Source organism: Pantoea sp. R102 (genome assembly GCF_004916815.1).
Lineage (GTDB): Bacteria > Pseudomonadota > Gammaproteobacteria > Enterobacterales > Enterobacteriaceae > Pantoea > Pantoea dispersa.
Map to the genome: position 1 here is coordinate 54,848 of NZ_SDFT01000041.1, position 44,175 is coordinate 99,022.

At 55.5% G+C, this 44,175-nt stretch carries 46 protein-coding genes, 1 tRNA gene and 4 pseudogenes; 44 read left to right on the forward strand and 7 right to left on the reverse strand.

Annotation, left to right across the window (positions count from 1 at the left end; genetic code table 11):
- Window positions 1-627: 627 nt before the first annotated feature.
- Window positions 628-1,323 carry a hypothetical protein gene (locus ERD80_RS05425; RefSeq protein WP_136546074.1) on the reverse strand — a complete coding sequence of 232 codons (696 nt, stop codon included), beginning with the start codon at window positions 1,321-1,323 and terminating at the stop codon, window positions 628-630.
- Between ERD80_RS05425 and ERD80_RS05430 the strand changes: the two genes are divergently transcribed.
- The 4 genes and pseudogenes from ERD80_RS05430 to ERD80_RS05440 all read left to right on the forward strand — a co-directional run bounded on the left by ERD80_RS05430 (window position 1,322) and on the right by ERD80_RS05440 (window position 4,403).
- Window positions 1,322-1,600 carry a hypothetical protein gene (locus ERD80_RS05430; RefSeq protein WP_136546076.1) on the forward strand — a complete coding sequence of 93 codons (279 nt, stop codon included), beginning with the start codon at window positions 1,322-1,324 and terminating at the stop codon, window positions 1,598-1,600. The genes ERD80_RS05425 and ERD80_RS05430 overlap by 2 nt on opposite strands.
- Window positions 1,601-2,377: 777 nt before the next feature.
- Window positions 2,378-2,484 (forward strand): annotated as a pseudogene (locus tag ERD80_RS22800) (antiterminator); the annotation flags it as partial.
- Window positions 2,485-2,489: 5 nt separating this feature from the next.
- Window positions 2,490-2,839, forward strand: a pseudogene (locus ERD80_RS05435) (toprim domain-containing protein); the annotation flags it as partial.
- 1,147 nt (window positions 2,840-3,986) lie between these two features.
- Window positions 3,987-4,403: an antiterminator Q family protein gene (locus ERD80_RS05440; protein ID WP_136546078.1), complete on the forward strand. Its 417-nt coding sequence runs from the start codon at window positions 3,987-3,989 to the stop codon at window positions 4,401-4,403.
- 92 nt (window positions 4,404-4,495) lie between these two features.
- On the opposite strand, the gene ERD80_RS05445 is transcribed toward ERD80_RS05440, so the two are convergent.
- Window positions 4,496-5,038: a hypothetical protein gene (locus ERD80_RS05445; protein ID WP_136546080.1), complete on the reverse strand. Its 543-nt coding sequence runs from the start codon at window positions 5,036-5,038 to the stop codon at window positions 4,496-4,498.
- A gap of 149 nt (window positions 5,039-5,187) precedes the next feature.
- On the opposite strand from ERD80_RS05445, the gene ERD80_RS05450 reads away from it, so the two are divergent.
- The 22 genes and pseudogenes from ERD80_RS05450 to ERD80_RS05555 all read left to right on the forward strand — a co-directional run bounded on the left by ERD80_RS05450 (window position 5,188) and on the right by ERD80_RS05555 (window position 21,580).
- Window positions 5,188-5,523 carry a phage holin, lambda family gene (locus ERD80_RS05450; RefSeq protein WP_136546082.1) on the forward strand — a complete coding sequence of 112 codons (336 nt, stop codon included), beginning with the start codon at window positions 5,188-5,190 and terminating at the stop codon, window positions 5,521-5,523.
- A complete protein-coding gene (locus tag ERD80_RS05455; RefSeq protein WP_136546084.1) occupies window positions 5,510-5,929 on the forward strand; it encodes a structural protein in 420 nt (139 codons plus the stop codon). The genes ERD80_RS05450 and ERD80_RS05455 overlap by 14 nt, the downstream gene beginning before the upstream one ends.
- 323 nt (window positions 5,930-6,252) lie before the next feature.
- Complete coding sequence (locus ERD80_RS05460; protein WP_248295828.1) at window positions 6,253-6,579, forward strand: hypothetical protein; 327 nt, start codon at window positions 6,253-6,255, stop codon at window positions 6,577-6,579.
- 160 nt (window positions 6,580-6,739) lie between these two features.
- Window positions 6,740-7,315 carry a hypothetical protein gene (locus ERD80_RS05465; protein WP_136546086.1) on the forward strand — a complete coding sequence of 192 codons (576 nt, stop codon included), beginning with the start codon at window positions 6,740-6,742 and terminating at the stop codon, window positions 7,313-7,315.
- Window positions 7,312-7,608: a hypothetical protein gene (locus ERD80_RS05470; RefSeq protein WP_248295829.1), complete on the forward strand. Its 297-nt coding sequence runs from the start codon at window positions 7,312-7,314 to the stop codon at window positions 7,606-7,608. Before ERD80_RS05465 ends, ERD80_RS05470 begins: the two co-directional genes overlap by 4 nt.
- A gap of 168 nt (window positions 7,609-7,776) precedes the next feature.
- The gene (locus ERD80_RS05475; RefSeq protein ID WP_136546088.1) at window positions 7,777-8,313 is read left to right on the forward strand and encodes a DUF1441 family protein; all 537 of its coding nucleotides are present in this window, start codon (window positions 7,777-7,779) and stop codon (window positions 8,311-8,313) included.
- Window positions 8,313-10,412 carry a phage terminase large subunit family protein gene (locus ERD80_RS05480; RefSeq protein WP_211145565.1) on the forward strand — a complete coding sequence of 700 codons (2,100 nt, stop codon included), beginning with the start codon at window positions 8,313-8,315 and terminating at the stop codon, window positions 10,410-10,412. The genes ERD80_RS05475 and ERD80_RS05480 overlap by 1 nt, the downstream gene beginning before the upstream one ends.
- Window positions 10,409-10,621: a hypothetical protein gene (locus tag ERD80_RS05485; RefSeq protein ID WP_136546090.1), complete on the forward strand. Its 213-nt coding sequence runs from the start codon at window positions 10,409-10,411 to the stop codon at window positions 10,619-10,621. The genes ERD80_RS05480 and ERD80_RS05485 overlap by 4 nt, the downstream gene beginning before the upstream one ends.
- Window positions 10,621-12,126, forward strand: a complete 1,506-nt coding sequence (locus tag ERD80_RS05490; protein WP_211145566.1) for a phage portal protein — start codon at window positions 10,621-10,623, stop codon at window positions 12,124-12,126. The genes ERD80_RS05485 and ERD80_RS05490 overlap by 1 nt, the downstream gene beginning before the upstream one ends.
- Before the next feature lie 13 nt (window positions 12,127-12,139).
- Window positions 12,140-14,119: a ClpP-like prohead protease/major capsid protein fusion protein gene (locus ERD80_RS05495; protein WP_211145567.1), complete on the forward strand. Its 1,980-nt coding sequence runs from the start codon at window positions 12,140-12,142 to the stop codon at window positions 14,117-14,119.
- A 72-nt stretch (window positions 14,120-14,191) separates the two neighbouring features.
- Window positions 14,192-14,512: a capsid cement protein gene (locus ERD80_RS05500; RefSeq protein WP_136546094.1), complete on the forward strand. Its 321-nt coding sequence runs from the start codon at window positions 14,192-14,194 to the stop codon at window positions 14,510-14,512.
- Window positions 14,513-14,537: 25 nt separating this feature from the next.
- A complete protein-coding gene (locus ERD80_RS05505) occupies window positions 14,538-14,825 on the forward strand; it encodes an ATP-binding protein (protein WP_136546096.1) in 288 nt (95 codons plus the stop codon).
- Window positions 14,788-15,348, forward strand: a complete 561-nt coding sequence (locus ERD80_RS05510; RefSeq protein ID WP_136546098.1) for a phage tail protein — start codon at window positions 14,788-14,790, stop codon at window positions 15,346-15,348. Before ERD80_RS05505 ends, ERD80_RS05510 begins: the two co-directional genes overlap by 38 nt.
- Window positions 15,345-15,743 carry a phage tail terminator protein gene (gpU, locus tag ERD80_RS05515; protein WP_136546100.1) on the forward strand — a complete coding sequence of 133 codons (399 nt, stop codon included), beginning with the start codon at window positions 15,345-15,347 and terminating at the stop codon, window positions 15,741-15,743. The genes ERD80_RS05510 and gpU overlap by 4 nt, the downstream gene beginning before the upstream one ends.
- 9 nt (window positions 15,744-15,752) lie before the next feature.
- A pseudogene (locus ERD80_RS05520) lies at window positions 15,753-16,214 on the forward strand (phage tail tube protein); the annotation flags it as partial.
- A gap of 62 nt (window positions 16,215-16,276) precedes the next feature.
- Entirely contained in the window at window positions 16,277-16,672 is a 396-nt protein-coding gene (locus tag ERD80_RS05525) for a phage minor tail protein G (protein ID WP_136546104.1), read from the forward strand.
- A gap of 8 nt (window positions 16,673-16,680) precedes the next feature.
- A complete protein-coding gene (locus ERD80_RS05530) occupies window positions 16,681-16,986 on the forward strand; it encodes a phage tail assembly protein T (protein ID WP_136546106.1) in 306 nt (101 codons plus the stop codon).
- Window positions 16,987-17,332: 346 nt separating this feature from the next.
- Window positions 17,333-19,543 (forward strand): phage tail tape measure protein, encoded by a 2,211-nt coding sequence (locus ERD80_RS05535; protein ID WP_248295830.1) that lies wholly within the window; start codon window positions 17,333-17,335, stop codon window positions 19,541-19,543.
- Entirely contained in the window at window positions 19,543-19,872 is a 330-nt protein-coding gene (locus ERD80_RS05540) for a phage tail protein (protein WP_136546142.1), read from the forward strand. Before ERD80_RS05535 ends, ERD80_RS05540 begins: the two co-directional genes overlap by 1 nt.
- 10 nt (window positions 19,873-19,882) lie before the next feature.
- On the forward strand, window positions 19,883-20,584 hold the full coding sequence (locus ERD80_RS05545; protein WP_136546110.1) for a phage minor tail protein L: 702 nt from the start codon (window positions 19,883-19,885) through the stop codon (window positions 20,582-20,584).
- Window positions 20,581-20,940, forward strand: a complete 360-nt coding sequence (locus ERD80_RS05550) for a C40 family peptidase (protein WP_136546112.1) — start codon at window positions 20,581-20,583, stop codon at window positions 20,938-20,940. The genes ERD80_RS05545 and ERD80_RS05550 overlap by 4 nt, the downstream gene beginning before the upstream one ends.
- Window positions 20,927-21,580 (forward strand): tail assembly protein, encoded by a 654-nt coding sequence (locus tag ERD80_RS05555; protein WP_136546144.1) that lies wholly within the window; start codon window positions 20,927-20,929, stop codon window positions 21,578-21,580. The genes ERD80_RS05550 and ERD80_RS05555 overlap by 14 nt, the downstream gene beginning before the upstream one ends.
- 56 nt (window positions 21,581-21,636) lie before the next feature.
- Here the strand turns inward: ERD80_RS05555 and ERD80_RS05560 are convergent, their stop codons facing one another.
- The gene (locus ERD80_RS05560) at window positions 21,637-21,948 is read right to left on the reverse strand and encodes an Arc family DNA-binding protein (protein ID WP_136546114.1); all 312 of its coding nucleotides are present in this window, start codon (window positions 21,946-21,948) and stop codon (window positions 21,637-21,639) included.
- Window positions 21,949-22,281: 333 nt separating this feature from the next.
- Here ERD80_RS05560 and ERD80_RS05565 point away from each other — a divergent pair, with 333 nt between their 5' ends.
- The 5 genes from ERD80_RS05565 (at window position 22,282) to umuC (ending at window position 29,822) form a co-directional block, all read left to right on the forward strand.
- Complete coding sequence (locus tag ERD80_RS05565; protein ID WP_238561745.1) at window positions 22,282-22,917, forward strand: Bro-N domain-containing protein; 636 nt, start codon at window positions 22,282-22,284, stop codon at window positions 22,915-22,917.
- 72 nt (window positions 22,918-22,989) lie between these two features.
- Window positions 22,990-23,724 (forward strand): phage antirepressor KilAC domain-containing protein, encoded by a 735-nt coding sequence (locus ERD80_RS05570; RefSeq protein ID WP_136546118.1) that lies wholly within the window; start codon window positions 22,990-22,992, stop codon window positions 23,722-23,724.
- A 66-nt stretch (window positions 23,725-23,790) separates the two neighbouring features.
- Complete coding sequence (locus ERD80_RS05575) at window positions 23,791-27,219, forward strand: host specificity protein J (protein WP_136546120.1); 3,429 nt, start codon at window positions 23,791-23,793, stop codon at window positions 27,217-27,219.
- 1,098 nt (window positions 27,220-28,317) lie between these two features.
- Entirely contained in the window at window positions 28,318-28,557 is a 240-nt protein-coding gene (locus ERD80_RS05580) for a hypothetical protein (RefSeq protein WP_058771615.1), read from the forward strand.
- On the forward strand, window positions 28,557-29,822 hold the full coding sequence (gene umuC, locus ERD80_RS05585; RefSeq protein WP_136546122.1) for a translesion error-prone DNA polymerase V subunit UmuC: 1,266 nt from the start codon (window positions 28,557-28,559) through the stop codon (window positions 29,820-29,822). The genes ERD80_RS05580 and umuC overlap by 1 nt, the downstream gene beginning before the upstream one ends.
- Before the next feature lie 266 nt (window positions 29,823-30,088).
- Here umuC and ERD80_RS05595 read toward each other — a convergent pair whose 3' ends face one another.
- The 3 genes from ERD80_RS05595 to ERD80_RS05605 all read right to left on the reverse strand — a co-directional run bounded on the left by ERD80_RS05595 (window position 30,089) and on the right by ERD80_RS05605 (window position 32,516).
- A complete protein-coding gene (locus ERD80_RS05595) occupies window positions 30,089-31,258 on the reverse strand; it encodes a tyrosine-type recombinase/integrase (RefSeq protein ID WP_136546126.1) in 1,170 nt (389 codons plus the stop codon).
- Between the two features lie 162 nt (window positions 31,259-31,420).
- Window positions 31,421-31,495: transfer RNA gene (locus ERD80_RS05600), tRNA-Arg, on the reverse strand.
- Window positions 31,496-31,583: 88 nt separating this feature from the next.
- On the reverse strand, window positions 31,584-32,516 hold the full coding sequence (locus ERD80_RS05605; protein ID WP_058775841.1) for a formate/nitrite transporter family protein: 933 nt from the start codon (window positions 32,514-32,516) through the stop codon (window positions 31,584-31,586).
- A 243-nt stretch (window positions 32,517-32,759) separates the two neighbouring features.
- On the opposite strand from ERD80_RS05605, the gene ccmA reads away from it, so the two are divergent.
- Genes ccmA through mlaA form a run of 10 tightly spaced genes read left to right on the forward strand, consistent with a single transcriptional unit; the run spans window position 32,760 to window position 40,519 of the window.
- On the forward strand, window positions 32,760-33,374 hold the full coding sequence (gene ccmA, locus ERD80_RS05610; RefSeq protein WP_136546146.1) for a cytochrome c biogenesis heme-transporting ATPase CcmA: 615 nt from the start codon (window positions 32,760-32,762) through the stop codon (window positions 33,372-33,374).
- On the forward strand, window positions 33,374-34,033 hold the full coding sequence (gene ccmB, locus ERD80_RS05615) for a heme exporter protein CcmB (RefSeq protein WP_136546128.1): 660 nt from the start codon (window positions 33,374-33,376) through the stop codon (window positions 34,031-34,033). Before ccmA ends, ccmB begins: the two co-directional genes overlap by 1 nt.
- 58 nt (window positions 34,034-34,091) lie before the next feature.
- Window positions 34,092-34,832 carry a heme ABC transporter permease gene (locus ERD80_RS05620; protein ID WP_058782040.1) on the forward strand — a complete coding sequence of 247 codons (741 nt, stop codon included), beginning with the start codon at window positions 34,092-34,094 and terminating at the stop codon, window positions 34,830-34,832.
- On the forward strand, window positions 34,829-35,062 hold the full coding sequence (gene ccmD / locus ERD80_RS05625) for a heme exporter protein CcmD (protein ID WP_031280028.1): 234 nt from the start codon (window positions 34,829-34,831) through the stop codon (window positions 35,060-35,062). The genes ERD80_RS05620 and ccmD overlap by 4 nt, the downstream gene beginning before the upstream one ends.
- A complete protein-coding gene (gene ccmE, locus ERD80_RS05630; protein ID WP_021509145.1) occupies window positions 35,059-35,544 on the forward strand; it encodes a cytochrome c maturation protein CcmE in 486 nt (161 codons plus the stop codon). Before ccmD ends, ccmE begins: the two co-directional genes overlap by 4 nt.
- The gene (locus ERD80_RS05635) at window positions 35,541-37,499 is read left to right on the forward strand and encodes a heme lyase CcmF/NrfE family subunit (RefSeq protein ID WP_058769877.1); all 1,959 of its coding nucleotides are present in this window, start codon (window positions 35,541-35,543) and stop codon (window positions 37,497-37,499) included. Before ccmE ends, ERD80_RS05635 begins: the two co-directional genes overlap by 4 nt.
- Window positions 37,496-38,053: a DsbE family thiol:disulfide interchange protein gene (locus ERD80_RS05640; RefSeq protein ID WP_010617464.1), complete on the forward strand. Its 558-nt coding sequence runs from the start codon at window positions 37,496-37,498 to the stop codon at window positions 38,051-38,053. The genes ERD80_RS05635 and ERD80_RS05640 overlap by 4 nt, the downstream gene beginning before the upstream one ends.
- On the forward strand, window positions 38,050-38,505 hold the full coding sequence (locus tag ERD80_RS05645; protein WP_021509148.1) for a cytochrome c-type biogenesis protein: 456 nt from the start codon (window positions 38,050-38,052) through the stop codon (window positions 38,503-38,505). Before ERD80_RS05640 ends, ERD80_RS05645 begins: the two co-directional genes overlap by 4 nt.
- Window positions 38,505-39,716, forward strand: coding sequence for a c-type cytochrome biogenesis protein CcmI (gene ccmI, locus ERD80_RS05650; protein WP_021509149.1), 1,212 nt, complete (start codon window positions 38,505-38,507; stop codon window positions 39,714-39,716). Before ERD80_RS05645 ends, ccmI begins: the two co-directional genes overlap by 1 nt.
- Before the next feature lie 35 nt (window positions 39,717-39,751).
- The gene (mlaA, locus tag ERD80_RS05655; protein ID WP_021509150.1) at window positions 39,752-40,519 is read left to right on the forward strand and encodes a phospholipid-binding lipoprotein MlaA; all 768 of its coding nucleotides are present in this window, start codon (window positions 39,752-39,754) and stop codon (window positions 40,517-40,519) included.
- A 71-nt stretch (window positions 40,520-40,590) separates the two neighbouring features.
- On the opposite strand, the gene fadL is transcribed toward mlaA, so the two are convergent.
- Complete coding sequence (gene fadL, locus ERD80_RS05660; RefSeq protein ID WP_021509151.1) at window positions 40,591-41,874, reverse strand: long-chain fatty acid transporter FadL; 1,284 nt, start codon at window positions 41,872-41,874, stop codon at window positions 40,591-40,593.
- Between the two features lie 358 nt (window positions 41,875-42,232).
- On the opposite strand from fadL, the gene ERD80_RS05665 reads away from it, so the two are divergent.
- From ERD80_RS05665 to ERD80_RS22805, 3 genes and pseudogenes are all read left to right on the forward strand, one after another.
- Entirely contained in the window at window positions 42,233-42,529 is a 297-nt protein-coding gene (locus ERD80_RS05665; protein WP_021509152.1) for a YfcZ/YiiS family protein, read from the forward strand.
- A 168-nt stretch (window positions 42,530-42,697) separates the two neighbouring features.
- Window positions 42,698-44,008, forward strand: a complete 1,311-nt coding sequence (gene fadI / locus ERD80_RS05670) for an acetyl-CoA C-acyltransferase FadI (protein ID WP_136546130.1) — start codon at window positions 42,698-42,700, stop codon at window positions 44,006-44,008.
- Window positions 44,008-44,175 (forward strand): annotated as a pseudogene (locus ERD80_RS22805) (enoyl-CoA hydratase); the annotation flags it as partial. The gene fadI and the pseudogene ERD80_RS22805, both read left to right, overlap by 1 nt.

The following is a 44,175-nucleotide window of genomic DNA, read 5'->3' on the forward strand; positions in this document are numbered from 1 at the left end:
GCTGCAATCATCCCACAAACTACGCCTTAAGGCACTTCCAAACGGGGTGCGGACGTGCTTTTTGTGAACGAAGACGTTGAGTTGAATCCAAAGGAAGAATGAATTTTTGATGTTGATAAATGATTTTCAGGGGGAAATGGCAACATTTTATTGGAAAAACGTTCGGAAATTGAAAAGGGTATTCTTTAATACGCTGACAGGATGACCGATATGATGTTTATCATTTGTTGTGGTCAAACCAGTAAAGGAGGTAGCGAGCTTTTAGCGTCAGCAAACTGCAGGACATGAGGGCTAAGTGGGCTGAGGATATGCGTGGCGAGCAATCCTTCGTCGATGAAGAAAAGCACATCCATCACTGTGAACCGGTTTTCCAAGTGACGCTTAACATTGCCCGCGAGTTTATTAAACGAGGAACAGTCTTGCAGCGCCTGCTGAAATGGTGTATGCCGGATAAGCGACTGGAGTACAAATGTTTTTGCTATGGTTCGTCAATCCGATAGCACCTTCGCACACGAATCAGCTTCTTGGGGAGACATGCATTATGGAAGCTTTCATTCCCATAATGCATGTCTCCTTAACGGTACGACTGGGACAACTAGGCGCTCATGCGCTTAATGTGTCGCGTTTCTAGGAGTAAAAGTTTTCTCTTGCCCGCACGAACGCCAGAAACTGCTCAATGTCAGTATGCTGGTAGCCCAGCAGGCGGCCGACCAGTCTGATGCGATGCTCATTGAATGGGTCTGCATCCTTACTGAGTTCATATTTGAGTTCTGTGGCGCTGATTTCAAAGCCGGGTAAATAATAAATCCGGCCCAGTCCCTCCTTGTAATCAACATGTTTCATCTCCAGACCTAACGGGTTTGTGATGAATTCGACTGGAACGAAGTACTCAAAGTGCGCCACGCTCTTCAGTTTCTTCTGCATCAGTGCGTACTCGATGCCTTCATGCGGATCTATCCCTGTGGGGACAGAATAGCCGGCACATTTTTTCGGACTGCTCGTATCGCCCGCTTTTTCACGAGATGACTTCTCGTCAACCCCGCGCCACCCTGCCGCCAGAAAGTGCGCGTAATTGCGGTCAAAGTCGTCGAAGATATTGCTGATTTTTTGCGCCTCCTCCTCAGCGCCAGGGCGGAAGAAAATCATGCCATAACCAGAGGCTATCTGTATGGCGCGCAAATCAATTCCTTTGGGGTTAACAAGAAATATCAGAGGTATCGCGCCGGTGTATACCACACAGTTGATTTTCCTCTCGGCTAAACTCGCATATTTAATCTCCTCAAGGGTGGGGAAATCAGAATTGCCGGTAACATGATTATTCATGGCTATCACCTTAGTGCAAGGGCAGACGACTCGCGTCTGCCGAAAGTTAATGGATTTATTCTTCCCCAAAAAGGGTGTCAAGGATGAAGTTATTCATCGCAATGTTAATAAATATCCCCGTGACCATAATGAAGTTGGTGCCGCCAGGGTAGAGATGGCACAAACGAACAGTGAGTTCAAATATCGTGTAAAAGGTCGAGGCAATTATCCAGGCCCGGATGAAAAATCGCACGGCTCCTCCTGTCTTTTTGTCGACGTTATTGACGCGACAGCCTAAAAAAACTCCCTCACAAACACTGTGAGGGAGGCACAGGCTAAAGGTTTAAGGCGCTGTCTCTTTTCCCCGGACATTGGCCTGACGTTTGCCATTAAGGCGGGACCTATCTTATACATCTCGCGATTAATTAAAAGTCCTGTGAGGTATTTTCCGTGTAAGTTTAGATATTAGGTTGTTTCATGGTGTGTAATAATCAAAAGTAAATCCGAAAAACACATCTTTCAGATTAATTTTTTTATAAAGCCCCCCAAGAAAATAAAAAATACTGATTTGCTAAACTTATTTGAAAAGTGGTGAATACAATTGAGCCCTGTCAATCCGGAATTAGTGAGGAGGAGTAATATCAGGGGGAGGGAGGTTAATTACGGCGTGGGAAATCAGAGCGGCGATTTGAGCGTGTACAGGCTAATTCGTACATTGCAGGGGATAAAGGGTGCGCTGTCAGTGTGCCTATTCAACCCGGATGCCGGACATCTGGCTGACCCGGATTTGAATAAGGGAGTGACCGTTCTCTATTTAAGGAGGACATTTGGGGATGTTTTGCCCGGGTTTAGCCTGATTATGCCTGAACCCCTGCTTGCCCGGAACGGCAAACAACTGGCGCAATCTCAGGGCCGGTTTTTCAGCTGCCTTTGCTCACGACGGTACAACGTATTTTCTACAGGTGTCAGCGGTTGGTAAGACCCCGTACGGTAAGAGACGGCCTGCGCAGAGGGCTCGTTTGCGGTGAACCGACGGTCAAAATCCAGTGTTACTCCATAATCATGGGGGTGAAACATGCCAGTACGCGAGCTTAATCTATCCAAAGAGCAGCACGACTGGCTGAATGGTTGGCTGGAGCTGTGGGGTGGTGGGAGTCGGCCGGTCGAATCTGGCGTTTGATGAATATGCCCACTCGGTCGCTATCCGCATGTTCCCGGCGTCGTCAACCCTGGCGATTGCAGAAGGCATCGAGACGGCGCTGTCCTGCCATCAGATTACGGGGCGAACACCTGGGCGGTAATGAACAGCGGTTTAATTAAGACATTCCGGGTGCTGACCGGGGTAACCCACCTGATAATTTTGGCTGACATGGATCCTCATTCAGCGGCTTTTGCCTGTGCCTGGATAAACCGGCTGGCCCAAAACGATATTCAGAAAGTAACGTTTCGCTGGTGTCATAACGGTGATTTCAACGACATGCTCATGAACGGCGATCAGGTCCGCGAACTGACGTACACCAGAAAGGCGGTGGCCTGATGCGTGATTTCTGGCATGGGCTCGCCAGCCGGTGGAACGACCGACGGGCGGGATGGGGCTGCTAGCAGTATCTGCCAGACCAGTTATTATTACCGAGGGATGTATTCATCCCAGTTGCAATCCCTGAGGTGTTCAGGGACCAAATCAGGCCTTTTAACATAAATCTTTGCGCTGATATTGAGTAGGCAAGAGTATATTTTGGCAATTTCTACCAAGGTGAAGTCAGGCTCTAGCTCATCTTCATGTGTCAAAGAATCAGCCAGATTCTGTACTCTGGCTTCAATGTCCTGGACAATTCTGTTAATAGTCTCAAAATCTGTTTTTCCCATTTTTTAGTTACCCATTTTATTTACCTAATGATGAAATCACCCTGCGCCTGACAATATCTGAATGCATCATAACACTGTCTCTGCATTACCGTTTTGTACGGGGGCAACCGTGCAGTACACCGCTGATAATGGATTTTACAGTATGTACTATTAGGGCCCGATCGGGGCGAAAGTTGTTCTGCTTCTGGTGTTGTCGGTGCTCGCTTATCACTTTCGGCTGTTACACCTGTAGCCATGGCGCATAGCAATAACAATGTAATGATAAATCGTGATTTTCTAAACATCGGTTCCTCAACTTCTGGTTCAACGTTGTTGCCATCGAAATCATTCATGGCTTAAATTTTCTGGCGGGGTATTGAGTGCACTGCGTCTTTGCAAGCTCCATGCCGGGTTTTTTCGCGGTCGATAGGAAGCAGGACAGCTTTGCTCACTAAAAAACCTTAACTTACTGAAACTAATAGTCATCAGGAGTGATAATCAGGCAGCCTGAACCATCCGGTCTGATGGTTAACCGACTCGCCGTTGCCGGGGCAGTAAATGATTTTATTTTGTCTTGCCCCACCCAGGGGCCTGTGTTGCACGATTATTGTGCACATGAGGCGAAGAATGCGTATTTTGTGTCTTTTTTTATAGTTATTGCATTAAGTGTGCATATGGGTTCGGCCGATACGGGAGGGAGATAATGATTTCTGACGTTTCAGTCTGCTGCCGGGAAAAAGAACAAAGTCAGAATATTTGGTGCCATTTTCCGGCCAGGATACCGTCCCTCGTCTGTGTTATGCTGAGCGCCTCTGGTTTTTGCGGCGGAGAAAAGGGCAATGCGTGATATTCAGATGGTGCTAGAACGCTGGGGAGCCTGGGTTTCAAATAACCCGGAACGAATATCATGGTACAGGGTTGCAGCCGGATTCACCGGACTCTTTCCTGATAAGGTGATCTCACGCCCTCAATGTTGTGATGAGGATGGACTGATTATCAGCCGTTGTATCGCTAAACTTTACGCCAGAAATGCAGACCTGCATGACCTGCTCGTGGACTATTACATTCTTGGCCATACCTTCCTCTCGCTGGCGAGAAAACATCACTGTTCAGATGGACACATAGGAAAGAAACTACAAAAAGCCGAAGGCATTATTGAGGGGATGCTCGTCATACTCGATGCGCCACTTGAAATGGACCGATTTGTACACCGCGTACCGGACGCTTATTCCTGTGAACCCACTTTACGTACGTAAAAGTCTGCGTATTCTTTCAGCATCGGTTTATCCGCTTCACGCATTGCAGCCGGATTAATGTTGAAAGCAAGCGCTCTGGCGCTTGCCTCAAATTACTTATTTTCCGGTGATGCGACTGCGGCGAAGATATGCCAGGGGTGTAAGTGAAGTTTGTCACAGGCTTCACGGTGATCGCCGTGTTTTCGCAGCATAATAAGCTCGCGCGTCAGAGTCAGGAGCTCATGCTTCAGATTCATGCTTGAGGGCAAAACTAATTGTCTCCTGATATCTGCAAAGAGATGCAGGCTACGGGCGGTGCAACAGGACTGTGCCTTTTCCAGCGAGTCTGAATACGTGAAATCTGCAGCGTCCACACGCTTGATTCCGTAGACGTAATCAAGTTCGTCAAAATCCGGTAACAGTTCGGTCTCGTCGACTTCCACTTCGAACACTGAAAGAAAATTGTCCCTGCGGAACACGGCCTCTTTGTTAGCCACGTATATCGCATAACCAATATTATCCGTCAGGTAGACGAGGCCATTCGTTGTGGGGAAGGGAGATGATTCATCGTAAGTCCGTTTAATCTCGTGAAGAATTTTTTCTGAGCTGATAATGCTCTGAGAGGCACTGAATGATGTGCCGTGATAAAGACGCATTGTTTACCCTGGTTAGCTTTTGTCCGGTTTTTTTAACCGGGTATCGCATGCTGCGCAACTCAACAAAGCCAAAACAGGATGCTATGCCATAAACGCCTGCTTATGCAGGCGTTTCTTTTGTAGATTCCGGTCAGTCAGGAGGAGAATCAATGCACAACAATCTGAATGGCTGGCCAGCTTTAGAAGCGCTGATACAAAGCTGGTGGCGGGGAGAAACGCCTGTTGGGGCTATTCTGCTGGCGATGTTTATGGCTGTGCTGCGTATCGCTTATACCGGCGGAGGCTGGAAAAGAATGATCCTCGAAGGTCTGCTGTGTGGTGCGCTGACATTAACCGTCGCCTCAGGACTGGCTTATCTCGACTGGCCGCGAACGGCAACCATCGCGATCGGCGGCGCTGTCGGCTTCATCGGGGTAGATTCCCTGCGCGCTTTTGCCTTGCGTTTTATTAATAATCGTCTCGGTGATAAAAATGAAAGCGAATAATGCCCGCGGGATTCGTAATAATAATCCCGGCAACATACGATGGGGAGATCACTGGCGGGGACTCGTTCCGCAGTTACAGCAAACAGACAAAGCGTTCTGCCAGTTCGTCAGCCCGGAGTACGGTATTCGGGCCATGATGATGATTCTGAAACGCTATCAAAAGCAGCATGGCCTCAATACGATCGCGGGCATCATTCACCGCTGGGCACCGCCTGAAGAAAATGACACGCAGGCCTACATTGATAGTGTAGTCACCGTGGCCGGTATTCCTGCCCACCAGCATATTAACCTAACGGACAGCACGACGATGTTGAAACTAGTCCGGGCCATTATCGTTCACGAAAACGGATCTCAGCCTTACGATGTTGCCGTCCTAAAAAGAGCTGAGAAACTGGTGCATGAATAATCAGCGACTGGCGGGGCCTGTTACCCAGGAATCAGCCGGGCCGCAGCGTGGGCTTCACGTGTTATTGCCGTAGCAAAACTTTTGTACGGCATTGCCAGAGTAATTACCGTCATTAAGTGGTGGTGACATGAAAGTCTGGATGTTTGTTGGGCTACTTATAGTTTTTTTAACGCTCTGCTGGGCGACCGACCATTTCCATAATGGAATGCTACAGGCCCAAAAGGCAGAGCATGACGCCCGAAAAGAACAGCTGAAATCTCAGTCCGTCCTTAAAAACACGCTAGCAGTAATCACGCTGTTTCAGGATATAGCCCAGATCACGCATGAAAACAGGCGAAGCAATGTTGCCGAAAGTGAGAAGCGCGTTGTACGTATCAGGAAAGAGCTGCGTGAAGATAACTGTGCTCATCAGCCTGTTCCTGCCGTTGCTGCTGACCAGCTGCGCGCGCACAGAGAGAGAATTCATGCCCACTCCCGTGGTACCAATACCCTCAGAACTGCTGGTGGACTGTGAAGTCCCTGATATCCCTGAGCATATGACTTACGGTGACAGCCTGGAATTGAATGAAAAGCTTCTTACTGTCATTGAGAACTGCAACCTCGACAAAGAAGCCATTCGAAAAATTGAAGAAAACCGGGCCTCGCAATAGCGGGGCGTTTTTATGTCCGCAGTAAACCCACGCGCAACTCACGCGCATCTTAACTCAGAACCTTTCAGGGTGACCCTTGAGGAATTCGGCTGGCTGTCGGATGCCTTCTGAGGACCGTATTCCTGTGAGACAAGGTTCACCGCTTAAAGGTAATTCCGATATGAACACTGAACTGACATTCAACGATCAAGCTATTGTCCCTTTTGACAATGGTGATGGAAAAATTTGGTTCACCACCGAAGCATTGGCGGCACTCCTCGGTTATGCAAACGCTGGAAAGGTATCGAATATCTACATTCGTCATAAAGATGAATTTACCGAAAGCATGACTATGATGACCAAAGTGAGGATGGATGGGATAAACAACAGCTTACGTGAAGTTGGAGTGCGTTTGTTCTCACCTCGCGGTGCTCATCTGATTGGAATGGTGGCACGTACGAAAATCGCTAAGGATTTGCGTATCTGGCTGCTGAACCTGGCAGAGAAAGAGTCAGGTATTGAACTCGGTCAGCTCCCGGTCAGCGAACTTGTCTGCCTCACGGGTCAGAAACTTCACGATGCGATTGCAGTGTTTGACCAGAAATCATTCACCTTACGTGGGCAGCGCGGCAGCGGACTCATGGCGCAGCGTAAGCGCGATATAAAACGAGTGAAAGAAGCGACGCGCCTGGCACTCAGTCTTACACAGATGGTCATTCCGGATCTGGGGGAGTTTGCTCTGGAGGAGACAATATGAATCTGACGCCCACACAGTTTCTGGAGAAACATATCATCTCAGAACTCACTCATCAGGGCTTCGCAATTGAAGTCGCAAATATAGGCGCGCGCGAGGCTCTGAAGTTCTATTGTCGCGCTGGCTCTTGCGGTGGAAAAAATAAGATGTTCGACGAATGTCTGAGCGTGGCGAAGGCGTGGGCGATAAAAAGCCAAAGCAAAAAGAAAAACACTCTCCCACCACGCACTAAACCTGCGGGTCCTTCCAGCGGTGTGCCCTGTCCACGAGGCGGCGGCCCCGCGGAAAACGGCTGATTTTTGCATTTTCATGGTGGCGGCGGCAGCTCTCTTAACTCTATGAAAATAATGAATAATTTTTAAGATCACCTGTACACTTTTTTTATGGGGGTGTCATTAGACCAGTTCGTAATATCATGAATTTACTTAATAAAATTGGTTTTCACCTGCCAGGTTGAGCTGCCTATGTCGAATGTAAGTGGAATCGGTGATGCTTATCACTGGAGCGTGTTCAAGATCGCAGAGGCTTTCGGACTGCACCGTGACACCGTAAAAAAGCGCCTCTTCGCCGCCAACATTCCGGTGGCTGCGACAGCTAGGGGTAATCCCGTATATGCGCTGCAGCATGTCGGACCGGCCCTGTTCGGCGTGAAGTGTGAAACCGCTGACTCCGTTCATGATCCGTCCCGGATGGAGCCGAAAGAGAGAAAGGACTGGTATCAGTCAGAAAATGAAAGGATCAAGCTGGAAAAAGAGCAGCGCAAACTCATCCCTGTGGATGAAGTGGTCGTTGTTTATTCGTCAATGAGAAAGGCTGTCGTGCAGGTTCTGGAGACTATTCCGGATATTCTCGAGCGCGATTGTGCCCTTTCACCACAGGCTGTCAGCGTCGTACAGAAATCAATCGATGACCTGCGGTATACCCTCCAGGAAAAATCATATGAGGCTTGTGCTGCGGAGTTAATGCCGGGCGATCAAGGAGAAAGCCACGAGGAGGAATAATGAGTTTTTCATCAGCCCGAAATTCTGGCAGGGACATCGCGGCAGGGTTTTCCCCACCACGTCGCATGCCGGTTTCAGAGGCTGTGAGAAAATTCATGCGTGTTCCCAAAGGTGCCGGTAACTCGGTTCCCTGGGAGCCAGAGCTGACCCCTTATATCATCGAACCGATGAACTGCCTGACATCGCGTGAATATGATGCGGTGATTTTTGTCGGTCCGGCCCGTACCGGAAAAACGATCGGCCTCATTGACGGCTGGATTGTTTATACGATTGTCTGCGATCCCTCAGACATGCTAGTCGTGCAGATGACGGAGGACAAGGCCCGGGAACATTCTAAAAAGCGCCTGGACAGAACCTTCAGAAGCAGCGCAGCGGTCAAGAAAAGAATGAGTCCCCGCCGCAACGATAACAATGTCCATGACAAGACGTTCAGAGACGGCTCATTTCTTAAAATCGGCTGGCCTTCAGTGAATATTCTGTCGTCGTCGGATTACCGGTTTGTCGCGCTGACCGATTACGACCGCTTTCCGGAGGACATCGACAGCGAGGGAGACGGCTTCTCTCTTGCATCCAAACGAACCACGACCTTTATGTCTGCTGGTATGACGCTGGTGGAAAGCTCACCCGGCCGGGATATCTGCGATACAAAATGGAAAGCCTCAACCCCTCACGAAGCGCCGCCCTCAACCGGGATACTGTCACTGTATAACCGGGGCGATCGCCGACGCTGGTACTGGCCCTGCCCACACTGCGGGGAATACTTTCAGCCAGAAATGGCCAATCTCATGGGCTATCACGATGATATCGACCTGGTGCGGGCCAGTGAGGCTGCACGTCTACAGTGCCCGGCCTGTCAACACATTATCGCTCCGGAGATGAAACGGGAATTGAACATCCGCGGGGTCTGGCTGAGGGATGGCGAGGCGATTGATCGCGACGGGAACATGACCGGGGAGGGGCGTCAGTCGAGGATTGCCTCATTCTGGATGGAGGGACCGGCGGCGGCCTATCAGACCTGGGCACAACTGGTTTTTAAATACCTCACTGCTGAACAGGACTATCAGAAAACGGGTAGCGAAGAAACGCTCAAAGCGGTCGTCAACACTGACTTTGGCCGGCCTTATCTTCCCCGGGCTGCGTTTGAACAGCGCAGGGGAGAGCTTCTGGAACAGCGGGCTGAGGAGATCCCCGAGCGAACCGTCGCGGACGGCGTGAACTTTCTGGTGGCAACCGTGGACGTTCAGGGCGGCCGGCATCGTCGGTTTGTGGTACAGGTTACCGGCTACGGCAGCATGGGAGAACGGTGGATAGTTGATCGGTATAGCCTCCGCCATTCGCAGCGCTGCGACGACGGAGGAGAAAGCTGCCGCCTTGATCCTGCCAGTTACCCTGAAGACTGGGATTTGCTTATCCCGGATGTGCTGCACAAAACCTGGCAGCTGGCCGGCGACCCGTCAAAGCGCATGTCACTGATGGCGATGGCGGTGGACTCCGGCGGTGAGGATGGCGTCACTGATAATGCGTATCGGTTCTGGCGTAAATGCCGCCGGGAGGGCGAGGGAAAGCGGGTTTACCTGTTTAAGGGCGACAGCCACAAGCGGGAAAAGCTGATCACCAGGACCTGGCCTGACAATACCGGGCGTTCAGCCCGGCGGGCAAATGCCGCCGGCGATGTTCCCCTCTACCTGCTCCAGACGGATGCGCTCAAGGACCGCGTCAATAACGCGCTGTGGCGCGACGCGCCGGGACCAGGTTATGTCCATTTCCCGGCGTGGATCGGCAGCGGGTTTTATGACGAGCTCACCTATGAAGAGCGCACGCCTGATGGCCGGTGGCGTAAACCGGGGCGCGGAGCCAATGAAGGATTTGACCTCCTTGTCTATGCCGAGGCGCTGGTGATGCTGCATGGGTACGAAAAAATCAAATGGCCTGATGCTCCTTCATGGGCGCGCCGGGAAACCTGGATTGAAGAGAGTGAAACCGATAGCGCTGCGGAACGAGAGGCTTCCCGCCTGAATAACCGCGTCCACACATCCACATCAGGCACGACGACCGATATGACTAACAATCCCTGGATTACAAACGGAGGCTGGGTATGAACCAAGGCGATGTGGAAGCCATGATCCGTGCTTACACCGAGGCAGAAATTGCCGTTCTGGGCGGCAAAACTATCATGCTGAACGGGCAGTCCATGACCATGGAGAACCTGACAGCGATTCGTGACGGGCGGCAGGAGTGGGAACGCCGTCTGACCCGATTGCTTGAGAAGCGCACCGGGCAACCAGACTATCGCCTGGCGAGGTTCTGATGTCGCTTCTGGATCAGGCAATCGGCTTTTTCTCGCCGTCGTGGAAGGCCGCCAGGCTGCGTGCCCGCATGCAGATCCGCGCCTATGAGGCCGCGACCCCCTCGCGAACGCACAAAGCCAGACGCGAAACGCGCTCCGCCAACCAACTCAATCAGGCCGGTGCTATTTCCCTCCGTCAGCAGGCCAGAGCGCTGGATGCAAACCACGACCTGGTGATTGGGATACTGGACAAGCTTGAAGAACGCGTGATTGGTTCAAGAGGCATCATCGTGGACCCCCATCCGCTGCTTAAAAACGGTCGGGTGGCGACAGAGCTTGTTAAATCCATTCGTAAAAAATGGGCTGAGTGGTCACTTCGGCCTGATGTCACCGGTGAGTTCTCCCGGCCGGTGCTGGAGCGTCTGATGCTGCGCACCTGGCTCAGGGACGGGGAGGTTTTTGCTCAGATAGTGAGCGGACATGGGACAGGGCTTAGCGCTGACGGTGGGGTACCCTTCTGGCTTGAGGCGCTTGAGCCCGATTTCGTGACCATGAACTCCGATCCCGCCACCGGTCTGATTCAGGGCGTCTGGCTAAACGAATGGGGTAAGCCGCAAAAGTACCAGGTCTATAAAAACCTTCCCGTCAGCGGTTTGCTGTCGGATACCAAAGACGTGCCCTCTGACACCATGCTGCACCTTAAATTTTCACGGCGCCTGCACCAGGTCAGGGGCATTACTCTGCTGTCCGGCGTAATGATCCGCCTGAGCGCCCTGAAAGATTACGAAGAAAGCGAACTGGTCGCGGCGCGCATTGCTGCTGCGCTGGGCATGTATATCAAAAAGGGTGATGGTCAGGACTATTCAGACAGCCTGAGTGACAGCGGTGAGCGTGAACTGACTATCCAGCCGGGCATGCTTTATGACGACCTTCGTCCGGGTGAAGAGATTGGCATGATCCGCTCAGACCGTCCCAACACCAGCCTTGAGTCATTCCGTAATGGCCAGTTACGGGCGGTGGCGGCGGGTACACGTCTGAGCTTTTCCAGCACTGCCCGCAATTACAGCGGGACATACAGCGCACAGCGGCAGGAGCTGGTGGAGTCTACTGACGGGTATCTCATCCTTCAGGACTGTTTTATTGCGGCCATCACGCGGCCGGTTTATCGCGCATGGCTGAAGCAGGCGGTTGCGGCGGGCGTCATTAAGCCGCCATCCGATATTGAGCTTTCCACACTATATGACGCCATTTATTCGGGTCCTGGCATGCCCTGGATCGATCCGGTGAAAGAGGCGACAGCTTGGAAAATTCAGATACGGGGTGGGGCGGCAACCGAATCCGACTGGGCACGGGCATGCGGCCGTAATCCTGATGAGGTTAAACGCCGCCGCAAAGCGGAAGTTGATGAAAACCGAAAAGAAGGGCTGGTGTTTGACACTGACCCGGCAAACGACAAAGGAGTCAGCAGTGACCGAGAAAATAAAGCCGATAAGCCAGCGTCAGGCGATACAGGCGAAGAAGACTGAATCCTGGTTCTGGATGGCCGCACGGGGCGAAGCTGAGGCAGAGATTTATATCTATGACGAAATCGGTTTTCAGGGGGTGCCGGCAAAACAGTTTATCAGTGACCTCCAGGCGCTTGGCGAGATCAAACATATCACCCTTCATATCAACTCGCCGGGTGGCAGCATTTTTGAAGGGATCGCCATTTTCAACGCCCTTAAATATCACCCTGCTGCGATTACGGTTCATGTCGACGGCGTGGCCGCGTCGATGGCTTCCGTTATCGCCATGGTCGGCAATCCGGTCATCATGCCGGCGAACAGTTTCATGATGATCCACAAGCCCTGGGCCGTCGCGGGCGGCGACGCCGATGACATGCGTGATTTCGCCGAACTGCTGGATAAGACAGAGGCTGTGCTTATTCCGGCGTATGCCGCAAAAACAGGGCTGTCCCGGGAGGTTATCGCCGGGATGCTGAAAGAGGAAACCTGGATGGACGGAACCCAGTGTGTCTCGCTGGGGTTCGCTGACCAGTTGGTGCCCGCGGTTCAGGCCATGGCCCACATTGATTCAAAACGTATCGAGGAGTACGAAAAAATGCCAGAAAACCTTCGCACTATGCTGACGCCCCCGCAGAACAGCGTGGCGCATGAGCCTGCTCAGCCCGCACCCCAGACCGTTTTAAATGAAACGGGGTTACGTGAGCAGTTTCTGGAAGAACAGCGCGCGCGCGCAGGGGCGCTAAACGATCTGTTTGGGATGTTTGGCGATAAATATCAGGCCCTGCAGACAGCGTGCATCGCCGATCCGACGTGCACGCTTGAGCTGGCACGAGAGAAGCTGCTGAATCAGATGGGCAAAGACAGTACCCCCTCAAACAAATCAGCCGCAACTCACATTTATGCCGGCAACGGTAACTTCACCGGGGACGGCATCCGACAAGCTATCATGGCGCGGGCCGGTCATGAGCCGCTTCAGGCGGATAATCCCTACAACGCCATGGCGCTTCGCGAACATGCACGCCTGTCTCTGACTGAGCGTGGATTTGGTGTGGCGAGTTATAACCCGCTGCAGATTGTCGGGCTGGCGTTTACGCACAGCACGTCCGATTTTGGCAATATCATGCTTGATGTGTCCGGCAAGTCCCTTCTTCAGGGCTGGACGGACGCACCGGAAACGTTTGAAGAATGGACCAAAAAAGGACAGCTGTCCGACTTTAAAGTCGCACACCGTGTGGGGCTGGGTGGCTTTCCTTCTCTGCGTCAGGTTCGCGAAGGTGCAGAGTACAAATACGTCACGACCTCTGACAAGCAGGCAACGATTGCACTGGCCACCTATGGTGAACTGTTCAGCATTACCCGGCAGGCCATCATTAATGACGATCTGAGCATGCTGACTGACGTCCCCATGAAACTCGGCCGCGCAGCGAAAGCCACTGTGGCGGATCTGGTGTACGCCATTCTGACCACGAACCCGCTACTTTCGTCAGACAGCCTGCCGCTGTTTGACAAGGCACGCCATGCCAACATGCTGGAAAAAGCCTCAATGGATGTGATTTCTCTGGATAAGGCCCGTCAGTTGATGCGCCGTCAGAAGGAAGGCGAACGCCATCTCAACATCCGTCCGGCTTTCGTGCTGGTGCCGACCGCCATGGAGTCCACGGCCAGTCAGGTCATCCGCTCAACGTCTGTCAAAGGTGCTGACACCAACGCAGGCATCATCAACCCCGTACAAAACTTTGCGACGGTCATTGCCGAACCCCGTCTGGATGACGCCAGCCAGAGCACGTTCTATCTGGCTGCAGCAAAAGGCTCGGACACGATTGAGGTCGCTTACCTTAACGGTGTGGATACGCCATTTATCGACCAGACGGAAGGCTTCACCTCGGATGGTATTACCACGAAAGTACGCATCGATGCTGGTGTGGCACCGATTGACTATCGCGGACTGGTGCAGTGCGTTGCCCCTGTAGTTGACCCTGAGGTTAACCCTAAAGTTAACCCTAAAGTGGCGTAACGCTCTGCGTGCCCGAAAGGGCTTTTTTTATGTCTTAAATCCGGTCCTCAGGGACCGTGAAGGAGAATCAGTATGGCAAAGAACTATCTGCAGGACGGTAAGACGCTGACGTTCATCGCAAAAGAAGACTATAAGAGCGGCGATATGGTGCAGGTGGGAGATCGTGTCGTTATCGCCGTCACCGATACGCCAAAAGGTTGCGCCGGCACCGGCCTGGCGGAAGGAGTTTTCATCCTGCCAAAACAAAAGGATGTCGCCATACAGGCCGGAAAACCTGTATCCAGGCTGGGCCAGCAGGTTGTCGCCGCTAAAGCGGATGGTACTGTGCCGATCGGTACCGCCTGGGAAAACGCCAGTGATAAGGCGGTCATGGTAGCCGTTAAGCTTGGATAACCGGGTAAAAAGTCTGGCTGACAGAATGGACCGTGTTACTGCACGCCGGTTTGGTCAGCCGGTGGTGATTAACGGGCGGGCAATGTGTGCAGCCGAACACGCCTTTACGGCTGACATGGGGCCATTGTGCGGCGAGGGGCTGTTACTCATTGTTTTCGACAGGGCTTATGAGCCCGGGCGGCACGACAGGGTTGAATGGCAGACAAAACGCTGGAGGGTGACCCGCTGGCAGCTTTACAACAACAAACCGCAGATCTGGCTGGAGGAGGAGAACGATGCAGGGACTGAGGCAGGCAATGATGAACCTGCATGAACTCGATCGTCAGCTGGTGCCCCGGGCTCTGGCGCAGGCGGTGAACCGCGTGGCGCGCCGCGTCATTACGTGCAGTACTCGCCAGGTCGCAAAGGAGACCGGCGTGCCACAGAGGCTGATCAGGCAGCGCGTCCGACTCCGGCTGGCCACGGCCAGCCATGCAGCCCCCTCTGCACGGCTGCTGATTAATCGTGGCAATTTGCCTGCGATCAGTCTGGGCGCAGCCCGAATGCAGCTATCCCGGCGCAAGACAGCGACCGGCCGGCACGGCAGTGTGCTGAAAATCGGGCGGTTTACTTTCCGGAATGCATTCATACAGCAACTGGCTAACGGCCGCTGGCATGTCCTGCAGCGGACCGGCCGCAGTCGCTATCCGGTGCAGGTCGTAAAAATCCCGCTATCCGGACCGCTGACCGAACGTTATCAGAAGGAAAGCCAGCAGCTGATGAAAACGGACATGCAGGCAGAGCTGGCTGGCGCGCTCAGACAGCAACTGAGACTATATGTCAGGAAAAGAGTGTGAAAAAACACGCTGAAATCAGGCGCACTTTTACGGATGCGCTTAAGTCCCACATCCGCGGGGCGGCCTTTTATGATGGCCGCCCCGTTTTTATTGATGAGAAAGAACTGCCTGCTGTGGCGGTGTATCTCTCAGACGCGCGCTACAGCGGGAGCTACCTGGATGCAGAAACCTGGCAGGCCACGCTGCATATTGAGGTATTCCTGCGGGCAACCCAGCCGGATACGGCACTCGATGAGTGGGTTGAATGCCATATTCTGCCCGCGCTCAGTAGCGTGCCGGCGCTGTCGTCCGTCATCGATGCGCTGTTGCCGCAAAGTTATGACTGGCAGCGTGACAGCGAGATGGCGAGCTGGGGATCAGCCGACCTCACTTATCTCATTACCTATCAGATGTAAGGAGCCCTTATGGCCACACCTAATCCACTTGCGTCGGTGAAAGGCGCAGGGACCACTTTGCTGATTTTTACCGGCAATGGCGATGCCACGGCTAAACCGCTGGACGATAACGGCTGGACGCGGCTGGCGCAGATCCGCGAGCTTCAGCCTGGCGAAATCAGCGCGGAAAGTTACGACGATACCTGGCTCGACGATCCGAATGCCGACTGGAAAGCCACGGCGCAGGGCGAGAAGTCGGCCGGCGAAGCCAGCATCACCCTTGCCTGGAAACCCGGTGAGCAGGGACAGAAAGATTTACTGAGCTGGTTTCACAGCGGGGAGGTGCGCTATTACAAAATCCGCTATCCGAACGGCACGGTCGATCTGTTCCGGGGCTGGGTCAGCAGCCTGGGCAAGACCATTCCGGCAAAAGAGGTCATCACGCGAACCATCAAAGTAACGAACAGCGGCCGTCCGGTTCTGGCTGAGGAAATTCCGCAGTCGCCTGCACCTGTGCCACATTCTGACAATAACCCTGAGAAAGGAGCCCTCTGATGTTTCTGGAAAAGACCGTGTTTCATTACGGGCCTGAGCAAATGGAGTTATCTGAACTGACAGCGCTGCAGCGCGCCGAGTTTTTTGATTTTTTTGCCAGTTCTGACGTGGTTAAAGATAAGACCCTCACTGACGCAGCCCGGAACGCAGCCCTTGTCAGGCTGAATACGGAGTCGTATGCCTGGCTTGTCTCGCGTGCGATCTGGAACTGTCATCGTGAGGTGGACGTTAACGATATTTTTCAGGGGATCCTGGCCGACTGGTCCGAAAAGGCGCTGTGTCTGGCTGCGGAAAAGGTGATGGTTCTCAGCGATCTCAACGGGGATGGAAAGCCGGCCGAGCCATCCGGCCCCGGGGAGGATGACGTGAAGGTAAAGCCGATGGACGGGAGCTGACATTTATCATGTTTCTGGCCCATGAGTTTCGCCGCCCTGACTGGCGCCGGATGCTGAGCGAGATGACGTCTTCTGAACTCGCTGACTGGCAGCGTTATTTTGCCGCGGTGCCGTTCAGCCATCGCCTGCTGGATGCGGAATTTGCGGCGCTCAGCAGCACAATGGTGGCGCTCGCCACTGGCGAATGCGGACTGACTGCAGAAGATTTCAGCCTGCTCAGTCGCTCTGAAACCGGTGACCTCATGACTGATGACATGTTGATGAGCGTGGCCGAGTCCATGGGAGGAGAACGCCATGTCCCAGCAGATCGCTGATCTTGTCGTAAACCTTGGGGCTGAGACTGCCCGGTTTCACGAGCAAATGGGCCGGGTCGAACGCCAGCTGAAAAACGCGGGGCAGCAGGCCGGGCGCACTGCGCAGCAGGTTTGCTCCGCTTCGCGCGCTGAAGTGCAGGCCACGCAGGCAAAAGCCCGCTTTCTCAGCCAGCTCAAGGCACAGCTGGCCACACAACGGCTTTCACGTGAGGAGATGCTGAGAACGCGCGCGGCACAGCTGGGGCTGGGCGACGCGGCGGAAATCTATATCCGTAAGCTGGAGTCGGCCCGTCAGAAAACGCACTCTCTTGGACTGGAAAGTGCGGCGGCGCGGCGCGAGCTTGGCGTGTTGTTTGGCGAAATGGCGCGGGGCAATTTTGGGGCACTTCGTGGCTCCGGCATTACGCTTGCGAATAATGCCGGATGGATAGAAAAGCTGATGACCCTGCGCGGTCTGAGCATAGCCGGGATGGTGGGCGGTATTGCCGCTGCTGTCTGGGGACTGGGGAGAGCCTGGTATCAGGGCAGTCAGGAAGCAGAGACCTTTAACAGGAAGCTTATCCTCACCGGCCACTATGCCGCCCGGACGACCTCAGCGCTTCAGGCGATGAGCCGCTCTCTGGCGGGCAACGGTATTACGCAGCATGACGCGGCTTCTGTGCTGGCGGAAGTCACCGGCTCGGGTTTATTTAACGGGCAGCACCTCCGGCAGGTCGCTGACGTCGCGGCCCGTCTAAAAACGGTGACCGGGCAGGCCACCGAAGAGACTATCCGGCAGTTTGCGCGGCTTCAGGACACACCCGTCACTGCTGTCCGGGAACTGGATAAATCCCTTCACTTTCTGACTGCTACTGAACTCGAAAACATCTCCCGACTGGCTGAGCAGGGACAGGAAACCGAGGCGGCTACACTGGCGATGGATCGTTACGCCGACACGCTGCGTCTTCGCAGCGATGAGGTGGCGCAGCACCTTGGCACGCTGGAAAAAACCTGGAAATGGCTGGGAGAGACTGCCGCAGGGACCTGGGATGCCATGCTGGGCATCGGGCGGGAACGTTCACTTGAAGACCAGATTGCTGCACTGAACGCAAAGATTCACGCTGGCGGACGGTCACTGGGCAAAGCCTGGGTTCCGGTGACGCAGCAGGACAGGGATCGGCTGTCCGGGCTTGAAGAACAGAAATTTCAGCGTGACCTGAAGGCCGCGCGGGACAAAGCCGCACAGGATGAGGAAATCCGTAAAAAACGCCGTTTAGATGCTGACCAGGCCCTGAAAAAACAGTACGAAACGGAAGAGGAAAAACACCAGCGCGCGCTGTCAGTTATTCGCTACTCGTGGGCGTCACGCGAGGTTAAAGAGGAGGCGATGCGCCGTGAAAAACAGCGCTATGACTCCCTTGCTGCAGGCCGCCGAAAAGGCATACGTCAGCCGTCCGCGGCAGCCCTCGCAGGCGAAAGGGCGCAGGCTGACATGCTGGCACTGCAGGCCCGACTACAGGCTCTGAAGACGCATCAGAAAGCCGGTTTTGTCAGCCAGCAGCGTAAAGACCTCTGGGCCTCCCAGGCGAAATTTCATGTTCTTGAGGAAGCCGCACAAAAACGCCAGCTGACCCATGAGGAAAAATCCCTGCTTGCCGGTAAAGCCGGCGTACTGCTTCAGCAGGAAAAACTGGCCGTGATGGGGGATGAAGTTGCGCTTCAGGAACGCATGAATCAGCTTAAGGTGCAGGCTGTAAAATTTACGGAGCAGCAGCGCCAGCGCACGCGGCAGGCGGAAATCGCGGCGCTTGAACACGGTCTGTCGGCACGTGAGGCGCAGCAGCATGCCAGCGTTACCCGACTCGGTGCTACCTATGCAGAGGCGCCAGATATGCTTGCTGCGGTGCTAAAGGCGCAGCAAAAAACCTGGCTGGCGGAAGAAAAGCTGCGGGCCGACTGGCTGGCGGGCGCAAAAGGCGCGTGGGCGGAGTACCGTGATGCGGCACTCGATGCCAACAGCCAGGTAAAACAGGCATCATCCAGAGCGCTTGATGGGTTAAGTGCACAGCTGAGTACCCTGCTGACCGAGGGGAAGGCCGGTTTTCGCGACTTTACCCGAAACGTTCTGAGCATGCTCACCCAGATCCTGATGAAAATGACGCTGGTCAGGGGCGTGGATTTTTTCGCCGGATTGCTTAAGCAACATGCGTTGTCATTTCATGCGCAGGGGGGCGCTTTTCATTCTCAGGGGCTTCGCGCCTTCAGCGGAACGGTGGTGCGTACCCCCACACTGTTTGCTTTTGCTCAGGGGGCGGGCGTCATGGGTGAAGCCGGACCGGAAGGCATTTTTCCCCTGCGTCGCGGGGCTGACGGTAAGCTTGGCGTGGTAGCCAGGATGTCAGGGGCCGGTCTGAAATACGCCCCCACCTTTAACGTGACCATTCACAACGATGGCCGCAACGGGCAGCTCGGGCCGGAGGCCGCCAGAATGATGTACGAGATGGGGCGTCAGGGCGCGAAGGATTTCTTCCTGCAGCAGCAGCGTGACGGCGGCATGATGAGCGGAGGCCGTGCGTGATGGAAACATTTGGCTGGAAGGTCAGGCCGGGCATGCGTGCAGCGCGTGAGCCGCGTGTACAGACCATCCGTTTTGGTGATGGGTATGAGCAGCGGCGCGCAGAGGGCCTGAATGCGATACAAAGCCGCTACACCATTATGTTGTCAGGTCCTCACACCGCTATGCAGGCGGTGGAGGGTTTTCTTACCCGGCACAAGGGAACCCAGGCTTTTCAATGGCAACCTCCCGGCCAGCCGGCAACCGGCATCTTTGTCTGCAGGAGCTGGTCAATCGTAAGGCTGGCAACGCGTACGGAATTAACCGGCGAATTTGAACAGGTTCCGGCATGAGGTAACAGCGATGAATACCCTTCCTTCTCAGACTCTGAGCGAACTGATTCGGACAGCGCCTTCTGCCCGGATCGATCTGTGGGAAGCCGATCTGACTGCGACAGGCGGCAGACGCTATTTTTTCTGCAACGAGCAGAACGAATGTGGCAAAGCCGTTCTCTGGCAAAAGCGGCGCTACCGTCCTTATCCCGTCAGAATCGAAGAGAGCAGTATGAACGGCAGGGGAGCGGCTGCACGGCCGTCACTCGTGGTGTCGAATCTGTATGGGATCGTGACCGGCCTGGCTGAAGCGCATCAGAGCCTGGTGGGGGCAACCGTCATACGTCGTGTCGTCTGCGCGCGTTTTCTGGACGCCGGGAATTTCAGGCTCGGCAATCCCTGGGCCGATCCGCAGCAGGAAGTGGTCAGCCGGTATATCATTGAGCAACTCGCTGAACTTACCTCCCTGACGGCCCGGTTCATTCTGGCCGTGCCGACGGAAACCGACGGCCTGGTATGTCCCGGGCGCATCATGCTGGCCGACCTTTGCCCGTGGGAATATTTGTCAAAAGACTGTGGGTATACCCGGCCACGTGATAAACACAAGCCTGTGCAATCCACAAGCAATGACACGCCTGATCACTGTGGTAACTGTGCGGCAGGTTGCCGGCAACGAAATAATATCGGGCGCTTTGGCGGTTTTCTCTCACTGAACGCTTACTCTACAGAATGATATCGACACAAAATGCAGCCTCCGTCGGGCACCTGTCAGAGGCTATCTTCGCTCACGCCCGGGCGTGTCATCCACAGGAGTGTTGCGGTCTGGTCATCCTGACACCGGACGGCTGCCAGTACCGCCCCTGCGCTAACGCATCCCCGGAGCCCAGCCGGCATTTTCTGATTACGCCTGAAGAGTATCTGAGCATTTCTGCTGCCGGCACGATCATCGCGCTGGTTCACAGCCATCCACACGGGCCACCTGAACTGAGTCCTGCGGACAGCGCCGCGATGAGGCACAGTGCCTGCAGCTGGTGGCTGGTCTGCGGTAACAACATCTATTGTTTTGGAGATGAAAATGCATCCCGCTGAATATCCCTTCGAAAGGACGCGGCCAGTAAGGGTATGCCTCTACGGCAGTCTGGCCAGGTCTGGCAGGCGCATTGATCTGCATGTGTCAACCGCTGCAGAAGCGCTGCATGCACTGGTGATGCAGTCCGGTGAGTTCAGACGCCTGTTCAGCGAAGGACTTTATCAGGTGCGTATTGCCGGCAGCGATGCAGATGCTGACACGCTCCATGCCCGCCTGCACGAAAGGCTTCCGGATGGCGCAGTGATTCATCTGGTACCCCGGCTGCAGGGCGCTTCCCGTCGCGGCCTGCTTCAGCTTTTTGCAGGCGCTGCGCTCATTGCGGCGTCATTTATTCCAGGCCTGAATGCGTTTGCCTGGACGGTAGGCGCGACAACCCTTTCGCTGAGCGGAGCGGCTTTTTCGCTGGGGGCCAGCCTGATGCTGGGCGGGGCCGCTCAGCTGCTGGCACCCCGACCGGCGGGCGCATCGGCCATGAATGACAAAAGTACCTGGTTTTCAGGCACAGATAACATGACAGCACAGGGCGCGCCGGTACCGGTCCTGTATGGAGAAATGCGGGTGGGGTCTCGCGTGATATCTCAGGAAATTGCCACCCGGGATATGAGCGGAGAAGGCAAAGTCATTGTTATCGGGCACTAAATGTTGCCCACTTTTATGTGTTTTTTATCCTGCATAAGATACTGATAAGTGTCATGTCAGGATTTTTTTTTAACGCTTGGAGACTTTGGCGTTAGGTCATATCTCTCAAGTAAGTGCTCAATCACGCTATTTTTTATGTTGTTCATTAGCTTCTTCACATCTTCCGTTTGTAATGTGATTTGCTCCCTCTCCAGAACAGCTGGATCTTGAGCAACATCATTACTGATGCGAATGTAAAAAGAAATTGCCTCGACCATCTCTGCGTTCATTGATCGACCATGCTTAGCGGCAAGTTCTGCAATTTGTTCCTTTAATTCATCGGGCAACCGTAGGTTTACCTGAGGGTGTCTGTATCTTCGTTCTGACATGTTCAATCCTTCGCCAAAGATGCGGGCGCTGCGCTATGAGTAAATAGTATGTGCGTACCCATTGACTAGCAATGCGTACCAAAATAATATGTATGCATACCTCATGCAGTGGAGGATTTATGAAAGTAAAAAGCTGTGCACACCTAAGCGGTTTGAGCGAGCAATGGAGGAGTAGGCGAAAAAGGAAGATCGTTCTTTTAGCAAGGAGTCGGTAAGGGCAATTATGCAATATGCAGAGAGACAGGGCATTAAGTGCCCAAAATGATAGAAGCCCAACGGTGGTCAGACCGTCGGGCTCCTTTAACCGAAAATCCCCAGCAAGGAATTTACGATATGAACACTCTAACTAAATCAGAATTTAACTTCCAGGGCAACGCTATCGTACCGGTGGCTAACTTGAGTGGTATCTGGCTCACTTCATTAGACATTGCTGCGGCTCTTCAGTACAGAAGCGGCAAATCGATCACTAACCTTTTCAATCAAAACTCTGACGAGTTCACCAGCGGTATGACTCAGGTCATTGAATCAGTGACCTCAGGAAATTACCGCAAAAAGGTGCGTATTTTCTCGCTTCGTGGCGCTCATTTGCTGGCTATTTTCGCTCGCACGCCGGTAGCTAAAGAGTTCCGCCGCTGGGTGCTGGATATTCTGGAGCAACAGGAAATGAAACAGGTTCCATCCAGACAGTTCAAGGATGAGGAGCTGCGCACTCTCTGCCTGCTATGGAGTCATTCAGTGAACATGCTGGGGAATATTGCAGATATTGCGCCGCTGCTCAGAGTGGCTGAACACAGACTTGCCGCTGAATTCAGCGCGATGCCGCATCTGTACGTTGATACCCTCAACAATGCCCGCGCCATGCTCGAGCGCGAAACGTTGCATATTGATATTTCAGGGGAGGCTGACCGCGACTGGCGGATACTGGACAAGCTGAGGTTAGGGAAGTACGCATCATTGTTTGGCGCTTAGAACAGCGCAAAAGAAAAAACCGCCAGTTGGCGCTGGCGGTCTACATCAATTAAAACGACCAAGGATCAATCGATGCTAACAGATAATTTAACAGTACGCGGATCCGTTGTCACGGAGAAAACCATCAACAGCCAGTCTTTGCTTGAGATGGTAAATGGCGCAAGGAAAACGTGTGGCGAACCGGCTGTTCGCAACAATAAATTCATCGAAAAAGTGATTGATGAACTGGATGGAGAGACCTACACAAAAAGTGTAGGTCGAAAAAACGGCGCAGATATTGATGTAATTACCATGTCCATCAAGCAGGCGCTTCGCGTGGCTGCCCGTGAGTCAAAAGCGGTTCGTCGCTCACTGGTCGACAAACTGGAGGCAATGAGTCAGCCGGAGTTTGATCCCATGGCTGCGCTGAATGATGCCGCGTTTCTTCGTGGCACTTTGCTGTCGTACAGTGAAAAAGTCATCGCGCTTGAGCACAGGGTTGAAGAGATGAAACCTGATGTTGAGGCGCTTGACCGCATCGCAAAAGCCCACGGCAGCATGTGCATTACTGACACTGCCAAACACCTGCAGATTCAGCCGAAATCGCTTTTCAAAATGTTGTCTGAAAATCACTGGATATACCGCCGCCCTGGCGGAAAAGCCTGGCTGGCGTATCAGGACCGCATTCAGGCGGGCGTGCTGGAGCATAAAGTTATCGTAATAGAACGGCCGGATGGCAGTGAGAAAATTATTGAGCAGGTGCTTGTTACAGCGAAAGGCCTGGCCAGATTGTCGAAAATACTCGGTATGAAGGTGGTCGTCGCGTAATTAGCTGGCTCACAGTTATCAAATAAACCCGCTTCGGCGGGTTTTTTATTTCACAAGAGAGTCGTTATGAGCATTTTTCATCGTCACGAAAAAACGCCGCACGACAGACCCGATAATCTCCGATCATCTCAGGTCCTGAGTGTTATTGATGTGATCAGTGAGGGCCCCATTGCCGGTCCTGTCAGTGGCATCAGAAGCGTACTGGTTAACGGCACACCTGTTCTGGGACCGGATGGCCGGGTCAATATCCCCGGCGTCAGCATGCGTTTTCATGCCGGATCAGCGGATCAGCGGCCGCTGGGCGGATTTGAGGCCTCGGCCCGGGAAACGCTGATCAATGCTGACGTGACCGCACTCAACCCCGTTACGCGCACGGTGGAGGGAAAAGACATTAACCGGCTTCGCCTGACGCTGGGCGTTCGCCAGCTCTTCTCGGTCAACAAGAAAGGAGAAACGCGTAATGCATCAGTGACCCTGAAGATCCTTATCCGGCATCCTCATGGCTCCAAAACGGAAAAGGAGATCACTGTGAAAGGGTGCACGCACGAACCGTTTGCGTTCTCGGTCGTGCTCGAAGAACTGCCCCCTGCGCCCTTTGACGTTTGCGTAACGCGCGTTACGCCGGACAGTAAAGACACTCGCCTGCTAAATAAGACATTCTGGGCCTCATACAGCGAAATCACGGATGCCCGTCAATGCTATCCCAATACGGCCGTCGTGGGGCTGAAGATTGACTCTGACAAGTCAGGCAACCAGCGGGCGGACCGCAATTACCTGATGCGGGGACGCCTGGTCAGGGTGCCGAATAATTATGACCCCGTAACGCGCAGCTATGGAAAAGAAGCGTGGAATGGGGACTTCATTGTAGCCTGGTCAGATAACCCAGCCTGGTGCCTCTATGACTTACTGACGCATCCGCGCTATGGCCTCGGTCAGCGTATGGGAATGGCGGACGTTGATAAGTGGGCGCTTTACAACATCGCACAATACTGTGATGGAAGCGTGAACGATGGATATGGCGGAAAGGAACCGCGCATCCGGTGTAACGCGTGGCTGACGCAGCAAAGAAAGGCCTGGGATGTCATCAGTGATTTCTGTGCCATGATGCGCTGCATGCCCGTCTGGAACGGTCAGCGCCTGACGTTTATTCAGGATGCCCCTTCAGATGTTGTCTGGACCTACACCAATGCCAGCGTGGCGGGCGGCCAGTTCCATTACAGCTTCAGCGCGCTGAAAGACCGCCATAACGCCGTAGAAGTGCGTTTTATCGATCCCCATAACAACTGGCAGCCGTCGGTTGAGCTGGTGGAAGACAGTGCGGCCATAAAGCGTTACGGACGCAACCTGCTGAAGATAGATGCCTTTGGGTGTACCAGCCGCGGGCAGGCACACCGGACCGGGTTATGGATCATCCAGACGGAGCTGCTGGAAACCCAGACCGCCGATTTTTGCGTGGGCGCAGAAGGGCTGCGCCATATTCCTGGCGACATCTTCGAAATCTGCGATAACGACTATGCCGGCACCACGGTCGGCGGCCGTATTGTGGATGTGGTACCGGAAACGAAAACCATCCGTCTTGACCGGCCCGTATCACTTTCAGGCGAGGGCGGTGCAACGCTTAATCTGATCAGCGAGTCTGGCGAGCCTTTTACTGTCAACGTGCACGGGCGTACTGAACACGACTGTGTGCAGGTGGATGCGTTACCCAAGGGGATGACATCGCTCAGCGTGGCCCCCGGAAGCGTGTGGGGGCTTAAACAGCCCGCACTGCGCAAGCGACTGTTCCGCTGCGTGGCCATTCGGGAAAGCGAAAACGGGGGATATGCGGTAACGGCGCTGCAGCACTGTCCGGAAAAGCAGGCGCGGGTGGATGACGGCAAATCCTTTTCGGCTGCCCCCACCAGCGTGCACGGAATGTTGCCGCCTGCTGTCCGGCATCTTCGAACAAGTGTGGACGTGTCATCCGGCCATATTCAGGCCACAGCACTGTGGGAAATCCTGCAGACAACCGGCAGCGTGCGCTTTGACGTACGCGTGACGCGCGGCGAGCGCGCCTCAGGTCTTCTGGTTTTCCGCTGTGCAACCGAACGCCCGGAATGTCTTTTCACGCTGCCGGATGCCGGCCGCTACACGTTAACCGTCACCGCGATCGGTGATGCCGGGCAGAAAGGTGATCCAGCCTCGACCGGCATCACCATTGCCGCGCCCGAGCCACCCGTCTCCATCGACGTGACGCCGGGCTACTTTCAGGTCTCGCTGGTGCCGCATCAGGCGATTTATGACGCCACGCTGCGTTATGAATTCTGGTATTCCGGAACCCGGCTCGCTGACGCGCAACAGGCCGAATCCCAGGCGCAGTATCTTGGAGAAGGACGCTGCTGGATAAAAGACGGCCTTATGCCGGGCAATGTTCACCATTTCTATATCCGTAGCGTGAACGCGCTGGGCAAATCTGCTTTCACCGAACAGTCCGCCAGTCCGAGCGACAAAGCGGACGATTATCTGGCGTTTTATAAAGGAAAAATCAGCGACACGCATCTTGACCAGAGCCTGCTGAAAACAATGACGCAGCTGTCAGAAGGTGCAGCAAGCATCGGAAAAATTGAGAAAAGCTGGAAGGACACGGAAGGGCGGCTGAACTCGCAGTGGTCGGTCAGACTGGAGCAGATGAAAAACGGCCAGTATTGTATGACCGGCTTCGGCATGGGGATCGAGGAAAAACCGGAGGGGATGCAAAGCCAAATCCTGATGGCTGCCGATCGCGTGGCTTTCGTCAATCCGGCAAACGGGAATGCCGTGCCTGCACTGGTCATTGAGCACAACGATATTTACTTCCGGGAAGCACTCATTAAGCATCTGCGTGCTGTCAGTCTGACCAGCGGTGGGTCACCGCCTTCATTCAGCCTGACGCCCGACGGGAAGCTGGCAGCAAAGCAGGCTGATATCAGCGGTACCCTGCGGGCGACCGCAGGCGAGCTTGAGAAGGTTCGTATCAGAGACAGCTGCACCATCGAGGGTGTGCTGGATGCGAAACAGATTACTGGAGATATATATAATGTTCAGTCCGGTGGCGTAACCTTGCCGAAGGGGGTCTTCAGCTGGTCAGACAAAGCGGGAGAACATGTTTTGTTCAAAATTGCTGGCGAGACCTTTGATCGCATCTTTGAATCAAATCTGACGCTGACCGCAGAGTGCATAAAAAACCGGCAGGAGTTTAAGTTGATCGTCCGGCATCATACAAAACCTGCCTTTTATGAAGATCATGTGCTTGCTTACGCTGATACCGGAAATAAAGGTAAATCACCTGGTATGAGTTACAAATTAAATGGCATCCGCTTGCCAGCGATCGGCCGTTCGCGTGTACATGAGATTATCATGGTCATTGGTAATAGTGGGCGTCGTGGAGGTGTTGTCTGTAAGGCCCCGCCCGGCGAGGTACCAAGGTTTACCGCTTACCGGGCCGGCCGGCAATTTGTCACGGGCGCTGAGCGATAATCATCGGCTGTGAACTGGTAGCGTACGCTCTTCAGCGCGGGCGGCGCATGCCTGCTGTCGGGCGGCAGGATATCCGCAGCAGGGGAGATGTTGCCGTCTGAAATGCGTGGCGACAGGTAAAAAAAAGCCCGAACGGATCGTCGGGCGGCATCAGGTCCGAGCCAGACCTCTCTGGTGTTGGCTTAGTCTCGTTGAGCAGCTTAATCCAGCCATACCTGGCTGAGGAATAAAGGGAAACTACTCTCGAACGCAGCAGCATTGCTGTGTTACACGTTCATCATAATCCATGCATGAAAACTTTCCGTTAAGATTTTGTAATTATAGGATTTAAGTATGGGTGAAATGCGATAAAGCCGGCCGGTCGCCTGAGTCAGGACGAAAAAAGCCTGCGTTACACAGGCATCAATTCGCTCAAAGGGAAGGGTAATCCAGAATGCCAGTCAGGCGGGCTCATCCACACTACAGGGTTGGGTCAGAATAGATATAGATTAACGATGCGGGCGCAAAAATGAGCACGTTATGGGGCCGCAGTCAGTAAAAGCCGGCCAGCGAAAGGCGTCAAAACGGTTTACCTGATATCAGAAGTAAAAAAAGCCCCGGACCCAGCAGGTATCCGGGGGATAGCCAACATTGCTTCAATACGGGTATGACAGAGCATCTGCCTTCACAGATGGTCACAGGCCAATACTAAAAAATCCTCAGCAAAATTCCAGGCGTTGGGGCTGCCATCCGCTGCTGGTCAGAGGTCTGACGAAAAAGTTTTCAGGACAGTAGGCCGTGGGAGGTGAGTGTCTGCACAGGAACAGGGCCGGCAGGCGCTGATATGTCGCTGAACAAAGGGAAGGGAAATCCCAGAATGCCAGTCGTGCTGGCTTCGCCACCATGCAGTGTCTGTAAGAGAATAGATAATAATTTATCTTTTGCTCTGGATTGAGCACCTTACGGGTATAAAGGGTGCAGAATCCTGGCCTGCAGGAGAGAAAAAATATCTATGCCCGCCAATGGCTTTACAAAAACCCCAACCGCAGCAGCTTGATCAGTTCTACCGATCGATATTACTGTTTATCCATACAGTGTTTATCACGGAGGTAAATGACCATGCCACGCGACTACGAAATCATGATTGCTTTCCGGCAGGCGGTGAAACGCGACGCTGCCGGCCGCTACACCATCAGCACACTCGACTTCATCAGAGAACTTGACCGTCTGAACTGGCATTACACGCTGCGGGCGGCCAATAAGTGGATTGAGATGCACACCACAACGTTCCGCGACATCACCAAAACCGACGGTGAAGAGCGCCTGTTTCAGGTGTTCAATCCCAATGGCGGTGTGTGATGTTTGCCCTGGTCGATGTGAACTCGTTCTATGCGAGTTGCGAAACAGTATTCAGGCCCGATCTGCGGGGAAAGCCGGTAGTGGTGCTGAGCAACAATGACGGATGTGTCATTGCCCGTTCGGCAGAGGCCAAAGCGCTGCAAATCCCCATGGGCGCGCCGTACTTCAAGCTGAAGGATGAATTTCGCCGGCACAAGGTGCAGGTATTCAGCTCTAACTACGCGTTATACGCCGACATGAGCAACCGCGTGATGAGCACGCTGGAGAGCATGGCGCCGGCCGTGGAAATCTACTCCATCGACGAAGCGTTTATGTGCCTGGACGGCATGCAGCGCAACCACCCGCTTGAGGAATTTGGCCGCGCTGTCCGGGCGCGCGTTAAGCAGGAAACGCACCTGACCGTAGGCGTAGGGATAGCGCAGACCAAAACACTCGCCAAACTGGCTAACCATGCCGCCAAGAAGTGGACGAAGACCGGCGGCGTGCTGGACCTGTCGAATATCGACCGTCAGCGCAAGCTTATGGCGCTGGTACCGGTTGAGGATGTCTGGGGCGTTGGCCGGCGCATCAGCAGGAAGCTCAACACCATGGGCATCATGACCGCGAAAGACCTGTCAGAGCAAAGCACCTACACCATCCGCAAACACTTCAACGTTGTGCTGGAGCGAACCGTCAGAGAGCTGCGCGGTGAGCCATGCCTGCAACTGGAAGAGTTCGCGCCAACCAAACAGCAAATCGTCTGCTCCCGTTCATTCGGCTCCCGGATCACCAAATACGACGACATGCGTGAAGCCATATGCACCTTCGCCGCGCGCGCTGCAGGCAAGCTGCGCGGAGAGCGCCAGTATTGCTCGCAGATAGCCGTGTTCGTCCGGACCAGTCCTCATGCCGTGGGCGAAGTCTTCTATGGCAACCAGTCGACAGGCAAGGTGCTCACGCCGACCAACGACACGCGCGACATCATCCGGGTGGCCATTGAAGCGCTCGATCGCATCTGGCTTGAAGGACACCGCTATATGAAGGCTGGCGTGATGCTGGGCGATTTTTACAGCGAAGGCGTGTCGCAGCTGAATCTGTTTGATGAAAACAAACCACAGGCCAACAGCGAGGCGCTGATGCGCGTGATGGATGGTCTCAACCTGAGCGGGAAGGGGAATCTATGGTTCGCAGGGCAGGGTATACAGAACACATGGGCGATGAAGCGCGAGATGCTTTCGCCGGCCTATACCACAAAAGTTTCCGACCTGCCGGTGGTCCGGTGCTGATCACTTCGCGGCCGTCTGAAACGCTTCACATTCCAACGTGTGATGGCGTGGCGATAATCGACAGGTCGGTTCGGCCAAAGGTGGGTGACACAATCTACTTTGTGGCTTTCGGCATCTGCCAGCCTGGCATGCTGGGACGCAATTACATCGCCTGCGAAGACGGAGAAACGTTTGAGGGGGAGGCGCTGGAAGAGATAACGATCATCGGCGTGCAGACGTGGGGAGTGATATCAGCGCGGGAGGATAACCGGCCGATAATCTGAGTGTTACTCTCTTCCATCCAGCCAGTCAGCCCATCGCTGCATCATTTCATAGCGGTTATTAAGGTATTGCGCGTGGTTATATACCCCGCGCGTTCCCTGAGAATTAACGTGGGCAAGCTGCGCCTCTATGGCGTCACTGTTCCAGTGAAGCTCATTCATGACGGTACTGAACTGGTGCCGGAACCCGTGTCCGGTCGTCTGACCCTCATAGCCGAGCCGTCGGATGAGGCCCAGAATGGCGTTTTCACAAATGGGCTTTTTCGGATCGCTTCTGCCCGGGAAACACAGGGTGTGACGTTCAGTGAGCTTCTTCGTCAGTGACATCAGCGCATGCACCTGATCTGACATCGGTACAATATGAATGCGCCGGCTTTTCATGATCTCTGCATCAACAGTGATGAGGCGGCTTTCAAAATCGACATTTTCCCATCTGAGAAACCGCACCTCCTTCGTTCTCAGGGCCGTGTAATGCAGGACAAGCGCCGCATTTTTTACAATGACGCTGCCGGAATAGCTGTCAAGAGCACGGTGAAACGCCTGGATACGATCCATGGTGAGAAAGGGGAAATTCTTTTTCTGGTAGCTCTGCTGCGCTCCGATAAGGTCCGGGGCCGGATTGTAGCGCGCACGGCCGGTTACGATCGCATAGCGGAACACTTCACCGCACCGTCTTCTGGCTTTGCTTGCCCGCTCCAGAGCGCCTCTGTCTTCGTAGCGTCGTATCACTTTCAAAAGCAGCGTTGGCTCGATCTCATCCATCCGGAGATGGCCGATGAGCGGCAGGATGTCGGTTGTGAACATCCCGTACAACTCGTCGGCATACCCCGCTGACCACACCTGAGATTTGTGGGCATACCACTCCCTGAAAATGCCCTCAAAAGTCAGGGTATCCGGCATCGGTTCCTTTTGCTTCAGCGCCTGTTTTTGCCGGGCCGGATCGACGCCGGAAAGCAGGGTCATTTTCGCTTCCGCCTGGCGTGCGCGTGCTTCGGCCAGGGATATGTGTGGCCAGGGACCAATAACCAGCGTTTTCTCTTTACCGTCAAAGCGGTAGCGGAGCCGCCATACCTTCTTCCCGGTAGGCGGGACAAACAGAAACAGACCGCCTGCGTCGGACAGACGATAGGACTTCTCTCTGGGTTTGGCGGCGTCGATCTGCCTGACCGTCAGCATGTGGGCATAATTCCGGGTTATTTTTAATTGTGCCCACAATATGCCCGCAAAGAAGCGGTGTAGTCAACGCAGTTTGGTTCATTTTGGTTCGGGCTGAAAAGGGTTAACGTTATGTTTTTATGGGTATTTGTTCGGGTGGGTTGAGGCGGGTTCGGGTCGTTATGGTGTCCCCTGCAGGAATCGAACCTGCAACTAGCCCTTAGGAGGGGCTCGTTATATCCATTTAACTAAGGAGACGTGCGGCGCGCAGTATAGCGCACCGTGCAGGGGATTTTAACCGTGGGCCGCCTGTTTGCTCAAAGTGTCAGCAATCAGGCGGTGGCGATCACGCTTTTTCCTGATCTTTCTGCTTTTCCTGCCTCTCTTTACGCTTCTGTTCGGCTCGCGCTTTGGCTTTGGCCGCTTCGCTCATGTCGTTACGGATCTGCGCGTGACTGATCAGGGCAAAAATCAGCGTACCGCCGGTGATGTTACCCAGCAGGGTGGGCAGTGCAAACGGCCACAAAAACTCCTGCCACGGCAGCGTGCCAGCAAACACCAGATACAGCACTTCAACCGATCCGACCACAATGTGTGCCAGATCGCCCAGCGCCACCAGCCAGGTCATCATCACAATCACCACAATTTTGGCGCCGCCAGCATAAGGAAACATCCACACCATGGTGGCGATGATCCACCCCGAAATCACCGCGTTGGCAAACATTTCGCCCGGCGTATGCTCCATCACTTTTTCGCTGATGGCGGTGAAGGCCTGACGCGTGGCGTCATCGAAAATTGGCATATGATTAAACGCCAGCGCACCCAGCGCGGTTCCGATTAAGTTACCGATCAGCACCACGCTCCACAGCCGCAGCAGCAGCATAAAATTGCCGCCGGTGGGTTTATGCATCACCGGCAGTACGGCGGTAACGGTGTTCTCGGTAAACAGCTGCTGGCGCGCCATAATCACGATGACAAAACCAAAGGTGTAGCCGAGATTCTCAAGCAGATAGGCGCCGGGCACGCCCGCGAGGTGCACCTGGAAAATGCCTTTCGCCATCAGCGAGGCACCCATCGATAAGCCGGCGGCAATCGCTGACCACAGCAGCGCCATACCGTCGCGCTCCAGCTCCTTTTCACCGTCCTGCCGAATCTCTTCATGGATCGCCGCAGCCCGCGAGGGCAGGGCGTCTTCGTCCACTTCGATATCCGTTCCCTGTTCTTTTTCTTCACTGTCCACGTCATTGTCATGCGTGTTATTTGATGGCGATGGCTTCATTTTTTCTCCCGGTGATAATGCCAGTGCGTAATAAGCGTAGACGCTTTTAGCAAGGGCGAAATGTTACAAAGATTCAAATTAAGAGTAACAAGAGATTAGCAAAGGTGGTTTTTTGAGCGCTTTCTTGATCTGATGCGCATGAATACCCCATTTGGGGGAAGGGGGAGCTTGCGCACAGACTTCGGCCCCTGGTTTGAGTGTGGTATTATTCCCGCCTCATTTATTGCTATGAATCTCCCTTCTATGCTCGAAGTGATTAATCTCGCCTGCGTTCGCGATGAGCGAACCCTGTTTCACGGACTGAGTTTTCAGGTGCAGGCGGGCGATGTGGTGCAAATCGAAGGGCCCAACGGCGCAGGCAAAACTTCACTGTTGCGACTGCTGGCCGGGTTAAGCCGGCCAGAGCAGGGTGAAGTACGCTGGCAGCAGCAGTCCATCCGCCGGCAGCGCGAAATATGGCAGCAAAACCTGCTGTATCTCGGCCATCATCCGGGCGTGAAATCGGTGCTGTCGCCGCGGGAGAATCTGCATTTCCGGCACGGCGATCGCAGCGAAGACACGCTGTATGACGCGCTGGAGCAGGTCAATCTGCTGGGCTATGAAGAGGTGCCGGTGGCTCAGCTTTCTGCCGGGCAGCAGCGGCGCGTGGCGCTTGCGCGACTGTGGCTCAGCCCGGCTCCTGTGTGGATTCTGGATGAGCCGCTGACCGCCATCGACAAACACGGCGTGGAAAAATTAATGGCGCGCTTCGCCGATCATGCCGATAACGGTGGCGTGGTGATTCTGACGACCCATCAGGACCTGCCGGACAGCCAGGCGCGCGTGCGCAAAATTCGTCTTACATCGGAGTGGGCGTGATGCTTGGCCGGGTTATTCAGCGTGAGTTAAAGATTGCCTTTCGCAGCGGCGCGGAAGTGGTTAATCCGCTGTGGTTTTTTCTGATCGTGATTACGCTGTTCCCGTTAGGCATTGGCCCAGAACCGCAGCAGCTGGCGCGCATCGCACCTGGCGTCGCCTGGGTAGCCGCGCTGCTGGCATCGCTGCTGGCGCTGGAGCGGCTGTTTCGCGACGACTTTCTTGATGGATCGCTGGAGCAGTTGCTGTTGCTGCCGACGCCGCTGCCGATCACCGTGCTGGGCAAAGTGATTGCGCACTGGCTGATTACCGGGCTGCCGCTGATTTTACTCTCGCCGCTGGCGGCGCTGCTGCTGTCGCTGAATTTTGCTGGCTGGCGGGCAATGGCGTTAACGCTGCTGATCGGCACGCCAACCCTGAGTTTTCTCGGTGCGATTGGCACCGGCCTGACCGTCGGGCTGCGGCGCGGCGGCGTATTGCTGAGTTTACTGGTGTTGCCGCTGTCGATACCGGTACTGATTTTTGCCAGCGCGGCGATTGATGCGGCCGGTCAGGGGTTACCGATCGGCGGTTATCTGGCGATTCTCGGCGCCATGCTGGCGGTCAGCGCCACGCTGTCGCCGTTTGCGACCGCTGCCGCGCTGCGCATCAGTCTGCATTAAGGCGGGCCTCCGGCAGAGAGGCCGCTATCCGAATTCTTATTTAGTGTGAGCAATGTCAATGTGGAAATGGTTACACCAGTGGGCAAAGCCTGAGCGGCTTTACCAGCTATGCGGTCGCTTGATTCCCTGGTTCGCAATCCTGGGCGTCGGTGCGCTGCTGCTCGGCTGGATTTGGGGATTCGGCTTTGCGCCGGCGGATTATCAGCAGGGAAACAGCTTCCGTATCATGTACATTCACGTGCCGGCGGCGATGTGGTCGATGGGCGTCTATGCCTCGATGGCCATCGCCGCCTTCATCGGTCTGGTGTGGCAGATGAAAATGGCCGATCTGGCGGCTGCGGCGATGGCGCCAGTGGGGGCAGTATTTACCTTTATCGCACTGGTGACCGGCTCGGCGTGGGGCAAGCCGATGTGGGGCACCTGGTGGATTTGGGACGCGCGTCTGACTTCTGAACTGGTGCTGCTGTTCCTCTATATGGGCGTGATTGCGCTCTATCACTCTTTCGACGATCGCCGCACCGCCGGACGCGCGGCCGGCATCCTGATTCTGGTCGGCGTGGTTAACCTGCCGATTATTCACTTCTCCGTGCAGTGGTGGAACACGCTGCATCAGGGCTCGTCGGGCATTCTGCAACAGGCGATCGATCCCAGCATGCGCACGCCGCTGCGCTGGTCGATTCTCGGCTATCTGCTGGTGTTTGGTGCGCTCACCCTGATGCGTCTGCGCAATCTGATTCTGTTTACCGAGCGCCACCGCCCGTGGGCGATTGACGTGGCGCAGGGAGGACGCAAAGCATGACGCCTGCCTTCTCATCGTGGAGCGAGTTTTTCGCCATGGGCGGTTATGCCTTTTACGTCTGGCTGGCCGTGTGTTTTACGCTGATTCCACTGATCGGTCTGGTGCTGCACACCGTGTTGTTCCGTCGCCGCCTGCTGGCAGAGATTCGCCAGCGTCAGTCCCGCGAGCGCCGCATCCGCGCGGCAAAAGCTAAACAAGCTGCCAGTGAAGCAGCAGGAGAGTCCGTGTGAATATCCGTCGTCGTAACCGTCTGTATGTGGTGGTGGCGGTGCTGGTGGGCTTAGGCCTTGCCACGTCGCTGGTGATGTACGCGCTGCGTTCCAACATCGACCTGTTCTACACCCCGAGTGAAATTCTGTACGGCAAAGGTGAGGATCACCAGAAGCCGGAGGCCGGACAGCGCCTGCGCGTCGGCGGCATGGTGATGCCCGGTAGCGTCAAACGCGATCCGAAAACGCTGGCGGTGTCGTTCAAACTGTATGATGCCAACGGCGTGGTCAGCGTCAGCTACGAAGGCATTTTGCCGGATCTGTTCCGCGAAGGGCAGGGCGTGGTGGCGCAGGGCGTGCTGGAAGACGGCAACCTGGTCAACGCCAAAGAGGTGCTGGCGAAGCACGATGAGAAGTACACGCCGCCGGAAATTCAGGACGCAATGAAGAAGAATCATAACGGACCGGCAGCGGCCTATCAGCAGGCGGGTACGCAATCATGATGCCGGAAATTGGCAGCTTTCTGCTGTGTCTGGCGCTGGGCTTAGCGCTGTTATTGAGTATTTATCCGCTGTGGGGCGCGGCGCGTCAGGATGGCCGGCTGATGGCGCTGGCGCGTCCGCTCACCTGGGGCATGTTCCTGTGCATCGCCGCCGCGTTCCTCGTGCTGGTGCACGCGTTTGTGGTCAACGATTTTACCGTCGGCTACGTTGCCACCAACTCCAATTCGCTGCTGCCGGTGTATTACCGCATCGCCGCCACCTGGGGTGCGCATGAAGGATCGCTGCTGCTATGGGTACTGCTGCTCAGCACCTGGACATTAGCGGTGGCGATTTTCAGCCGCGGCATGCCGCAGGATGCGCTGGCGCGCGTGCTGGCGGTGATGGGGATGATCAACCTCGGCTTCCTGTTGTTCATCATCCTCACCTCGAATCCTTTTACCCGCACGCTGCCGAACTTTCCGATTGATGGGCGCGACCTCAACCCGATGCTGCAGGATATCGGGCTGATCTTCCATCCGCCGCTGCTCTATATGGGCTATGTTGGCTTCTCGGTGGCGTTTGCCTTTGCCATCGCGTCGCTGATGGCGGGCCGGCTGGATACCGCCTGGGCGCGCTGGTCACGTCCGTGGACCACCGCGGCATGGGTATTTCTGACTATTGGTATCGTGCTCGGTTCCGCGTGGGCGTATTACGAACTCGGCTGGGGCGGCTGGTGGTTCTGGGATCCGGTCGAAAACGCGTCCTTTATGCCGTGGCTGGCCGGTACTGCGCTGATGCACTCATTGGCGGTGACAGAAAAACGCGGCAGCTTTAAGTCATGGACGGTGCTGCTGGCGATTACCGCGTTCTCATTAAGCCTGCTGGGCACCTTCCTGGTGCGTTCCGGCGTGCTGGTATCGGTGCACTCGTTCGCCTCGGATCCGGCGCGCGGGATGTTTATCCTCGCCTTCCTGGTGATTGTCATCGGCAGTTCGCTGCTGCTGTACGCTCTGAAAGGGGGCCAGGTGCGCAGCCGCGTGCAGAGCGAAGCATGGTCGCGCGAATCCTTCCTGCTCGGCAACAACGTGCTGCTGATTGCCGCAATGCTGGTGGTACTGCTCGGTACGCTGCTGCCGCTGGTGCATAAACAGCTCGGGCTGGGCAGCATTTCGGTTGGCGAGCCGTTCTTCAATACCATGTTCACCTGGCTGATGGCACCGTTCGCGCTGATGCTCGGCATCGGGCCGCTGGTGCGCTGGCGCCGCGATGAGCCGCAAAAGCTGTGGAAGCGGCTCGGCGTGGGTCTGCTGGTGACGCTGATCCTGTCGATCGTGCTGCCGTGGCTGTTGCAGGATCGCATTGAAGCGATGACGGTGATTGGCCTGCTGATGGCCATCTGGGTGATCCTGCTGACGCTGATGGAGCTGCACGAACGCGCTACCCATCGGCATCGTTTTCTGGCGGGATTGCGCCATCTGTCGCGCAGCCACTGGGGCATGGTGCTGGGCCATCTTGGCGTGGCGGTGACGGTGGTGGGCATTGCCTTCAGCACCCAATACAGCGTTGAGCGTGACGTGCGCATGAAGGCCGGCGACAGCGTGGATATCCACAACTATCACTTTATTTTCCGCGACGTGCACAATCTGCAGGGCCCTAACTATAGTGGTGGCGTGGCGATTATCGATGTCACACGCAACGGTAAGCCAGAAGCGGTGCTGCATGCAGAGAAGCGCTTCTATACCGCAGCGCGCACCATGATGACGGAAGCGGCGATCAGCGGCGGCTTCACGCGCGATCTCTACGCGGCGCTGGGCGAAGAGCTGGATGACGGTTCCTGGGCGGTGCGTATTTATTACAAACCCTTTGTGCGCTGGATCTGGTTCGGCGGCGTGTTTATGGCGGTGGGCGGCCTGCTGTGCCTGCTCGATCCGCGCTATCGCTCGCGCAAAAAAGCGCAGCGCGAGGAACTGGCATGAATAAAAAGATACTGTTTATTCCTTTAGTCCTGTTTCTGCTGCTGGCGGCGGCGCTGCTGTGGCAGCTGACGCGCAACGCCAGCGGTGACGATCCTACGCGCCTCGAATCGGCGCTGATCGGTAAACCGGTGCCGGTGTTTAAACTCGAAGCGCTGGATCAGCCGGGCAAAATCTATAACCAGCAGGTGCTGACCGATGGCAAACCGCTGCTGCTGAACGTCTGGGCCACCTGGTGCCCGACCTGCCGCGCCGAACATCAATATCTCAACACACTGGCGGAGCAGGGCATCCGCGTGGTTGGCCTCAACTACAAAGACGACCGCAGCAAAGCCGTCACCTGGCTTAACACGCTCGGCAATCCGTATGCGCTGAGCCTGTATGACGGCGACGGCATGCTCGGTCTGGATCTCGGCGTCTACGGCGCGCCGGAGACCTTCCTGATTGATGGCCACGGCATTATCCGCTACCGCCACGCCGGCGACATGAACGACCGGGTGTGGAATGAAGAGGTGAAGCCGCTGTGGCAGAAATACAGCAAGGAGGCCGGCGTATGAAGCAACTGCTTATGTTGCTCGCGGGTCTGCTGCTGAGCACCAGCCTGTGGGCCGCGATCGATACTTATCAGTTCGATTCGGTCCAGCAGGAGGAGCAGTATCGCGAGCTCACCGCATCGCTGCGCTGCCCGAAGTGCCAGAACAACAGTATTGCCGACTCCAACGCGATGATTGCCGCCGACATGCGGCTGAAAGTGTATGAGCTGATGAAGCAGGGCCAGAGCCGCCAGCAAATCATTGATTACATGGTGGCGCGTTATGGCAACTTCGTCACTTATGAACCGCCGGTGACGCCGTCGACGCTGATTCTGTGGGTTGGGCCGGCGCTGTTTGTGGTGCTTGGTGGGCTGATTATTATTCTGCGCAGCCGACGCGGTAACGCGCGCAGCGAGCTGGATGACGATGAACAACAGCGCCTTGCGGCGATTCTGAAGCGTGACGGGAAGCCGTAATGACTGGATTCTGGATTACCCTGATTATTTTACTGGCGGCGGCGACGGCGCTGTTTGTCGGTGCCGGCTGGCGGCAGCGTCAGGCCAGCAGCGGCGATCGCGATCGCCTGAACACCGATTTTTATCAGCAGCGCCTGCGCGAGCTGGAGCATGATGAAGCCGAGGGCGTGGTCAGTGAACGTCCGGAGATGGTGCGCGAACTGCAGCAAACGCTGCTGACCGACGTGCCGGGCGACGCGGCGTCACGCGCGCATCACAGCAGCCGCTGGGTGCTGCTGCCGGGCGTGATCGTGCTGGTGCTGGTGTCGGTGGGCGTTTATCTGAAAACCGGTGGCCTTGCCCAGCTGGCGGGCTGGCAGAGCGTGCAGCAGGAGTACCCGGCGCTGCGCGCGCGGGTGATGGATCCCAATGCGCAGCCGCTGACCATGGAAGAGCTGGCGCGTCTGCAGCTCGGCCTGCGCACCTCGCTACAAAATGATCCGCAAAACCTCAATGACTGGGCGATGCTGGGTCGCCTCGGCATGGTGCTGAACAACGCCACCGATGCCAGCCAGGCCTTTGAGCACGCTTTGCAGCTGGCGCCGGACAACCTTGAACTGCAGCAGGATTATGCCGAAGTGCTGACGCGCTCCAGCGATCCGCAGGATAACCGCCAGGCCAATATGCTGCTGAAAGACCTGCTGAAGCGCGACCACAGCAACGTGCGTACCCTCAGTCTGCTGGCGTTCAATGCCTTTGAACAGCAGCAGTATGGCGAAGCGATTGGCGCGTGGCAGGTGATGCTGAAGCTGCTGCCGGCCGGCGATCGACGCATTACCATGATAGAGCGCAGCATTGAACAAGCGAAAACCGACGCGGGACAGCAAAATAGCCAGCTGGCATTGACGGTGAGCTTAACGCCAGAGGCAGAAAAAATGTTACCGCCGGGCGGAGTGTTGTATATTTCTGTGTCTGACGGTGTTTCACCGGTGCCTGTGGCTGTAAAGCGTTTACCGCTCAGCCACTTCCCGCTATCGCTTACGCTGGATGACAGCAACGCCATGATGCCGGATCGCCTGCTTTCGGCGCAGCATCAGGTGCAGGTCAGGGTGCGCATTTCGCGCGATGGTAGTGCTAATCCGCAGTCCGGCGACTGGTTTGGTTTAAGCGCGGTCACCCCCTGGGATGGTCACCAGCCGATGGCTGTTGAGGTCAATCAGCAGCAGCCCTGAAGCGATACACCTTTTATCTGCACAGGGAGAGAAGAATGAATAATCGCCTGACCGGCCTGGCGCTGGCCAGTTTACTGCTGGTGGGATGTGCCAGTTCCAAACCGGCCGACGAGACGACGCCTGCGCAGCGCAGCGATCCGCTCGAAGGGTTCAACCGCACGATGTTTAACTTCAACTACAACGTGCTGGATCCCTATGTGGTGCGCCCGGTGGCGGTTGCATGGCGTGATTACGTGCCGGTGCCGGCCCGTACCGGGCTGAGCAACTTCCTCGGGAACCTTGATGAACCGGCCAGCATGGTGAACTCGATTCTGGTCGGCGAGCCGCGTCAGGCGGGCATTCACTTTACCCGTTTCTTCCTGAATACCGTGCTCGGCCTCGGCGGTTTCATCGACGTCGCCGGCAAAGCCAATCCCCAGCTGGCGCGTGAAGTGCCGCACCACTTTGGCAGCACGCTGGGCCGTTATGGCGTTGGCTACGGCCCGTACGTGGTGCTGCCAGGTTACGGCAGCTTTACCGTGCGTCAGGATGGCGGCGACTACGTCGATACGCTTTATCCGGTGCTGAGCTGGCTTACCTGGCCGATGTCGATCGGTAAATGGACGCTGGAAGGGGTGGAAACGCGTGCGCAGCTGCTTGATTCCGACGGCCTGCTCAGACAGCAGCAGGATCCGTACGCCTTTATCCGCAACGCCTATTTCCAGCGTAACGATTTCCTCGCCAGCGGCGGCAAGCTGAAGCCGGAGGAGAACCCGAACGCCAGCGCGATTCAGGACGATTTAAAAGATATCGACTCCCAGTAAATGACAACGGCGACCAACAGGTCGCCGTTTTGTTTTCAGCTGGCGACCCGCATGGGCCGCTGCACTGATTATCAGAACTTGTAGTTAAAGTTAGCGCCGTACAGCCAGGCCTTACCTTCGGAATTAAAGGTATAAGGACCTTCTTTCACCGTCACGTGCTGACCGTGCATATAGGAAACCCCGACATCAACCGACGCGTCCGGCGTGAAGGCGTAAGACGCACCGGCGCTCAGCCACAGGCGATCCTGATCCGGAATCGAGATAGAGCGTTTATCCGCCGGCACCGGGCTGTCATCAAACGCGATACCGGTACGGAACGTCCAGTTATCGTCGTAGTTGTAGGTGGTACCTAACGCGATGCGATATGCATCACGGTAGCCTTCATCTTTATAGAACAGCGTCTGGCCGTTGCTGCCGGTGGCTTTCAGCTCCTGGAACTGGCTCCAGCTGGTATAGGCGAGGCTGTAGTGCACCGCCCACTGTGGCGCCACTTTATGCCAGCCGGACACTTCCCACATTTCCGGCAGGTTCAGCGTCAGCGAACCCGGAATGGTGGCGCCGCTGGTGCCATACGGCAGACCCAGCGCAATCGCCTGCGGCGTGCCGTTAAAGGCGCGCGGGATATTGCTCTTATAGTCGCCGTCGAAGTCGATCTTCACTTTGGAACGATAGGTGAAGCCGAAGCGGTTGTTTTTATCCACTTCATACAGGATACCGGCGTTCCAGCCGTAGCCCCATTCGTCACCTTTCAGGTGCGCGACCTGGGTATCGGCCGGCAGACCGGCGCGGGCACCGGCTTCACCGGCGTAGCGCTCAATTTTCGCTTTGGCGTACACCGCGTCAAAGCCGACGCCGAAGCTGAAGTTATCATTTAACCGATAAGCGGTGCTGAGGTTGAAGTTGCCGGTCATCAGATCGGTTTTGCCACCAAAGCCGCCCGCGGTGTAACCGTTATTAAATTCGGTGGCCAGACCGTAGTTCGAGGTGGCTGAGGCGCCAATCCACCACTGATCGTTAATCGGATGCACATAATGGATGTTCGGGATCCACTGGTTTGGCGCAATATTGCTGGCGTTGAGGCTGTTGCCGGTCGGGCTGTTACCGCTGATATCCACTTCCGGGTCGATATAGACGGCACCGATGGAGAAAGAAGGGCGGTCCATCAGGGCCATAGTGGCTGGGTTACGGCTGGCAGAGGCGGCGGTATCACCCATGGCGCCTTCACCGGAATAGGCGCGGCCCAGGCCGATTGCTGAGAATTCGTTAAGTTGAAAGCCTGCGGCGTAGACGTGAGAAGAGACGAGCGCCACTGCAGCTGCCACAGCTGACTTTGCAAACAGGTTCTTATGGTTCATGACCACAACCTCATCTAAATTATTATTAAACGTAGTTACGTCGCGTAACAAAGGACGGCGGATTGTAGGGACTGACGATACAGACACATATCAGACCAGTGCGACGAGTATAGGTCCGACCTGTGTATTTGTTGCAATATTGTTTTTAAAATATTTCTGCTTTGATCGATAAAATCAGATCTGCTTAACAAAATCCTTGCGGTTCTGCTCCAGCATAGCGAGTCAAATTTGTTTTGGATCAAATTTTAGTGTGATATTCGTCACTTAGCGGGCGGAAGATAGCCGCGACGTGGCATCCGGCGTACACTTTGCAGCAGAAAATGATCCGATAGTGTTGATTTATCGTCAGGAGAAAAACATGACTGATGCCATTAGAAACTGTAGTGCGAACGAAACGGCAGCCTGCTGCTGCGTTGACGTGGGCACCGTGATGGACAATACCGATTGCAGCGCCAGCTGGTCAGGCGTGTTCGCTGACCGTCAGGCGGCTGAAGCAATGCTGGCCGAGCTGAGCGCCAAAGCGCGCCAGGTTGAGTCCGATCCGTGCGAGATTCATTCGCGCTTTACCGACGAAGCAGACGGCGTGCGCCTGGACGTCGATTTCACCTTTGCCTGCCAGGCCGAAACCCTGATTTTCCAGCTCGGCTTACGCTAATCCCGCCGCTGCCGACCCGCTTTTTCGGCAGCGTTGCCTCTTTTTCGTGTTACTCCTCGCACTTTTTTTCTTCTGTTATTGGCGACTTAGCAACACCTGGTTAACACTGATGATCAGGTCAGACCTGTTGGGCAATGATGCTCAGGTCGTAAATTACAGGTGAGTGCAATGAGCAAAGCGCAGCCGCTGCTGACGCGTCAGGGCGAACGTATCGCCATTACCCACGGATTACGCACCCCGTTTGCCCGCCAGGCAAGCGACTTTCATGGCATTCCGGCGCTGGAGCTGGGGCGCATGGTGGTCAGCGAATTAATGGCGCGCAGCGAATTGCCGGTGGAGGTGATCGATCAGCTGGTGTTCGGCCAGGTGGTGCAGATGCCGGAAGCCCCCAATATCGCGCGTGAAATCGTGCTAAGCAGCGGACTGAGCGTGCACACCGATGCCTACAGCGTGAGCCGCGCCTGCGCCACCAGTTTTCAGGCGGTGGCCAACGTGGCGGAAAGCCTGATGGCCGGGACCATTGATGCAGGTATTGCCGGTGGCGCTGACTCCTCCTCGGTGCTGCCGATTGGCGTCAGCAAAACGCTGGCGCGCGCGCTGGTTGACCTCAACAAAGCCCGTACCCTGAGCAAAAAATTACACATCTTACGCCGCCTGCGCCCACGCGATCTGTTGCCGGTGCCGCCGACAGTGGCGGAATACTCCACCGGTTTACGCATGGGCGACACCGCCGAGCAGATGGCCAAAACGCACGGTATTACGCGTGAGCAGCAGGACGCGCTGGCGCTGCGCTCGCACCAGCGTGCGGCACAGGCCTGGCAATCCGGCGTGCTGGCGCAGGAAGTGATGCCGGCGTTTGTGCCGCCGTGGAAAGCACCGATTGAGCAGGACAACAACATTCGCTTTAACGCCAGTGCGGCGGATTATGCAAAGCTGCGTCCGGCGTTTGACCGTCGCCACGGCTCGGTTACCGCGGCCAACAGCACGCCGCTGACCGATGGCGCGGCGGCGCTGATTCTGATGCGCGAAGGGCGTGCGCGTGAGCTGGGCATTACACCGCTCGGTTACCTGCGCAGCTATGCGTTTGCCGCGATTGATGTCTGGCAGGACATGTTGCTCGGACCGGCTTACGCATCACCGCTGGCGCTGGATCGCGCCGGCATTACCCTCGGCGATCTGACGCTGATCGACATGCATGAAGCCTTTGCCGCGCAGACGCTGGCCAACCTCAGGCTGTTTAACGATGAACGTTTTGCGCGCGAGGTGCTGAAGCGCGATCGCGCGCTGGGCGAAGTCGACGAGACGCGTTTCAACGTGCTGGGCGGATCCATCGCCTACGGCCATCCGTTCGCCGCCACCGGCGCGCGCATGATCACCCAGACGCTGCATGAATTACGGCGGCGCGGCGGTGGCTTAGGGCTGGTAACCGCCTGTGCCGCTGGCGGATTGGGCAGCGCGATGGTTCTGGAGGCCGAATAATGAGCGAATCTGCATTCCATTTACAGATGCGTCCGGATCACGTTGCGGTGATCACCATTGATGTGCCGGGCGAAAAGATGAACACCCTGAAAGCGGAGTTTGTGCCGCAAATCCGCGCGGTGCTGGCGGAGGCGCGCAGCGATGCGCAGCTGGCGGGCATCGTGCTG

Coding starts and splice junctions, on each gene's coding strand:
- ERD80_RS05495 (WP_211145567.1), top strand. CDS start 12,140: ATGGCCGCACGGGGCGAAGCTGAGGCAGAGATTTATATCTATGACGAA.
- ERD80_RS05575 (WP_136546120.1), top strand. CDS start 23,791: ATGAGCATTTTTCATCGTCACGAAAAAACGCCGCACGACAGACCCGAT.
- ERD80_RS05570 (WP_136546118.1), top strand. CDS start 22,990: ATGCTAACAGATAATTTAACAGTACGCGGATCCGTTGTCACGGAGAAA.
- ERD80_RS05470 (WP_248295829.1), top strand. CDS start 7,312: ATGAATCTGACGCCCACACAGTTTCTGGAGAAACATATCATCTCAGAA.
- ERD80_RS05500 (WP_136546094.1), top strand. CDS start 14,192: ATGGCAAAGAACTATCTGCAGGACGGTAAGACGCTGACGTTCATCGCA.
- ERD80_RS05565 (WP_238561745.1), top strand. CDS start 22,282: ATGAACACTCTAACTAAATCAGAATTTAACTTCCAGGGCAACGCTATC.
- ccmI (WP_021509149.1), top strand. CDS start 38,505: ATGACTGGATTCTGGATTACCCTGATTATTTTACTGGCGGCGGCGACG.
- ERD80_RS05485 (WP_136546090.1), top strand. CDS start 10,409: ATGAACCAAGGCGATGTGGAAGCCATGATCCGTGCTTACACCGAGGCA.
- ERD80_RS05480 (WP_211145565.1), top strand. CDS start 8,313: ATGAGTTTTTCATCAGCCCGAAATTCTGGCAGGGACATCGCGGCAGGG.
- ERD80_RS05525 (WP_136546104.1), top strand. CDS start 16,277: ATGTTTCTGGAAAAGACCGTGTTTCATTACGGGCCTGAGCAAATGGAG.
- ERD80_RS05465 (WP_136546086.1), top strand. CDS start 6,740: ATGAACACTGAACTGACATTCAACGATCAAGCTATTGTCCCTTTTGAC.
- ERD80_RS05455 (WP_136546084.1), top strand. CDS start 5,510: ATGAAAGCGAATAATGCCCGCGGGATTCGTAATAATAATCCCGGCAAC.
- ERD80_RS05560 (WP_136546114.1), bottom strand. CDS start 21,948: ATGTCAGAACGAAGATACAGACACCCTCAGGTAAACCTACGGTTGCCC.
- ERD80_RS05510 (WP_136546098.1), top strand. CDS start 14,788: ATGCAGGGACTGAGGCAGGCAATGATGAACCTGCATGAACTCGATCGT.
- ERD80_RS05550 (WP_136546112.1), top strand. CDS start 20,581: ATGATATCGACACAAAATGCAGCCTCCGTCGGGCACCTGTCAGAGGCT.
- ERD80_RS05640 (WP_010617464.1), top strand. CDS start 37,496: ATGAATAAAAAGATACTGTTTATTCCTTTAGTCCTGTTTCTGCTGCTG.
- ERD80_RS05645 (WP_021509148.1), top strand. CDS start 38,050: ATGAAGCAACTGCTTATGTTGCTCGCGGGTCTGCTGCTGAGCACCAGC.
- umuC (WP_136546122.1), top strand. CDS start 28,557: ATGTTTGCCCTGGTCGATGTGAACTCGTTCTATGCGAGTTGCGAAACA.
- ccmD (WP_031280028.1), top strand. CDS start 34,829: ATGACGCCTGCCTTCTCATCGTGGAGCGAGTTTTTCGCCATGGGCGGT.
- ERD80_RS05475 (WP_136546088.1), top strand. CDS start 7,777: ATGTCGAATGTAAGTGGAATCGGTGATGCTTATCACTGGAGCGTGTTC.
- ERD80_RS05595 (WP_136546126.1), bottom strand. CDS start 31,258: ATGCTGACGGTCAGGCAGATCGACGCCGCCAAACCCAGAGAGAAGTCC.
- ERD80_RS05430 (WP_136546076.1), top strand. CDS start 1,322: ATGGCTATCACCTTAGTGCAAGGGCAGACGACTCGCGTCTGCCGAAAG.
- ERD80_RS05665 (WP_021509152.1), top strand. CDS start 42,233: ATGACTGATGCCATTAGAAACTGTAGTGCGAACGAAACGGCAGCCTGC.
- ERD80_RS05450 (WP_136546082.1), top strand. CDS start 5,188: ATGCACAACAATCTGAATGGCTGGCCAGCTTTAGAAGCGCTGATACAA.
- fadI (WP_136546130.1), top strand. CDS start 42,698: ATGAGCAAAGCGCAGCCGCTGCTGACGCGTCAGGGCGAACGTATCGCC.
- ccmA (WP_136546146.1), top strand. CDS start 32,760: ATGCTCGAAGTGATTAATCTCGCCTGCGTTCGCGATGAGCGAACCCTG.
- ERD80_RS05490 (WP_211145566.1), top strand. CDS start 10,621: ATGTCGCTTCTGGATCAGGCAATCGGCTTTTTCTCGCCGTCGTGGAAG.
- fadL (WP_021509151.1), bottom strand. CDS start 41,874: ATGAACCATAAGAACCTGTTTGCAAAGTCAGCTGTGGCAGCTGCAGTG.
- ERD80_RS05635 (WP_058769877.1), top strand. CDS start 35,541: ATGATGCCGGAAATTGGCAGCTTTCTGCTGTGTCTGGCGCTGGGCTTA.
- ERD80_RS05580 (WP_058771615.1), top strand. CDS start 28,318: ATGCCACGCGACTACGAAATCATGATTGCTTTCCGGCAGGCGGTGAAA.
- ERD80_RS05545 (WP_136546110.1), top strand. CDS start 19,883: ATGAATACCCTTCCTTCTCAGACTCTGAGCGAACTGATTCGGACAGCG.
- ERD80_RS05555 (WP_136546144.1), top strand. CDS start 20,927: ATGCATCCCGCTGAATATCCCTTCGAAAGGACGCGGCCAGTAAGGGTA.
- ERD80_RS05460 (WP_248295828.1), top strand. CDS start 6,253: ATGAAAACAGGCGAAGCAATGTTGCCGAAAGTGAGAAGCGCGTTGTAC.
- ERD80_RS05425 (WP_136546074.1), bottom strand. CDS start 1,323: ATGAATAATCATGTTACCGGCAATTCTGATTTCCCCACCCTTGAGGAG.
- ERD80_RS05530 (WP_136546106.1), top strand. CDS start 16,681: ATGTTTCTGGCCCATGAGTTTCGCCGCCCTGACTGGCGCCGGATGCTG.
- mlaA (WP_021509150.1), top strand. CDS start 39,752: ATGAATAATCGCCTGACCGGCCTGGCGCTGGCCAGTTTACTGCTGGTG.
- ERD80_RS05440 (WP_136546078.1), top strand. CDS start 3,987: ATGCGTGATATTCAGATGGTGCTAGAACGCTGGGGAGCCTGGGTTTCA.
- ERD80_RS05605 (WP_058775841.1), bottom strand. CDS start 32,516: ATGAAGCCATCGCCATCAAATAACACGCATGACAATGACGTGGACAGT.
- ccmB (WP_136546128.1), top strand. CDS start 33,374: ATGCTTGGCCGGGTTATTCAGCGTGAGTTAAAGATTGCCTTTCGCAGC.
- ERD80_RS05620 (WP_058782040.1), top strand. CDS start 34,092: ATGTGGAAATGGTTACACCAGTGGGCAAAGCCTGAGCGGCTTTACCAG.
- ERD80_RS05505 (WP_136546096.1), top strand. CDS start 14,538: ATGGACCGTGTTACTGCACGCCGGTTTGGTCAGCCGGTGGTGATTAAC.
- ERD80_RS05445 (WP_136546080.1), bottom strand. CDS start 5,038: ATGCGTCTTTATCACGGCACATCATTCAGTGCCTCTCAGAGCATTATC.
- ERD80_RS05540 (WP_136546142.1), top strand. CDS start 19,543: ATGGAAACATTTGGCTGGAAGGTCAGGCCGGGCATGCGTGCAGCGCGT.